This window comes from Desulfobaculum sp. SPO524 (assembly GCF_044987625.1).
In the GTDB taxonomy this organism is placed as follows: Bacteria; Desulfobacterota; Desulfovibrionia; order Desulfovibrionales; family Desulfovibrionaceae; genus Desulfobaculum.
In genome coordinates this window covers 1-57,671 of the sequence record NZ_JBJDSB010000008.1, presented here as the reverse complement: position 1 = coordinate 57,671, position 57,671 = coordinate 1, and the positions used below count along the sequence as shown (strand labels likewise).

Sequence of the window (57,671 nt, the reverse complement as noted above, 5' to 3'; positions counted from 1 at the left end):
CGGAATATGCGTCAGCGTCCCAAAGTACAGCGTCTCCCCAGCCGTGTAGAACTTGGCCTCACTGGACTGCGGCGGCTGAGTAAAAATATCCAGCGAGCCAATGTTGTACTGCACCCGCACGAGCTCCTGATCCGGATGCACGATGAGATTGCCGTAGGCGTCAGTGAGGATAATGGTCCGCTCCGAGGAGACAAACCCGTAGATAAACTGCTGGAGGGCGTCCAAACTGAGTTCGGCCACAATCTTGCCCCCCGCATCCGTTGGGATGCTGGTAAAGACCACCAGCTTACCTGAATGCGGCGATATGATGGGCGAGGTCAACACATGCCGCTGCGTGTTGGACTGCGTGAGGTGAATGGGGAAATCCACGCCGCGGATGCCGCGCGGGGCAACGGCGACAATGTTGCCGTCACTGTCCAAAAAAATCAGACGTTCGAAACGGTCGAAGTAGCGCCCCAAGCCTTCAAAGGCGTCCTCAAGACCTGTTTCCTTGTCGCGCTGGGTCAGCATGGCAATGGTTTGCAGCACATCTTCGGCCCCGTCCATGTAGAACCCGACGTTCTTGGACAGGGAGCGTGACAACTGCCGCGTTTCGCGTTCCACAATGCGTAACTGGCTCAACGCTACAAGCGTCACCGCTAACGCTGTCAGCAAAAGCCCAGGGATAAGAATCCACTGGATGAGCTTTTTGCGAAAAGCAGCCGTCAGCGAGGCCCCATTCATTGCGCGCCCCCATCCACGGTGACAAACTCGCCGCTTCGCACCACAACGATGGTCCCCGTCCGCTGTACGTCGCCATATTCGTCAATGGCAAACGGCCCCATGATGCCGGAGGAAAATGTCATTCCGGGGATAATCTCTTCCAGCCCGCGCGTGCTGCCGCCGTTACGCCGGATAGCCTCGGCAAGCACCTGCACGGCCTCGTAGCCAAAGGCTGCAGCGAAGTTCGGCTCCCATCCAAAGCGCTTTTGATACCGCTCCTTGAATGCCTCATAATCAGAATTCGGGTTGTCCTCTGAAAAATGCACGGCAAACAAAATCCCCTCCACGCTTTTGCCGCCGGTCTGGATCAGCTCCTGCGTAAAGCCCCACATACTGCTCATTATGCCCCACGGCGCTTTGTACAGGCGGGAATACTGCGCAAAGACGGCAAGGTCGCGCGCGGCGGTCACCGCCACCACCACATCGGGACGCATGTCCTCCAAAATGGCGACCACGTCTTGCCAATCTACCTGCCGCTTGGAGTCCACAGGCACCGCGCCGACAACTTCGCCGCCAAGACTCTCGAAATACTCGGCAAAGGTGTTCTTATACGGCTCGGTAAAGGGCGCGTTGGAGGTATCCCAGATAAAGGCAACCCGGCGCTTGCCCTGCACCTTCACGGCGTAGTTGGCAAGGTTTCTGGACAGGTCGGTCAGGGTTGGGACCACGCGGAAAAAGTTGTCCTTCAGCCCCTGAATCCGATCCGTTGAGGTGGTGGGGGAAATGTAGACGACATCGTCGCCGTACTCCGCCAGCGCGACTAAGGACTGGGCACTGGTCATATGCCCGATAATAACGTCCACCCCCGCGTCTAGCAGTTCCCTATCCGCGCGGATAGCCCCTTCATCGGTGCTGGCGTCGTCACGGGCTATGAGCTTCAGCTCGCGCCCGTCCACGCCTCCTGCGGCGTTAATTTCCTCAATGGCCAGTGTGACGCCGTTGCGTCCTTGCACGCCCAAATCGGAATACTTCCCCTTTTGCGGCCCGGAAAAACCCACCACTATGGGCGAGTCCGAGCACGCCACCACAAGACAGGAGAGGAGCGCCACAACCACGCCATAGCACATTCGACGCAGCGCAAATGATAGTCCGGCCATACTCGTCCTCCTCGACGTGTTTGGTCCCTTATACGACTGTACACGGAACACCCGCCCTCTGCCAATTTCCTCCGTGGCAGGAGAGGCACACATCGGTGCAAAACGCAAAAGGCCCCCGTACGCGCATACGGGGGCCTTTGTGATGGAGGGTGGCGTCATGCTTCCCCTTGGAAAGCGTGGTGCCTAAAACTCCTCGGCGGTGACCACGACTTCCTTGTTGTCGTCAAAGGCCACGGAGTACGTTTTGCCGTACTTGAGGAGGAAATCTTCGTTGGCGATAAACGGCAAGTCGCCTACGGTGACCGCTTTGTCCTCGTCCTCGTCGGGTTCATCCAGACCGAGGCCGAGTTTGATCTTAGAACTGCATCCGCCGCCGCACTTGTATTCGCGCAGGCGCACGCAGGTGCCTTCGTCTTCGTCCTCCAGCATGGAGCGCAGGCGCTCCAGCATCTCTTCGGGAATGTTTACGCTAAACATGTGTTCTCCTCTTGATTCAAGTGGTTTGGGGCGGCGCTTCTAGGCCCGCCCAGGGGGTGTATCACGTACAACACAGATGTCCGCCACAGACCCGGGGAGGAAAACGAAGAGGTGGGAGGCGCTCCAGAAAAAGCGCCCCTTGCCAAGACAACAAGGGGCGCACAGAGCAAACCGACAAGGCACGCGGAAAAGGCTACGCTTCCAGCGCAGTCAGCTCCACTTCCTTGTTTTCGTTAAACTTCAGGGAATATGCGGAGCCGTACTTGTCGAGGAAATCCTCTTCTGCGGTGAACGGCACGCCGCTCACCTCAATCTGCACGTCTTCGTCTTCGTCGGGTTCGTCCATGCCCAGACCGAGCACAACTTTGGCGTGTCAGCCGCCACCGACCTTGTATTCGCGCAGGCGAACACAGGTCCCGTCGTCCTCATCCTCCAGCATGGAGCGGAGGCGTTCGAGCATCTCTTCGGGGATGGAAACGGTAAACATGTGGTTTCTTCTCCGTCTGTGTCGAATGATGATGGGTTACACAATCACGGGGTTCAGCCCGTGCCGTACAAAACGTTCCTGAACCACGGCCAACTCCTCGGGCGTATACTGCGCCAGTTCGGGGAGCGGCATGTTCAGGGCGAGGTATTTGCTCTTGCCAAACAAGTGGCAGGGCATAATTTCAACCTCAGTGCGGCCGTATTCGGCCAAAAATTCCGCCATGGCGGCGATGTTCTCTTCCGAGTCGTTCATGCCCGGCATAAGGGGCATGCGGATGCGTACTTCCGTGCCGGACTCCAGCGCCGCGCGCAGGTTGCGCAGGATGAGGGCGTTATCCACGCCGGTCAGGCGTTTGTGCTCGGCGGTGTCCATGTGCTTGCAATCAAAGAGGAACAGGTCCGCAAGCTCGATGGTCTTGTCAAAACGTTCCTCCGGACAGTAGCCGCAGGTATCCACGGTGACGTGGAAGCCTTCGTCATGAACAGCCTGCACCATGTCGAGGAAGAACTGTCCGCCGGAGGTTGGCTCCCCGCCGCCGAAGGTGACGCCGCCGCCCGAATTCTCGTAGTACAGGGCGTCCTTGAGAATGACGTCCATGACCTGCTCCACGCTCATCTCCTCGCCGGACATAACGCGGGCCTTGGACGGACAGCTGGCCACACAAGCGCCGCAGTGGGTGCACAGGTTCATGTCGCGCCCGAAGACGCCGCCCTTTTCGACAACCGCGCCGTGCTGGCAGGTGTCCTTGCAAGCGCCGCAGTGGGTGCACAGGTTCTCAAACACCAGCATCTGCGGCGATGTGCGCTGCGACTCGGGATTGCTACACCATTTGCAGCGCAGGGGGCAGCCCTTCAAAAACACCGTGGTCCGAAGCCCCGGGCCGTCCTGCACTGACATTCGCTGAATATTGTAAATAATTCCCTGGCTCATCATCGCCTCCGCAGATGCGTTAGAAAGAGGTGCGCCCCCGGGTCTCTATCCCACCCCCAGGGGCGCATATGAGGAAGCAGTGGAAGCACGGGCGGGTTCCCCACCTCGGTGCGAGAGTCTTCCCCCCGCCCGCGCTTCCGGTTCCGGTACTAGGATGCGTACTCGGTACGTTTGATGATCTCGTTCTGCACGCCCTTGTCGAGGCGGGTGAAGTAGGCGCTAAAGCCTGCCACACGGACAACGAGGTCGGAGTAGTCCTGCGGGTTCTCCTGCGCGTCCTTGAGGGTGTCGGAGCTGACGCAGTTGAACTGGATGTGCGATCCACCATAGTCGCAGTAGGTCTTGATGAGCGACACGAGCGTCCTCATGCCGTGCGGACCTTCAATGATGGAGGGCGAGAACTTCACGTTGAAGTGGTTCGCGCCGTAGCGCACGGTGTCAATGGCTTCCGCACCGGACTTGATGAGGGCGGTGATGCCTTCGTGGTCGGTGCCGGGCATAGCGGAGACACTGCCGTCCGTCAGTGCCACGCCGGACTTGCGGCCCGTGGGCAGCGCGCCCATGAGGGAGCCAAAGTAGTTGTGGTAGGACAGGGAGTAGGCGTCCAGCGGGGTGCGGTGGCCGAAGCAGTCCGGACCCTGCGAATGGTGGATTTCGTCCACGTCGCGGTAGAACTGCTGCACAACGGCCTCCACCTCGGGCACGTCGTTGCCGTGCTTGGGTGCCTCGAAGCACATCTTCTGGATGTCCTCGTAGCCGACAAAGTTGGCTTCCAGAGCTTCCAGCAGCTGCTGCATGGTCAGCTGCTTGGTGTCAAAGACAAGGTGCTTGATGGCCAGCAGAGCGTTGGCAGCGTCGATGCCTGCGGTCATGATGGGGTTCACCTGAGAGTAGGTGCAGCCGCCTGCTTCCTCGCACACGCCGTTTTCAATGCAACCATCGTACATGGCGGAGCGGAAGATGCTGGGCACAACCTGCACGCGCGCCATCTGGCTGAGGTCAGAGTGCTTGCGGGAGATGTTGAACAGGTGATCCAGCTGCTTCTTGGTGGCTTCGTACACGTCGTCGAAAGTCTCGAAGGTCAGCGGATCGCCGGACTCGACGCCAACCTTCTTCTTGGTGACGGGGCACTTGCCGTTGTGGAGCATCAGTTCCACAACCTTGGCGAGGCAGGGCTGGTCTTCCTGTGCGATGAAGCTGCCTTTGCCGCAAACGCCGGTGGACACGCAGCCGAAGTTGCCGCAGTTTCGGGCGTCCTCAAGGGTGATGCCGTTTTCGTACTGGGAGAAGCGGGCAAGGTTACGCTGGACAACCACATCGTTGTTGAGGATCTGCGGCTGGCCGGAACCACCACGGATGCACTCCACAACCTTCTTCATGTAGGAGTCTTTGAGCTTGGGATGGAAGAGCAGGGTCAGCGTGGGCTGAATGTTCTTCATCTGAATCTGGGTATCAAGGAGCAGTTCTTCCAGCTCGGTGCTGGCGTCGTTGCCGTTGGCGTCCACGCCGCCGATGGTGATGCTCTGCCCGGTGTGACCGGACAGGGTCAGCGCGTAGGAGTTGCCCTGATATTCAGCCAGTTCGAGGTGCTTAATCCACTGGAACTTGAGGAGCGTGAGCACCTGTTCCTTAGTGAGGCGGCCTTCCTCGATGTCCTTCTTGTAGAAGGGGTACATGTACTGGCCATAGCGGCCCGGAGAGGTGGCGCAAGCCATCTGCTCAATCTCAATGGCGAGGTGCGTGAACCAGAAGGACTGGATGGCTTCGCGGAAGTTGCGCGCGGGGTACTCAGGGACGCGGCGGCAGATTTCGGCGATTTCCAGCAGCTCCGCCTTGGCCTTGGGATCGCTCTCGTCCTCGGCGGTCTTTTCGGCGAGGTCGGCGTAGCGATGGGCGTGCGTGATGCAGGCTTCAAGGGCCACGATCATGGCGCGGTAGAGATCGTGCTTTTCCTTGTTCGCCAAGGTGGTGGGGCAGTTCTCGAAGCGGGAGCGGATGTCGTCAATGAGCCAGCGCAGACCCTTGTTGAGCACCATGGGGTAATCGGCAATGCCGGAACCACTGGCGACGCTGACGTTCTCGTAGTACATGCCGGCCTTGGCAAACTGCTTGGGATTGATGCCGTACTTTTCCTTGAACATCTTATTGTTCAGGTCGATGCAGGTACGGCCCTTCCAGCGCTTGTAGGTCTTTTCAAGAAGTTCCTGCGTCTCGGCGGGGATTTTCATCTCGCCAAGGGAGGCCATCTTGGCCATCTGCATTTCTTCCTTGATCCAGGCAACATTCCACTCGGGGTAAGCGTACACGCCAGCGCGGACGCCGGTGAGGGTACCCACAATGGGGTTGCCATCCAGGAAGATGTTCTTCTTGGTCAGCACGCGCTCGAACAGCTTGGCGCGAATGTAGTAGGTGGATTCACCGCGGAACTCTTCGTACACCTCGTTGAGGAACTGGAGGCGTTCGGGGTCCATGACCTGAGGGGCGGTCATCAAAAAGTCTTTGAGTTCCTTCACGCGGCTATCAGCCGTATCCCAATTGATGCCGTAACCCGCGGCTGCGGTCTCGGCAGGCTTATCACACGTACACGTCGTCATTTCCGTCTCCTGTTGCTGTAAAGATTATCCCTGAGGTGATGATCCTTGCGGAGCTTTCTTGCTTGTTCGATTTGGAACTTGCACGGGGTGTGCCAGAGGGCACAAGCGGCGTCGATTTGTAATTAACTATCTGTTTTTACAGATTTTATTGACTTTGACGTGCTTTACTTTTTGGGTGAAAAAAGTTTGCAATTCGAAAAATTTCTTTCTTTTTAAAAACAATTCTTTCATTGTGCTGGGGCCAAAAGGGTGGCAAAAGCGCTCCCCACCCACAAAAGTAGCAATGAGGTTGTGAAAAATGAACGTTGACCCGCTCGCCTTTACCAATGTGTCCCGCAGGGACGTCCTTACCTCCGCCATGCGCACCATTTGGGAGAATCTGGGCTTTGGTGTCGCCGTGGTGAATGCGGACGGCATCTGTGAATACATGAACACCATCCAGCGCCGCGTGGACGGGTTCAGCCGCATCCACGTCGAGGGTCAGCACATCACCAGCCTCTACCTGCCCTACGAACTGACGCGCATCCCCACCATGGAATGCCTTGAAGACGGCAAGCCCCTGCTCAAGAAGTCCTATTACTACAAGACGACCAACAACTATCTGGCCAGTACGGTGTCGGACTTTATTCCGCTGTTTCGGCGGGGGAAGAAGGACGGCGTTATCGCCTTCACGCTGTGGACGGGCACCACATCCGTGGCGAACAGAGCGCGTGGGTGCGCCGGAACGGCGCGCAGTTCCGGGAAAAATACCGACTGCTATACCTTTGATTGTCTGGTGGGAGATGACCCGGCGCTGCGCGAGGTCCTGGACGAAGCCCGCACGGCCGCGGCCACACCCTCACCAGTGATGATTTGGGGCGAGAGCGGCACGGGTAAAGAAGTCTTCGCGCAGGCCATCCACTCGGAGAGCGAGCGACGGAGCAAGTCCCTTGTGCCCGTGAACTGCGCGGCCATCCCGGAAAACCTGCTGGAGGGCATTCTCTTTGGTACGGCCAAGGGCGCGTACACCGACGCCCCGGACAAGCCCGGCCTGTTCGAGGAAGCCGACGGCGGCACCCTGCTCCTTGACGAGCTCAACTCCATGCCCCTTGGCCTGCAAGCCAAGCTCCTGCGCGTACTCCAAGAAAAGCGCGTCCGCCGCCTTGGGTCGCATTCGGAAATCCCGGTGGATGTGCGCGTCATCAGCATCCTGAACGAGGACCCGTTCACCGCCATCCAAAACGGCCTTCTGCGGCGCGACCTGTTCTACCGCCTCGCTGTGGTGGGCATTGCCGTCCCGCCCCTGCGCGAACGCAAAAGCGACATCCAACTTTTGGCGCGAACGTTTATTGGGCGCTCCAGTCTGCCAGCTTCTGGCAAACCCGTTGTTCTTTCCGACGACGTGCTACATATGCTGCAGGACTACGACTGGCCGGGAAATATACGTGAACTGCTCCACGTCATCGAGGGCAGCCTTGCCCTGCTGGGCGAACGCCCGGCCATTGAACGCGACTGCCTGCCCCGCCACTTCCGCGACGCCTACCGCACCGGCGTTTCCATCAGTGGCCCCACTCCCGGCGGCGCCCAGCAGCCCCAGCCCGCCCCGGCGCCCGAGCCGGAACCGGCCTTCTTCGACTACAGCACCGTGAAAAAGAGCAGCGTCATCCCGCTGAAGGCCTGCGTGCAGGAATATGAAACCCAGTGCATCCGCAACGTCCTGCGCCTCACCGGCGGCAACGTGGCCAAGGCCGCACGCATTTTTCAAATCACAGGTGCCGGACTGCGCTACAAGATGCGCCAGCTGGGCATTGAGGACGAAGAGTAACGGCGCCGCGCGCAGAGCGCGAACGGAAAGAAAAACGCCGGTCAGGCAGGACATCATGTCCCGCCTGACCGGCGTTTTGTTGTTCAAAAAACTCCCGCCTAGAGCACGGCGCGGCCAAGGCAGACCACACCGGCGAGGACGATTACGCCCATGAGCACCCGCCGGAACAGCCCCACGTCAATACGGCTGACCACAGGGAAAGAACACAGGGTGCCGATGATGGTAGCCGGAACGCCGTAGAGCAGGTAGTCCGCGAGGATGGGCGTATACAGCCCGGACGCCGCCTGCAGGCCACAGGTCATGCTTCCGCGGATGATGAAAAAGACGCCAAGGGTGCCGAGGAACACGCGGGGCGTCCAGCCGGTGTACAGGCCGTAGGCCCCAACCGGCGGACCATCAAAGGAGATGGCCGTGCCCAAAAGCCCCGCGCCAAAGCCCGCCGCGCCGCCGCGCGCCCATGATTCGCCGCGCTCGCCCGTCACGCGGAACGAGTGCTGCCAGTAAACATAATAGAGCAGCAGCGCCCCAACCGCTCCCTGCAGCATGGACCCGGACACCACATTCAAGATGAAGAGCCCGAGGAGCGCGCCGGGCAGTGAGCCCACAAGCATGGGCCACAGCGCGGACACCCGGCAGTGCCGGAAATGCATACACGCAATGCAGCCGTCCATAACCACGTTCAGGATGCAACTCAGCGGCACAAGCTCGTGCATGGGGATCATCAGCGCGGCAGTGGGCACAGCCACCATGGCCCCGCCAATGCCGCTGACGCCCGAGACAAACCCGCCCACGAACCACGCGCAAAAGACGAGGAGGAAAACCGGTTCAGGCATCTGCGCACCGTGACGACTCCGCCGCCAACCGGGCTTCACACTCCTCCAAGCTGTTATGACCAAGCTGGCGCATCAAAATCTCGTAGCGTTCGCGCACAAGGTTGCGCCCTGCCGCCTGCGCGTCCTTTACGCAGGCCTCATAGGCCGCAAGGCTTTCACCGGAGTAGGTTTGCAGCTCGCACCCAAGGTACAGGCGGAATCCCGGCTGGCCATCGGCTTGCACCACATGCGGAAAGTCCTTGGTCACCTCTCGTCGCCACGCGCATTCAGCATTGAGGATAATATCTATACGCGGATCCGTGCTCAGCTTGGGAATGCGGCGCTCCATCAGCGCGTATTTTTCCGTCATCAGATTGCGCCCGGCCTCCTCCGCGCGGCGGACGTCCACCGCATAGGCCACCAGAAAATCATCAGACAGCACAGCGTGAGTCATCTCGCGCATGAGGCGAAAGGACTCCGGGCGCTCCTGACACAGGGAGCGGCCACCGCGGCTGTGCACGGCCTGAAACATACGCAGTTCACCAGCAATAATATCGTCAATCAAAGCCTTGCGGCGTTCTTCGGTCATAGTCTTTTCTCCTGAATGGCACCGTTTTCTTGCAGCGCGAAGTAAACGCGTCGAGGACGGAACAAGCCGCCGCGCAAAGATTCATCAGCTCTCCCGGAGGGGAGGCCAACGCCCCGCGCCACACATGCGCAGAACCCAGCACAGACGAGTCCCACCGCGGACTCACGCCTTTCGCGCTGCCAATAAAAAAAGGTGGACGAAGCGCCCGTTCTCGTGAAATGAGTCACGACATCGCGACAGCAAACTTGGTGCCGATTCACCTCGTGTGCTTGCGCAAAAAAACTGCATTCCGCGCAAGCCCCACGTCGCCTGCTCTTTTCATGCTTTTCCAAAGCCCAGCACGACTGCCCACAGATTCCATCCGCCACGAAAGCCCACCCGTCAGCGAGAAAAGAATTTACGCAAATGAAAAGAAAACTTTCTTTCCTGAAAAGAATTTTTCCGCGCGCTTGACGTTCATATACTATGAACAGAAAATTATACAAGAATACCGGGATATTATGGTGATAGTGAAGTCTTTCACGTACTGGCATTCAACTTGCTGGTTTTGTCACAAGCAATTCGCGAATCTGCTGACTCCCTGAAGGTGATGACCTCGTAGAGACCCGCTTGTTCAACTCTGCGTGAGAGGCTCGCCATGCACCGCCCTGCGGTATGTCGCCACGACGCATGGCACACAAACCCTCGACGTACACCCGCTGTGCGTCTACGGCAGGCCGTCGCCCCCCGGCGCGACCAGCCGGCGGCACCCCCAACGTGTACGCCCGGACCTGCCCCAAAACGACCAAGGCGCCCGCACCACGGACGCCTTCGAGAGGATAGTCGTGTCACAAGATGAACAGTTAGAATTGCAGAAATCGCTTTCCCCGGCTCAGGTCTGGGCTTTGGCCCTTGGCTCCATCGTTGGCTGGGGATGTTTTGTCCTCCCCGGCGATATGTTCCTGCCCGAAGCAGGCATCATGGGAACCCTTATCGGGTTTGTTGTCGGCGCACTGCTGCTGTGCTTTGTCGCCACCTGCTACAGCTACATGATCAAATATACCCCCGTTGCTGGCGGCGCGTTCGCGTATGCCTACGTCGGCTATGGCCCCACAGCCGCCTTCATCTGCGGCTGGGCGCTCGTCTTGGGGTATATCGCCATTGTCTGCATTGACATCGCGGCCCTTGCCCTTATTTTCCGCTTCCTTTTCCCAGGGGTCTTTGCCTTTGGCCCGCTCTACTCAATAGCGGGCTGGCAGGTGTATACCGGCGAAGTGCTCCTGATGACAGGCGCAACCCTGCTCTTCGGCTTCCTGAACTACCGGGGAATCAGCTTTGCGGGCAAGTTGCAGGTGGTTCTGGCCTTCCTGCTCACCGTGGGCATCATCTCCCTGTTCGCGGGAACGGCCTCCATGGAAAGCGCCCAGCTCAGCAACCTCATGCCGCTGTTCTCGGAAAACCGCTCCCCCTTGGCGTGCGTCCTGCTCATCTTCGCCATCTCGCCATTCCTCTTTGTGGGCTTTGACACCGTGCCGCAGGCGGCAGAGGAGTTCAGCTTCAACCCTGCCAAAGCGCGCAACATCATGATCATCGCCATCCTGTGCGGTGTCGTGCTCTACAGCTTTGTGACCCTGTCCGTTGGCATCGTGATTCCCTACCCCGAGATGCTCGCCAAGATGGACGCCATGCGCGCCGCTGGTGGCACCGCTTGGGCCACTGGCGAAGTCGCCAAAATGGCCTTTGGCAAGTTCGGCGCCGTTGTCCTCTCCTGCGCCGTGATGGGCGCGGTCTGCACCGGCATTAACGGCTTTTACATCGCCACCTCGCGCCTGCTGCTCAGCATGGCTCGCGGCGGCATCCTGCCTAAGTGGTTCGGCGACATTCACCCCAAGTACCGCTCCCCCTACAAGGCCATCCTGTTCACCATCGCCATCGTGCTGCTGACCCCCTTTGCGGGCCGCTCCGTAGTGGCATGGATCGTGGACATGAGCTCCCTGGGCACCGGCATGGGCTACCTATTCACCTGCCTTGCTGCGCGCCGCGTGCTGCTGGGTTCCCCGGCTGAAGCCAACCGAGGCGTGCGCCTGTTCACTTGCACCATGGGCACCATCACTGCTGTGATGTGCATCTCCCTGCTGCTCATCCCCGGCTCCCCCGCCTACATCGGCGTGGCTTCCCGCTGGTGCCTCGTAATCTGGATCGCCCTCGGCGTGTTCTTCTACTTCTCCAACAAGTCCGAATGGGCCAAGCTCCCCGAAGAACAGCTGCGTAGCAACATCCTCGGCAGCACGGACATCCCGGTCTTCTTCGGCAACTCCGCCCCCGAGACCCAATCCGAAAGCCCCGCAAAATAACCGCCAAACGCCCGGCCACAGCCACAAGGCCACCGAACGTACGACGCCCCCGCATGGACTGCCATGCGGGGGCGTTTTTTGGACGGGAACCAGGCAAAAGAGAACTCAAGGGAGATGCCAAGAGCTTACCGCAAGCTATCTGGGCGAGCATTCAGCCTTTGGGCCGTACCCCCCTCAAGAGGCTTAAGCATGGTCGCTCTTCAAAACATCCGGCCATTTGCTTGCAAGAGCAATCACCTGCAAGCACTTGATTGCAGGTGATTGCAAAATAAATGCAAGCAAATGCTAGTAACTACTTGCAGGTGCTTGCACCTGATTGCAAACGCTTGCACCTGATTGCATTTGCAAGCGTTTGCTAGCCGTTGATTTTTCAAAGCGCATAACACGGATCAGATACTCAAATATATACTCATGACACCCTTGCATACGCAAAGAAAAGCCAATGTAACGTCTGACCCAAAGTGTTACAATGGCGTGAGGCCTCACGCCACTGTAACGCGGGGAATACCACACTTTGAATAGGTATCTTACGCCCTACGCGGTGTATCAATCCAAATACGAAAAATCGCCTTCACGCGGCCCACTCTCTCGCCAAAACCACAACTCCATGGATAACACCAAACGCCGCCAGAACTCCCCCCTCCCGCAGGCCCATCCTACACACAGAGGGGACATCGCCCGCCCAGGGCCCCCCACTCCCCCTAAAAGAACCCAAACGCCATTGGGTAGGTCGAAGTGGTAGAGAATCTTTGCCACGCCAGACAATATCCACACGAACGAAAGCCCCCCTACAGGAAATCCTGCAGGGGGGCTTTCGTTCGCGTGGATACTTTTACTTCATCGAGGAGAAGGTACCTCATCGTCGTCCATTTCAGAACGTTGAACTTCAAGTGGCTCTTGCTCCAAATCCAACGCCGCGCAGCTCAACATAAACGAAAGCATCTCGTCTTTATGTCCACTGTCATAAAAGCGAACCATCACTTGGTTAAACTCAAGCCGGCGCTTTGCCGGAACGCTGATCGCTTCGTATCCATGTGCCATAAGAACGCCGTTCATCATAAGCCGCGCGGTTCTCTTGTTCCCGTCCCAGAAAAATTGTGCCCGGGCCATATCGAGGAAAAGACTGATTGCCGCGATGTGGACATCCTTTTCCTTCTGGAAGGCCTCAAGCGCGCGCACCCATTCTTCTTCGAGTTCCTCAGCCTTGGGAGGAGTCCACTCCGAGCCATCAATGCTCACTTGGCCAGTTCGAAAAGCCCCCCACTTGGGGGCCTCATCGCGAGCGACAATCCCATGTAGGAGGCAAGCCGTCTCCTTGTTCACTTCGAACTGTTTCCGCTCCACAAGATGGATAAGCTTCTTCCAACTCTTCGCCTGCCTCACAACAAGATCTTGATCGCTCAGCTTGTAACCACCAACAGTTATGCCTTCCAGAAGGGTCTGCACTTCAAGGAACGTATACGGCGACCCTTCCAAGGCAACAATGTCGTAAACAATTCCAGCAATATGCCGTTTCGCCATAAATATGGCTTTTTCAAAATTCGGCAAAGGTTTGCAGCCTATTTTGCTTCCCATTTCCAGCTCCTGCCCGACTTCGGGCATCCTCTCTGAAAAAGCTATGTCATCTTCTTTCACATCACACGCTAGCAAATAACGCTGCGACTCTCTGAACGAATTGTGCCGCTCAGGAAAATTCCGCGCCGCCCCACCGCACTTTCGATACAACGGCTCCCATTCTGTTGCGACGGTCATGGCAATGTCTTCCGCAATTTTGACAGCATCGCCCCAATCCATTCCGAATGACTCACACAATGTAAGAAAACCAAAGTCAATGAGGAAGCCCCTTGAGGACTCCGCGGCTCGCTTGAGCAAACAACGCCCCTAGCCAGCCTGCACAGCATCTGGGCGCTCAAGATAACGGTGAGCGGGGCTGAACACGCTGTAAAACCAGCTCCCATCTTCAATGAACTTCAGTCACCTTGAGGGGCCCCACTCCCCCCTCGAGACTCAAATACACACTTGTCGCACGTGTTCGCACCGACCTCTCCCAAATTCAGAAATCCAACTCGTCGTCACGAGGATTCCTCACACGCTTTGGCAAGCGGCTCAGTTCGAGCAACGCGCCGTATTCATCGGTTTTCGGCTCGACGAGGTCGCCAATTTGTTTGTGTAATCCCAAGACCCAGAGAACCTGCGCGAGTATGGCCAAGCTTACTCGACCTTCGCCTTTCTCAAGCCGAATCACTGTCGCCTTGGACGTCAGGGCGCTCTCTGCAAGCTGCTGGAGAGTAATCCGGCGACGCTTGCGAGCAACACGAATATTCTGCCCCAGACGCTTGAGCTGGTATGCCAATTCAGGTGGCAAGGCCTCTTTCGCCAAACATTTCGGCATCGCCCCTCCCCAAAAGTTACGAATATAAAACTTAAAGCCACTATAAGTATCATATATGCAACTATAGGCAAATCAAGGAGCATGATTCCCAGCATACCCGGACCAATCGAATTTTCAGGTCTCCTGAAGATGGGAGGACTCGCCCCCCATCACACCTCTATCCGAAACTTCTCCATTTTGGCGTAGAGGGTGTTGCGGCCTATGCCGAGGGCTTTGGCGGTTTTGCTGATGTTGCCATCGTGATAGTCGAGGGCTTCGCGGATGGTGTCGGCTTCGCGTTTGGTCAGTTGGAATTCGCCGCCTTGCGGGGCGGGGGAGGTGGTGCCGTTCTGGCAACGCTCTGTCAGGTAGTGCGGCAGGTCGTCCGGGGTGAGGGTGTCCCCGGCGAGGTTGTTGACGGCGTGTTCAAGGCAGTTGATGAGCTCACGGACGTTGCCGGGCCAGTGGTAGCTTTTGAGGAGATGCTCGGCCTCAATCGTAAGCCGCGCCTCCGGAAGGCCGAATTCCGTACACAGACGGCGCAAGTGATGGCGCACGAGGAGCAGGACATCGTCGTTTCGCTGGCGAAGTGCCGGGATGGTGAGCTGGACCACGTTCAGCCGGTAGTAGAGGTCTTCGCGGAACGCGCCCTGCTCCACAAGGCCCCAGAGGTCCTTGTTGGTGGCCGCCACGACCTTCACATCCACCTTGCGCGGGGTATTCCCGCCAACGGGAGTGACCGCGCGCTCCTCCAACACGCGGAGCAGGTTAACCTGCATGGAAAACGGCATCTCCGAAATTTCATCGAGGAACAACACACCCTTGTGCGCTTCCTCAAACTTCCCCACCCGGCCCTTCTTGGCCGCGCCGGTAAACGCGCCTTCGGTGTAGCCGAACAGCTCGCTCTGGATAAGCTCCTCCGAAAACGCGCCGCAGTTGATGGCCACAAACGGCCCCGTGCTGCGCGGCCCTGCATTGTGGATGCCGCGGGCGAACAGCTCCTTGCCCGTGCCTGACTCGCCATGCAGCAAAATTGTGGACGGGGTTTTGGCGGCATTGGCCGCGCGCTCCACAACCTTGCGCATGGCCGCACTGGCATGCAGGACCTTTTCAAATCCCGGAACAGGGGCGTCCTTTTTCTGATGGATGGCCGCCGCGCGGGCCCGCGGACGCTGGACCTCGCTCACGGTGACGATGGTGTCGTTTAAACTGCCGTTGGCATCAAATATTGGTATCGCGCGGACAAAGAGGTCCGGATTGACAAAACACCGCAGCACAACAGGTTCGTTCATGGACGCGGACTTCATCTTTCCAAGGTAGGCGTCGTAGTCGAACAGCGTATTGCCCCGCCGGCCGCGCAGACTTTGGCCGGGACGGGCCAGCAAGGTTTCGGCCACGGAGTTGGAGCTGATGACGCGCCCTGTATTGTCCAAGGTGACAATGCCCATCATGACGGAGTTAAACATGGACGAGAACAGCGACGTCATTTTCCCTTCAATTTCGGAGCAATAGAACTGACACAGGCGCTGTTCCATGGCGCGCGCAGCCTGCAGGACCAAACTCAAGGACATGGAGTGGTCGGCGGTCTTCTCGCCGGAAATGTCGATGCTTCCCCACACACTGCCGTGCGGGTCGTAGATGGGGGCGGCTGTGCAACTCCAACTATGGTGGCTGCGGCAGAAGTGTTCTTCGCCGAACACCTGCATAGGCTGGCCCGTAGCCAATGCCGTGCCGATGGCGTTGGTGCCCACGCTTTTCTCCGACCAATTGGCCCCGGGCCCAAAGTTCAGCTTGTAGGCGCGGCGCAAGATCTCCTTGTCACCACATGTTCTGGCCACTCTGCCTTCAGCGTTGGTGATGGTTATGAGCAGGTCCTTGCCTTGGATGGCCGAATAGGTCGTATCGAGAATATCCGGACTGACTTTGTCGAGGACAGAGGTAAACCGCTCCAACTGCTTCATGGGAACGAAGTCCCAGCAGCTTCGCGGCGCTGGGTCCACCCCAAGGGCGAGACATCGGCGCCATGAATCCACAAGCGACGCATCCATCCCCCCATCCGGCAGCTTTCCCTTCTCCATAAACTGTTTCCAGTTCGTGTAGTCCACCCCCGGCTCTCGGCGCTGTGGGCGCATGGGCGGCGTCACCACATGCGACGCCGACACATCAGGCGCGGTGGGACGTATACCGAAGCTGTCACCTTCCCGGAAAAGCGAATACATGGATGGCCTCCATTTCGTCAGAAAGCGTCACTCGTTATCGATAGGCACGTGTTCACATCCCTATAACCAGACGCCTTCGTCAAGTGTTCAATTCTGGAACACTCTCCCCGACTATAAGAACCATATTACTTATAAATTACGTATAGTTATCATCATTTTCAGCGCCAAACTTGCGGGGGATCCTCTGTTGTCCCGTTCCCGAACAAATGGCGCTCCCTCTCGCCGCATGTCTCATATAACGCTCTGAAATATCAGTTTTTCTTTCCATGGCACCTCCGTTGCAATCCGTCATGACACCGACACGAAAATATTCAGGAGGAACGTCATGGCCCAACAAGTGATCATGCCCAAATGGGGCTTGACCATGAAGGAAGGAAAAATCGTCCGGTGGCTCAAGGCCGAGGGCGATGCGGTCACCGAAGGTGAGCCCCTATTCGAGGTGGAAACCGACAAGATCACCAACTCGGTCGAAGCTCCTGCCAGTGGTATTCTGTTTCAAATCATCGTTCCCGAGGGCGACGTGGCCGCAGTGCAAGCCCCTGTGGGCACCATTGCCGCCGACGGCGAAACCCCGGAACGCGTAGACGGCGGCGCGCCAGCGCCCACGGCCACTGCCGAGGCTCCAGCCGCCGACGCTGGCGCAAGCGCGGCAACGCCTGCTGGTGAAAAGGCTCCCGCCAGAGAGGACGGCTTCATCCCCGCCATGCCCGCCGCCCGCAAGCTCGCCGAAGACCTGGGCGTCGACCTCGCCTCCGTTGACGGCACCGGCCGGGACGGCGCGGTCACCAAGCGCGACGTACAGGCCGTAGCCGACGCAGGCGGCGGCATCAACGCCAGCCCCAAGACCATCGCCTTTGCCCGCAAAAAGGGCATCGACCTCAGCCAGATCGCCGGCACCGGCGACGGCGGCAAGATTACCAAGGCCGACATCCTGCGCGCCATGAACCCCGCCGCGCCAGCCGAACCAGCCCCGCAGCAGCCCGCCACGCAGGACACCATTGTGCCCATGGAAGGCGTGCGCAAAATCGTTGCGGACAACATGCATTCCAGCCTGCAAACAAGCGCCCAGCTCACCGTGTTTGTGGAGGCTGACGTCACGGAAATGGTCCGCCTGCGCGACACCCTGCGCCAGCGCAACCGCCGCAATCCCGAGTATCGCCTCTCCTACAACGACATCATCTGCTACGCGGTCTGCCGCGCCCTCAAGCGCCACCCGGTCATGAACTCCACCCTGCAGGACGACGGCATCCACATGCACGAGCACGTCAACCTTGGCGTTGCCGTCTCCCTGCCCAGCGGCCTCATCGTCCCCAATGTCAAAGAGGCCGACACCTTCACCCTTGAAGAACTCAAAACCCACGTCCGCGACGCCGCCGCACGCGCGCGTCAGGGCGGCCTGAACATGGACGAAATCTCCGGCGGCACCTTCACCATCAGCAACGTCAGCATGCTGGGCGTGGACGGCTTTACCCCCATCCTCAACCCGCCGGAGACAGGCATTCTTGGCGTTGGACGCGTGGTGGAAAAGCCCGGCGTCAAGGACGGGGAAATCGCCATCCGCAGCATGATGACGCTGTCGCTCACCTTCAACCACATGGTCACCGACGGCGCACCGGCCATGACCTTCCTGCGCGAGCTCGCAGACATGCTGGAAACCCCGGGCCTCATGACGGTTTAGGGAGACGCCATGTCACGAAAGCGATTCGCCATCGAACTCGGCTACGCCGCAGACATGCACGGCGAGGACATGACCAAAGCCGCCGTGCGCGCCGTGCGCGACGCCATGTCCCGCACCTGCCTGTGCGGCCTTGTAGAGATATGGGGGCGGGAGAACTTCCAAGGCGTGTACGTGCATGCCCAAGTGGCCGTCCCCGCGCCGGAGTGCGTGGACACCGAAGCTGTCCGCGCCGTCATCCCCATTGGCAAGGCCTCGGTTTCCGTCACCGCCGGAGGCATGAGCGCCGCAGGCATCGAGGTCCCCTGCTTCGGGCCGGGGACGAGCAATATTATCGTGGCGTGCGCCGCCCTCACCGTCAGCGTGGACATGGACAAAGCACATGCTCCAGCCTGCGAAGCATGCGCCGCGCCCTCACGGGCCGACTAACTCATCAGAGAAAAGGAGCGAAAAAATGGCTCTCAGCAAGAAGACATTGGTTCACATGTTCGAAACCATGAACAGGATTCGGTTTTTCGAACAGAAACTGCAGGAGTTCTTCGCCGCTGGCGAAATTCCCGGGTTCGTGCATTTGTATCTGGGCGAAGAGGCCGTGGCCACCGGCGCCTGCGCCACATTGACCAACAAGGACATGATCACCAGCACCCACCGCGGCCATGGCCACCTGCTGGCCAAAGGCGGCGACCTCAAGCTGATGATGGCCGAAATTTTCGGCAAGCAGACCGGCTACTGCAAAGGCAAGGGCGGCTCCATGCACATCGCCGACCTGGACCTTGGCATTCTTGGCGCCAACGGCATTGTTGGGGGCGGTGGCCCGCTGGCCGTAGGCGCAGCGCTGGCCGCCAAATACCGCAATACCGACGACGTGGCCCTGTGCTTTTTCGGGGACGGCGCGTCCAATCAGGGAACCACGCAGGAATCCCTGAATATGGCCAGCGCATGGAAACTGCCCCTCGTCTTCATCAACGAAAATAACGGCTACGGCATCTCGTGCCCGCAGTGCCGCTCCATGGCCGTTGTGGACATTGCCGACCGCGCCGCCGCCTACGACATGCCCGGCATTGTGGTGGACGGAAACGACGTGCTGGCCGTGCACGAGGCCGTCACCGAGGCCGTTGCCCGCGCCAGAAAGGGCGAAGGCCCCTCCCTTGTAGAATGCAAGACCTACCGCTGGCGCGGCCACTTTGAGGGCGACGCCTGCACCTACCGCTGCGACGAAGAGCTGGAAGAATGGATGGCCAAAGATCCCATCCCCCGCTTTGAGCAGAAGCTGGTGGAGAGCAAGACCCTCACGGCGAAAGAGGCAGCGGACATCAAGGAGCGCATTGCCGGTGAAGTCGAAGAGGCTGTGAAGTTTGCGCAGGACAGCCCCCTGCCCCCCGCCTCCGCGCTGATGGACGACGTGTACGCATAAGACGCAAGGTCAGCATTTCCGAAAAATTCGACCCAACGGAGCATTACAATGGCCGAAAAGACATATTTGCAGGCACTGAACGACGCACTGCGTCACGAAATGGAGCACGACGAGAACGTGTTCATCATGGGCGAGGATGTTGGACAGTTTGGCGGGTGCTTTGGCGTGACGCAGGGGCTGTACGACGCCTTCGGCAAAGAGCGCGTCATGGACACCCCCATCACTGAAAGCGCCATTGTCGGCGCGGCCGCTGGCGCCGCCGCGTGCGGCCTGCGTCCGGTGGCGGAACTGATGTTTGTGGACTTTATTGGCGTCTCCATGGACCAGCTCTTCAATCAGGCCGCCAAGATGCGCTTTATGTTCGGCGGCAAAACCACCGTACCCATGACGCTGCGGATGCCGCAGGGCGCAGGCATCGGCGCCGCCGCCCAGCACTCGCAGTGCCTTGAATCGTGGTTCATGAACATTCCGGGCCTCAAGGTCGTCATCCCCTCCACCCCCTACGACGCCAAGGGCCTGCTCACCAGCGCCATCCGCGACGACAATCCCGTCGTGTTTCTGGAGCACAAGCTCCTCTACGGCGTCTCCGGCGAGGTACCGGACGAGAGCTACACCATTGAAATCGGCAAGGGTGATGTGAAGCGCGAAGGCACGGACGTGACCATCGTGGCCACCTCCCACACCGTCCACGCATCCCTTGAAGCCGCACGCCAGCTGGAGAAGGACGGCATCAGCGCCGAAGTCATCGACCCGCGCTGCCTGCTGCCGCTGGACACGGACCTCATCGTGGAGTCCGTCAAGAAGACCAACGCCCTTGTCATCGCCCACGAGGCCGTGCAGTTCGCCGGCCCCGGCGCGGAAATCGCGGCCATGGTGGCCGAGGAGGCCGTGGAATATCTGGACGCGCCCATCAAACGCGTTGGCGCGCCCTTCTGCCCCGTGCCCTTCTCTCCGCCGCTGGAACAGCACTACATTCCCGGAGCGGACAACATCGTCTCGGCGGTGAAAGCAATCCGATAACTCGCGTAGCGGGAGGCGGCCCCGGCCGCTTCCCGCCTGCCATTTGGGCACGAAGGAGCCGCCTTGAGCACCGTAGGCATTCTGGCAAATCCGGCATCAGGCAAGGATATACGACGCCTCGTGGCCCACGGGAGCGTCTTCGACAATCTGGAAAAAATCCGTATGGTCCGGCGGCTCATCATTGGCATTGAGCAGGCGGGCGCGTCACGCATTGTGTATATGCCCGACGCCTACGGCACCGTCCCCCGCGCGCTGGAGGCCATTTCCCCATCCATCCCCGTTCAGGCCCTTGATATTCCTGTGCGAAACACCCAGCAGGACACCACCGCAGCGGCAAAAGCCATGCAGGACTGCGGCGCGGGCTGCTTGGTCGTCCTCGGCGGCGACGGCACCAACCGCGCGGCCTGTAAGGGCACGGTGGACGTCCCGCTCCTGCCCCTCTCCACAGGCACCAACAATGTGTTCCCCTCCATGGGTGAAGCCACCATTGCCGGACTGGCCGCGGGCATCGTCGCCACAGGGGCCTTTCCCCTCGCCGAGTGCTGTACCACGACGTGCATGTTCCATATCTATTTGGATGAGACGCGCGCGGATATCGCGCTGGTGGACGCCGCGGTCTACGACGACATTTTTGTGGGGTCCCGGGCGGTGTGGAATATGGACAAGGTGCCGCAAATATTCCTCACCCGCTGCGATCCCTCCTCCATCGGCCTTTCCGCCATTGGCGGTCAGCTGACGACCATCCGGCCGGAGGAACCCATCGGCCTCGCGCTGGAACTTGGCCGCGCGCAGGAAGCAACAGTCACCGCGCCCATCGCGCCGGGACTGTTCGCCACGGTTCCCGTACGCACCTCGCGCCGTATGCAGCCCGGAGAACGCTTCGCCATCGCCACCACGCCCGGCCTCATCGCCGTAGACGGCGAACGCGAAGTGGACATTCCACGCGGCAGCCGCGCATCCATCGCCCTCAGCACCGATGGCCCCAAAGTCGTGGACGTCCCACGCGTTATGGCCCTCGCCAGCGCACACGGACTTTTCACCCGATACCACACGCCCAAGCCCACACGCAGGAGAACAGTATGAGCACTCCACTCAAGGCCGCATTTTTGTTCATCGCCCCGGGCGGTTCGCCCTCCAAACACAAAGCCTGCGTCACAACCGACGAAATTGAGCTAATGACCTACGCCGTGAGCAACTACAAACACGCCGAATCGCTGGCGCGGTATCTGGTGGAACACGACGGCATTGGCGCCATTGAGCTGTGCGGCGGCTTTGGGCACGAAGGCGCGGCCCGCATCGCCAAAGCCGTCGATGTACCCGTCGGCGTGGTGCGCTTTGACGTCCACCCCGGACTTGGCGGGAAAAGCGGCGACAGCATCTGGGGCGGCGAAAACGACTAGCGCCCTTAACCACAAAAGCCCCGGCCAACCCAGCACACCGCGTGGGTCAGCCAGAGGCCTTCCGTCCTTCCTCAAACGCCGTTCACCTGCGCCGCCCTGCCCTTTCGGGACATGGGGGCGCAGGTGGGCGGCGCGTCTATTTCCCGTCCAAAACGTGCCGCGAGGGCACAAAACACGTGAATGTGCCCGTAAACACGCACTCGTCACCGCAGTGCACGTCCACATGGACCATCCGCTTTTTGCCGTCCGGCGCTTCCTCGCGCGCGATGGCGATAAGCTCGTCGCCAATGCGTGAGGGCTTCAGAAATTTCGTCTCCGCCGCGCCCAGCACAACATTGGGGTGGTTCACTGCCAGCATGGCGGCATAATCCGCCAGCCCGAAGAGAAAGCCCCCGTGAATGAGTCCGCTTGTGTCTGCGGCCATGTTCTCGCCGCAGATGAGGCGTACGCGGCTGTAGCCGTCCCTTATCTCCAGCGGCTCACCGCACAGGGCCTGATCAATTCCGTGATGGGTCTGTATATCCATGGATTCCTCCTGAGGGTCTTGTCTCCGCCATCTGTACAGAGACACGGGCCCACAACGCAAGACTTCCGGACCCGCTGTCCCACGGGTCCGGAAGTGTGCTGTGCCTCACGCATTCGAGAAGAGCTCACAGAAGGTGTCCGGCCGGCCAAGCGTGTGGTCCGGGGCGGGCGCGCCTGTTGTGGGCAGTTGGCGCGCCCGCCCGTGAATGCGACAACGCATTCTGCTGGAGGAGGGCTTATGGGGCGCTAGTCGAACAGGTCTTCCAGTTCCTCAAAGACGTACTTCATGTACATGACCTTGGGCGAACCGCCCATGGAAATGGCAAGCATGGCCGCCTGCATAATTTCTTCCTTGGTGGCGCCGTTGCTGGCCGCGCCCTGAATATGCAGGGAGATGCACATCTCGCACTGCGACATCATGGAGCACGCCACGTGAATGAGTTCCTGGGTCTTGTGGTCTATGGAGCTGAACTGGCTGATTTCCTTGGTGAACTCAAGGTACTTCGGAAACACATTGCCAGCATCCTTCTGCATTTTCGCCAGCGTCATCGCTGCCTTTTCTGCCGCGTCCATACTATCCTCCTAGGGTTTGATGTCATGCCTTTACTCACAATGAGCAAGGAGCGTGCCCGCGGAGGAATGTTGCAATTTATACCATATATTCAGTTGGTTATGCATTGAATACGGATATTCCCGCCCCTGCTCGGCGGTGTCCTGAAGGCGAACAATGCTCCAGAATGGAACACCCGGCAACTTGCGGTAGCGTCCAGAAATTTCGCGGCCAGCAGGGGGAACGGCTCTGTGCACCCCGTCAACGAAAAACGCCCGCCCCTACGCCGAGTGTGGCGCGGAGGCGGGCGGTGATGCATTCGGGAGTGTGCGGGCCGCAATGCATAGGAAACAGCGCGGGTTAAAACAGACAGCCGACAAGGGTGTCCCGGTCCACCCCAAGCATGTACTGCTCCAGCGGAACGCCGTCCAAAACCTTCGCCAGCTCACCGCGGTCGTGGCGGCATCCCGTGAGCTCGGCCTCAAGGTGACCGACGTCACGGGTTCCGAAATATTCTCCAAACAGCCGAATGCGGCGGATGACGCCGGACTGGACATCCACATGCGCCTCCACCACCCCGCCGGGGGTTCTGGTCGTCCGGCTGAAGCCGTATTTTGGCGAGGAGCCAAAGTTCCAGTCCCAGGTTCGGTACCGCGAGTCCGCAAGGGCCTCAATGGCCCGCACTTCCGCATCGGCAAAGGTCGCGGCATCCTGCGCGCCGCCGGAGACATCGGCCATAATGCGGGCCATACACGTTTCCACGTCCATGGATTCTGGCAGGTGGTCGGCGATATTGGTGACGCGCTTTCGCACGCTCTTGACGGCCTTGTCCTTATACTTTTCGGGATCCACGCGCAGCGCCCCCGAAATATCCGTCATATCCGCGGAGAACAGCAAAGTGCCGTGGTGGAGCACGCGCCCTCCGGCAATGTGCTGCGCATTCCCCGAAACCTTGCGGCCATCAATGACCAGATCATTTCGTCCGTCAAAGGAACATGTGACGCCCATGCGCCCCAGCGCGTCGACAATGGGCGTGGTAAACCGCAGGAAATCCAGCGCCCCGCCCCCGGCGTCGTTGGAGATGAAGGTAAAGTTGATATTCCCGAGGTCATGGAACACGGCCCCGCCGCCAGAGAGACGCCGCACCACGGGAATGTCTCGCTCACGGACAAAATCTTCATCAATCTGCGCCAGCGTATTCTGGTTGCGCCCCACAATCACCGCAGGGGCGTTGCGCCACAACATGAACACTTCATCCTGCGTGTTCATGAGCAGCCACTCTTCAGCCGCCAGATTATACGCCGGATCTGTGGACCTATTCATAATATATCGCATAAAGCCTCCTGCTCGGAATCTCTGCAAAACATGGGCCTTCCTGGTGCGCCAACACGCCTTCCCCGCGGCCGTATCGCGCCGTCTTTTGCTCCGCCGCGCGGGGGGCCTCTCCCGTGTCCTCAGTTGCCCCTTTTTTTGGCCAATTGGTGGCATATGGCACATGTGCACCACGGCTACGCCTCAGCCTGTAGGCTTGCCCTGCCTCCCCGCAAAGGGAGGCTCCACCCGAAAGAGCGCAAAAGCACCACCTTAGCCCTACAGTAGAGGACTTCCGGGAAAAATTCTGGCCGCTTTGCTCGCCGCGCAATTCTTCCCCAAATTCAATGCATACGGATATCACGTACCGGAAAGCCAAATGTAACACCCCGAAATCACTGACTCTTCAAACCGGGGAGAGTTGCCCCACCCTTCTTCACCATGATGAGGAAAAGATAGCGCCATGCAAAAAACCGCTTGACAAGACAAAGCATAGCCCTTGACTTTCACCCTTTTTAGGGGAACATATCCGTATCAATCCTAAAAGAGAGGAATTCCTGCATGGCCACCGTAATCTCGTTCTGCAACCAAAAGGGCGGCGTCGCCAAAACGACGAGCGTCATTAACATCGCGCATTGCTTGGCAAAATACCACGGCAAGCGTGTTCTGGTTATCGACACCGACCCTCAGCACAATGCCACGCTGATCCTTGGCACCATGTCGCCCTTTGACTACCCGCTGACATTTGCCAACATCATCCGGGACGAAAAAACCGAGATGGGGCTGTGCATTTTCCCCACCAAATATCCGCGCCAGTCTGAAAAGAGTGATTACCCTCGCCTCTCCCTCGTGCCAAGTAATATGGACATGTTCGGACTGGACAGCGGCGGCGTGGAAGCCAAAAACGCCTTCATCGCCCTCAAAACCAAGCTTACGCCCGAGGTGCACGAGCAGTACGACTACATCCTTATCGACTGCCCGCCAAATATCAACGTTGCCCTCAACAACGCCCTTGCCGCCAGCGACTTTTACCTTATCCCGGTCAAGTCCGAGGACTGGTTCGCCCTTAAAGGCATGCAGCAGCTGCTGAGCCATATCGACTTCATTAAGGAGTCCTTCAATCCCGATCTGGATATCATCGGCTCGCTCATCACCATGATCGACAAGCGTACCAAGCTATCCGAGTCCATGAGCACCGCCATATCCACCTTTTTCCGCGACGCCATCTTCGACGCCGCCATCCGCAACAACACGGCCATCAATCGCGCCACCTCGCGGCAGAAGACCATTTTTGACGACGACCCCAAGTCCAACGGTGCGGCGGACTACCAGGCCGTCACCAAAGAAATACTCCAACGCGCGCAGGAGTAACCCATGGCCGCAGGCTCCTCCTACTCCGATATGATCAAGCAGGCGAAGGAAGTCGCCGCGCAGGAAAAGGCGAAGAGCGCCCAGCGCTCCGCCAAGCGCAAGAAGACTTCGCCCAAAGAAGACCCCATGGCCGCCCAGCTCTTGGCGGACCTTGAGGACAATCCGTACCAGAAGTTTACCCACGATATTTCGGAGGACGCCACAGACGCTACCCCAACCCCGGCCGCTGAAGCGGCGCCAACGACACCGGACACACATCCGGACACCATACCGGACAGTCCGGATTCAACACCGGATACAAACCGGACAGGTGACCGGACAGTATCCGGAGAAAAAACCGGACAGTATCCGGTGTGTCCTCAGGACAGTCCGGTATCGCATACGGACAGCAATCCGGACACAACACCGGACACCCCCAAAGAGACCTACCGGGCACACACACCGGACACAATAAAGGACACCCAACAGGACACTAATCCGGACGCCACACCGGACACATATCCCGAACAGGATTCCTCCTCGCTTCTGGCCATGTTCGAACCGCATCAGCGCCTGCGTATTTCCGGCAAACGCGCTGAAATTCTGCGCCTGCTTATCGCCATATCCAAAGAGAAAGGCGACAGCATTATCACCGTAACGCTCAGCGCCATCGCCAAGCATTTCGCCACCAACTATGACTATATCCGGCACTCCATCACTGCGCTGGAAAAGAAGGGTGTGCTGACAAAACTCCAGAGCACCAAGCGCTCCGGCATCCAGATCAGGCTGGACAAGCCCCTCTGCGCCGAGTTTATGAAAACCATGTCTGCGGACCCTGTACCGGGCACGCTATCGGGCAACATACCGGACACACCAAAACATGACGATACCGGATACCAAACCGGACACATAACCGGACAAGGTGTCCGCTCTTCCAATTCCCCTCTATTAGTAAGTAAGAAAGAAACTTACTTGCAGAGGAAAAAGCCAGAAGAAAGCCTAGAGGAAAAAGAGAGCGCGACCACATGGGGGATGAGCTCTGACACGATCGCGGCCGCATGGCCTCACCTCGCTAAGGCAGGGTGGACCCGAAACCAGATGCGTCAGCTTAGGCAAGTCTTTGAAGGCCGAGGCATCGACTTTGCCCCCTTACGGCAAGCGCTCAATCACGCGGAATGGGAATTGTCCACCAAAGGACAACTCTCGGACAAAAGCGGGACGACCGTAGCCAATCCCGTGGCGTGGCTTTTTGGAGCCCTCAAAAAGACAGGGTACTATGCACGCCCTGAAGGCTACGAAAGCCCACAGGAGCAATACGCCCGTGAGCAGGCCGAAGAAGCCCAGCGCATTGCCAAGTATCGCAAAGCCGCCGAGCAGGTCGAAAAGCAGGATGCCATGGCTACGGCTATGGAGTGGTATCGGCAGTTGCCCGAAGAGGACCAGAAAAACATCCTCAAGCGCCAGCCCGGAGGCGGATCCATACCGCAAGAGCCTTGGATTTTACGCGAGTACAAGCGCATCATGAAAGATTAAGCCAGAGTACGTGGTAGGGCCTTGAGCCGCAACAAGGAGCACGCATGGCACGGTTTCTCAAAAAACGGCGACATAAGGCGGGACAATCTCCCGGCGCTATTGTTTTCGTGGGTGAACGCAAGATTGAGACGCCGCGCCTTCGGGTGATGGATTTTGACACGGAAGGTCTCCGCGAGGCCGCTCCTGAACGCTCTGACGAGTTGGCGCACTATTGCGGTCTGAGCTCAACCAGCTGGGTCAATGTGGATGGCGTTCATGACGCGCAGCTCCTTCGCGAGATGGGAGAGGCTTTTGCCATTCCGTCTCTCGTCCTTGAGGACATTGCCAATACGGGGCAGCGCCCGGTCTTTGAGGCCTTTCCGGATGTGCTTTTTGTGTCGCTTAAGATGCTCTCCCTGGCTGAGGACGGCGTCACCGTGCGGGCGGAGCAGCTCAGCGCCGTGTTGACCCCAACGTGTGTGCTGACGTTTCAAGAGCGGCCCGGAACCATTTTCGAACCTGTGCGGGACCGCATCCGTAGGCCTTCTGGCCGCTTGCGGCGTCTTGGGCCTGCATACCTGTTGTACGCTCTCCTCGACTGTGTGTTTGAACATGCGCTGAGGGTGGTGGAGACCCTTGGCGAACGCATTGAAGACCTTGAAGACGACGTCCTCAGCGATCCCGGTCCGGAGCTTCTGGAGACGCTGACAGCCGCCCGGCGTGAGATGGCCTATGTCCGCAAGGCTGTGCGCCCGGCGCGCGAGGTCGTGCTCAGAATGCTGCGCAGCGACAGCGACCTTATCCCGGAATCCGTCACCCCCTATCTGCGCGATCTGCGCGACATGGCGGAGCAGACCGTGGACGTGGTGGAGGTCTACCGTGAGATGCTGGGCGACCATTTGGCCGCTTACAACATGGCTATGAGCAACCGGCTGAATGACATCATGAAATTCCTGACCATCTTCTCCACCATCTTCATTCCCCTGTCCTTTCTTGCCGGAGTCTACGGCATGAACTTCGACGTGATGCCCGAACTGCACACCCGGTATGGCTATTTTATTCTGCTGGGCATTATGGGCACGGTTGCCGCCGGGATGCTTGTGTATTTCCGCTATAGGAAGTGGCTGTAGACCCCCGCTCCCCCCCCCCCTTTTTTTGACGAGAGGGTGTCCCGTGGTGGCGGTGCGTTCACTGTGAGGGCATGCGAGAGCTGCTGCGCTCATTGTTTATGGTCGATATTTCTTTTCCCACCTGCCACCGAATTCTCATCATTTTTGACGGAGAACGCGTACGTTTTCAGGCCAAATCAGGTGCCACTCGTTGAGTGGTTCCCACTTTGCGATTACGTGGTGTTTTTGTCTGTTTTTCGGCAACTGGTGATCACGATCAATATGCTGGTATACTTGGCTAAAATGGAAAATTCATTTTCCTAAAAAAACAGCTTTACATTGGGGGAAATCTGTCTATTTTCCATGCCGCCCCAATCCGCCTTGGGGACATCCATTCACATGTTACGGAGTGTTGCCGGATACTGTGTCCGGTACGGTACAGCGATGATTCAGACAGATTCGAAGAAGGCGACCACGGGCTTTATCGCATTGCTCGGGGCGTACTTCATTTGGGGGACTCTTGCTCCCTATTGGAAAAGCTTGTCCCATATTGACATCTACACGGTGCTTTCCCACCGTTTGATATGGCTTGTTGTGTTCACTTTTATCGTGCTGCTTCTGCAGGGACGTCTCGGCGAGGTCCGGGCAATCCTGAAGGATCGCAAAACCACAGTGCGCCTCGCCCTGTCTTCGGTGATGTTCGCCCTGAATGCGCAGACGTTCTATATTGCGGTGAATTCCAACCGCGTGCTGGAAGGGAGCCTTGGGGATTTTCTGACGCCGCTTATGACAATAGGCCTCGGCTGTCTCATCTTGCGTGAGCGTCTCTCCGTGCTCCAGTGCCTTGCTGTGGTGTTGCCCTGTTTGGCGATGGTTTCCAGCTTTTTCACGCTTGGAACCGTGCCGGTTATGGCGCTTATCATTGGGGCGTCCTTCGCGTTTTATGGGCTTATCCGCCGCGAAGTAACGGCCAAGCCGCTGCCGAGCATGTTGGTGGAGAGTTTTACCCTGCTTCCACTCGCCATCACGTATCTGGCGTATCGTAAAGCCACAGGCTTTGAGGTGTGGGGCGGGGCCGATGCACCGACGGTACTGCTCATCATGGGCACCGGCGTTGTTACTGGTTTGCCGACGCTACTTTTCGCCCTTGGCGCGCCGCATGTGCGTATGGCGACCCTCGGCATCATTCAGTACCTGTCGCCGACGCTGATCTTTCTGATGGGCGTCCTTCTGTACGATGAGACGCTGAGCCTTTCCACGGCGCAAACTTTTGCCCTGACGTGGACGGGCATCATCCTCTATACCTTTGACAGCATGAGGGAACGCCGGAGGAATCGCCGCCGGCTGCATCCGCCAAAGTCGGCGCATGCCCACAGCTCAACGTAATGATTCAAACCAGCCCGCCAGGTTCGACCCGGCGGGCTGGTTTCGTTTGGATTTATGGCTTTGTGTTGAGGTCGATCTCGTTCAGGACGCGGCCGGGGTGCCGGGGCGTCAGGTAGGGGCTTTCGTCGTAGATTTGTGTAGTGGTGATGTCGCTGTGTCCGGCGTGGCGGGAGACGTCCTCAAGGGAGGCGCCATGCTGCCGGAGCATGGTGAGGTTGGTGTGACGGAAGCTGTGCGGACCGATACGGCGGCCTTGGAGGTTGTCACCGAGCGCGCTGTGCACGATATGCTTGACGATGCGCCAGACGTGTTTGGATGTAATGGGCGAGATAAGCTCACCAGCGCGGCGTCTCCGGCTTCCAAAGACAGGAAACGCCGCAAGCCCCGGTGCGGAGCTGTAGGGGGCTACACGGAAGATGTGAAAGCGGTAATCCATGAGCGCTTCCATAAGCGGATCGGGAACGTAGACCTCGCGTTCCTTGGCGCCCTTGCCCCGGATAACGAGCAGCGAATAGGCGCGCTCTGCGCTGCCCCGCCGCTTTATGTCCCCCCATGTCAGCCGGACGGCCTCAGCCGCGCGAATGCCTGTGTACCAGAGTGTTTTAAGAAGGAGCACGTCGCGGGACGGGACGTTATTGTCCTTTGTCCACGTCATAATCTGTCGCATTTCTTCCAGCTCAAGAACCTTCGTATGATGCCCGGGGCGCTTGTGCTCTTTTGGCGCTGGGATATTGGCGGCGGGGTTGCGCTTCAGCCACCCCTCATTGAGCCAGTAGGCCTGCATGGATTTGAGGGTGGCCAGGCGGTTGGTCACGGTGCCCGCGCTGATGCCTTTGCTGCGTTGCCGCCTGAGGTAGGCGGTGATGGCGTCGCTGGAGAGGGCGTCAAATCGCGCGCGACAATCGTTGAGAACGTCGCAGATATTGAAGCTGTAGGTCCTGATGGTTTCGAGAGAACCCGTGCGGGGGAAGACCTTGGTGGTGAGCCAGATAAGGATGGCGGCTGTGTTGACGTCGACACGGACGGAGCTTGCGAGGTAGTCCCGCACAGGGAGACCCTGACGGTTCAGGTCCTCAAACAGCGCGACGATGTCCCGCGCCTTCAGGGGGACGAATTCGTCGGTCCAGAGGCGAACGCCTTGCGATTGTGGGGGGAGATGGTGCGTCATAAACGGTGCTCAGTGGTGTGGATTGTGGTGTACAATTTTGGCGGCAGAGGGAGGGGTAAGACGGTTTACGGCTTCTCTTCGTGCCTCAGAGCTTCTACGGGTGGGCGGAGTGCGTCGCATGATGATTTGAGGTTCTGACTCCCCTTTGAGCTTCAGGTTTTGGGGTTGAGGGCTCGAAGTGACTTTGTTTGAGAGTTTTTCTTCTCCTACTGGCTCAATGGGGGGGGGCGTGATGAGATGCCGTCGTGCTTCCGCCGTCGTGATGCTTTGCCTACAACCTTTAAGCGCACTAAACGCGTTTTATGCGAATAAATCCACATTTATTCGCATTGAGTGGTGTGCTGTGAGAAGGTGCTTGTGTTCGTGGGGGTGTCTTGATGTGTAGATGCCTAGCTAAGGGAGAGGGGGGGGCGATAAATGCGTTTGCCATGAGACGGGGTGGGATGGCACTTAGGTTTGGAACTTAGAATCCGGATACTATACCGGATATTTTTTGTCTGTGAAAGAGTGCCGTTGTGGTGTTGTGACCGGTTTATGTGTCCGGTATTGAAGTGGGGCTCTACTTTTTTCTAGCGCGTGATCTCGAAGTATTTGTTTGTTTTCGGAGTGTTCTTGGGATTTCTCGAAAAGAGGGAATTGATGTGGAATTAAAATTCCGGACACATAAACCGGAGTTATATACGGTCTAACTGTCCGGTGTTTGTGTCCGGTCTGGTCGAGGAGGATCGTTCTAGGAAATGTGCCCCTCTTGGGGAGGGGGGAGTTCTTGACCCTCAAAGATGAACAGAAGCCTTATCTCCTCAATAAGCGGCTGATGGGGTGAGAGGGGGAGCTCGTTGTGGCGGAGGAGGGCTCTGTGTCTGAGAAATCTCGCCGCGGCCATCTTCGCGGAGTCTTGTGGCGTTCCGCAGGTCCGTAGGCAAAGGGCGCTCTAGCCTTCTAGTGAAGAGGCTGATATGTTTCCCGATAGAGGAGCACGCACAATATCATGGCCAAAACATCCACCATTATTCCGACGGTAGCGGAGTGCCTCGCGGCACATCCGGACATCCTGCTCGGCATCGTCTATGGTTCCGCTAGCGCGGGGACCATGCGGGCGGACAGTGATGTGGATGTGGCCGTTCTCGCCGAAGCGCCGCTTTCGCTTGAAGCGCGGCTGGATATCATTTTGGAGCTGAGCCTTGCCCTTGGCCGCGAGGTAGACGTCATTGACCTCCACACCGCCCATGGCCTCATTCTCCGGCAGATTCTGACAAAGGGAGCAGTCGCCCTCAAACGTTCCACAGTGGCCTACGCGCGCCTCATGAAGCGGATGCTTTTCGACCACGCCGATATGGAACCCATGCGCCGGACAATCGTCCACAACAGCTTGCAGCGGGGATTTTGATGGATACAGACGTCATAGGGCAGAAGCTCGTTTCGCTGCAGCGCTGCATTCAGCGCGTACGGGAGAAAACCCCGGCCAGCGCGGAAACGCTCGAATCCGATTTCGATTTGCAGGATATCATTGTCCTGAACCTGCAACGCGCAGTGCAAATCAGCATCGACATCGCCACCCATATCCTCGCTGAGTCCGACGCCGTCCCGACCACCATGGCCGAAGCCTTCGTCATGCTCCACCAGCAACAGGTCCTCTCTAAAGAGGTGGCTCAAAACATGGCCCGAAGCGTCGGCCTGCGCAATGTCGCCGTACACGAATACACCACCCTTGATTGGAACGTGGTCTACGCTGTGGCGAGCACGCATCTTGAGGATTTTACGGCGTTCGGCAAGGAAGTTCGGGGATGGATGACGCAGGATGAAATTCGATAGACTGAAGGGGACTTGCGAGAAGTGAAGCCTCTCCCTCTGAAGTGACAAAAGAGTAAGGAAGAATATTCGTGGAGAAACACGCGACGTGTCTGGTAACCGGCTGCGCCGGTTTTGTCGGAAGCCATCTAGTGGAAGCATTGTTGCAACGCGGACACTACGTCATAGGGGTGGATAACTTCTTCTCTGGGTACCGCCAGAATATGGCGAATTTCGAAGAGCACCAGAGGTTCGTCTTCTATGAGGAGGACATTCGAGCTTCGCAGCTTTTAAAGCGTTTACGCGACGATCATCCTGAACTCTCAGTGCTATACCACCTCGCGGCAATTGTGAGTGTCCCGTATTCAGTGGAACATCCCGAAGAAACTCTCGAGGTCAACCTTAAGGCCTCCCGCAATCTGTACGAAGAAGCCCAAGCGCTCAATTTTGAGACATTCGTTTTCGCAGGGTCAGCAGCCGAGTATGGAGAGGCGGCTTCGGTGCCGATTCCCGAGAATGCGGCCACGCCTTATGTCGAACACGCGAGCCCGTATGGAGAGGCGAAGTATTTGATTTCGAAATGTATTGAAGAATCTTCCTTTGGTACATCCCTTCGGTTCTTTAATATCTATGGCCCGCGTCAGGACCCTTCTAGTCCATATAGCGGCGTCATCTCGAAGTTTTTAGACTGTAGTCTTGCTGGGGAGCCTATGACGGTGTTGGGCGACGGCAATCAGACCAGAGACTTTATCTATATTGAGGATGTCATCCGAGTGTATCTTGCAGTCGCAGGGCTTGGAGATGGAGACCTTTCTCCTGTTCCAGGCGTTTATAATGTTGCGACAGGCATGGGCATATCGATTTTAGAGCTTGCTGAGACGGTTGGGGCGTTGACCTCCAATACGAAGGGAGTGCTTTTTGGCCCGCCCCGCGCTGGGGATATTATGCATTCGGTTGCTGATATTACGCGGTTGGAAAAGGCAATAGGGCGTTTTGTCCGCTATTCTTTGGATGAAGGTCTTCGCCAGACCCTCCCTGCCTATGCGCGTGTGACGCCTGCTCCCGCGCCGGTATAACGAGGCATGAGCATGCGCAATCTTACCATCTAAAGAAGGCCGCCCGGCATTGCCGGGCGGCCTCTTTTTTGGACGATATTGCGCCTGCTAGAAATGTTTGATGATACTCGTCACCGCGCTGATCCCAGAAAGCAGGAAAATCAGCGGGCGGGTGAAGCGGCTGTCGATGTGGCGGGTTATAAGGGTGGACAGCAGGAAGCCGATGACCACCGCCGGCGCGAGGATGCAGGCGAGGAGGACTTCGTCGCGGCCGATTTTGCCGATGGAGACAAGGGCAATCTCGGCCATGATGATGGAAAGCAGGCCAACGCAGGCAAGGGTGCCGCGCAGGCGGGGGCCGGGTTCGTTTTGCAGGGCCAGGGCGAGGGGCGGTAGGCCAACGCCACTGATTGTGCCCATGAATCCGCCGATGATGCCGGCAGAAAAGAGCACGCGCCGGTTGGGCGGTACGGACAGTCCTGCAGCGCTGATGCCCACGGCGACGAGGATAAGCCCGCCCAGCAAGAGCGCCGTCTCCCGCGCGGGCAGCGAGGTCAGCAGGGCAGCGGCAAGGCCGGTGCCGAGAAGGTACCCCACCAAGGTTCGTTTGACGTTAGTGACGTTCACCGCGCTACGTTCCTTAAAGACCATCAGCGCGCACACGAGGCTGACGAGCAGCACCACGGGGCCGGGTAAAAACATGGGATCCACCATCACCAGCAAGGGGCCAATAAGCAGAGCGAGGCCAAATCCTGCCACACCCTGACTCAGTGCCCCAAACATCACTATGCAAAACGCCAGCAGGAGCTCCTGCGGCGCGAGTTCCAATCCAAACATATCTCTTCCGTCTTCTTTTTGAGGAGTTCATACAGCCCGCGCGGTGAGGCGCGGCGGACTCGAAGCCCTACGGGAGAAGTCAGGACGTTGCAACCTGTGGCGTACGGGATTTTCAAGCAGCAACGGGGCAGACACCTCCTTGCCGCGCAGTAACCCGTTGAGAGACTGAAAAGTTTATCAAGGGCGGCTCCCTCCTGGTGTTTGGGAACGCATTGACGAGGTGGGGCGATGGCGTGAACACCCGGGCTACACGCCTCCCCTTGTCTGGCGCTGCGGGAAGGGCGCGTGCGGCGTATGGGCGAAGGCTTGATCCTTTGCACCACGTTTCCACGGCAGGCGGCCCAGAGCAGTGGATGTGCCCGATCAAATGCGTGCTCATTTTCCTGTTGACAAGAGGCCGTGAGCAGCAGTAGTCAACTCAAAAGTTCAACGCATCAAACTTTATTCAGACACTCACACTCAAGGGCTTTCCAGACTCAGCGGAAGGCCAAAGCAATTTGGACCGAACCCGGAGGGGGTATGGATTCGCATACACACGATTTATCCCGCCACACTTCTGTTGAGAATGAAAGTCATACTCACGAAGGCAAGGCAGAATTGTTTCGCATTGCGCTGTCTACTGAACAGCGCCAGAAGTTTTTCGCCAACGAAGGCGTCGACCCGCTGACGCAGGCCTTTGACGCCAAGCTTGCCATCCATGCCGGATTTGGTGGGAGGCCTGTCCCGGAGGCAAGCCGAGCCGAGGTGCTCGCGGGGCTGTGGGCGCATCCGCGCAAAGGCAAGACCGCGGCTTACATTCACGTGCCGTTTTGTGAGACGCACTGCTTGTACTGCGGGTTTTACAACCGCGCGTACCGCTCGGGCGAGAGCGCGCGCTATACCGATGCGCTTTTGCGCGAGCTCGCCATCTGGCGCGAGGCCGCGCCCACGGACACGGCGCCCATCCATGCGGTGTACTTTGGCGGCGGCACCCCGACTGCGCTTGAAGCCCCGGACCTGCGGCGGCTGGTGCGCGGCGTGCGCGAGGCGCTCCCCCTTGCAAACGACTGCGAAATCACCGTGGAAGGGCGCATTCATAATTTCAGCCCCGAGAAAATGGACGCCTGCCTTGATGCCGGGGCGAATCGCTTTTCCCTTGGCGTGCAGACGTTCAATACCGAGCTGCGCCGCTCCATGCGCCGCATTGCGGACCGGGACACCATTATTGAGAGCCTCTCCCGCTTACGGGATCAGGATCAAGCCGCGGTTATTATAGACCTCATTTACGGTTTCCCCGGACAGTCTTTGAATGATTGGCGGAAGGATATTGAGCAGTTCCTTGCCCTCGATTTGCACGGAGTCGACCTTTACCAACTCAACGTATTCAGGGGCAGCCCACTCCATGACGCTATAGAAAAGGGCGATATGCCTCCTGCCGCAAACATCCCCCAGCAGGCCGCAATGTTTGTCGAGGGCGGGCGCATCATGCAGGAGGCCCACTACCGCAGGCTTTCGGCTAGCCACTGGGGGCGAGATACCAGAGAGCGCAACATCTACAATCATATGATGAAAGGCCCCTCGCATTGCTTGCCCTTTGGGCCAGGTGCGGGCGGGAATCTCTTTGGGCACTTCCATTTTGTGAAGAGCGATTATGAAGGCTGGCACGAGGCCATAGCCCGCGGGCAAAAGCCAATTGATATGCTGGTTGGCCCTTCCCCCAACGCGAAGCTGGACAAGACCCTCGCCGCCGCCTTTGAACTCTGCCGCGTGAATCTTGCCCGAATCGGCAAAGACTTCGGTTTACCCCTTGCCTCAATTGTTTCGCCTCTCACCGAGCAGTGGGAGCGGGCGGGACTGGTCAGCTGTCGTAATGGATGGCTGGAGCTGACCACCGCCGGAGAATTTTGGCAGGTGACCATGGCCCAGCTCATGATTGATTATCTTCATCTCTCTAGTGAAGAGGAGAAAGCTTCGTGACTCCCAATTTATCCCCATACCGTACCGCCTCCGCCGCGCCGTTTCGTGCGCTGCTGGTAACGGCGGGGCTGGTGTTGCTGTCCTGCGTGCCCGCCATGGCCGCGCAGGACGAGACCCCCACCGTCCAGCTGGAGGGTATGACCGTGACGGCCACCAAGGCTGAACGCGATCTCAAGGACGTCCCCGCGTCGGTCTCCGTGCTGACGCAGGAGGATATCCGCCGTTCACCGGCCAACACCGTGGGCGACCTGCTGCAGGATATCCCCGGCGTTGAAGTCTTTGACCAGTCTTTGGCTGGAGCCAAACGCATTATGATGCGCGGTGAAAGCGGTTCCCGCGTCCTTATCCTCATTGATGGCCAGAAGATATCAGAACAGAAAAGCATGGATGGCGCGGCGCTGCTCATCGGCGCAGACCGTATTGAACGCATCGAGGTCATCAAGGGCCCAGCGTCGGTGCTCTATGGCTCTGAGGCCATCGGCGGCGTGGTGAACATCATTACCAAAAAGGGCGGGGACCGGACCCTGCAGGGGGAATCGACCCTGACGTATGACTCGTCCACCGAGGGCGTTTCGTCGTACCTATCGTTGTTTGGCTCCTCCAAGGGCTTCAACTATCGCCTGTCCGGCACATGGACCGACCATGGCGACCGCCATACCGCCGATGACACCCTTGAGGATTCCGCCTTTATGAACCGGGACCTGAGTGCATTTCTCAGCTACGACTGGGACAAGGTGACCGTTGGCGGTGGCTATGAAAGCTATTGGAGCAACATTAATTCCGTGACGCCTGAAGGCACCGAGGATGACGTTCTTACGTTTTTTGATCTCGACGTACCTGTCTGGGAGCGTGACAAGGTGAACGCCTTTGTGGAAGCGCGGGACGTGACGGATTTTCTTGCTCGAGTGCGTCTGGACGGTTTTCACCAGTACAGCCGAAAGCTTATGCATAACAATATGGACCTGCATATTGCCATGGGTCCGGGTATGGCCATGGACCGCTCCATGCGCCAGACCACGGAAAACAAGCAGAATACCACGGGCTTCACTCTGCAGACGGACTGGACCCCGCATGAGGACCATTATCTTATTGCAGGCGTTGAAACCTTGTATGACTCCCTCGACGCCACCACGGACAATACCACCACGGTGGATTCGCCCATGCCGCCCCCTAGCGGGACACACACGGTGACCACCACCAACTATGAATACGACGCGACCATGCAGACCACCGCGGTCTTCCTGCAGGATGAGTGGGCGCTGCCGGCGGACTTCGCCCTCACCCTTGGCGCGCGGCAAACGTGGGTGACCTCCGAATTGGAAGACACCAACAACCCTGACCTTGACGAAAAAGACACCACGGATTCCCAGCCAGTGTTCAGTGCAGGGCTGACCTATGGCGGGTTTCAAGACCTCGCGCTGCGCGCCCAGTTCTCGCAGGGATACAAAGCGCCGAACCTGCAGCAGCTGTACATAGGCACGGTGCATGGTGGCTCTCAGCCCACTTACCCGAATCCGGACCTCTCCCCCGAGACATCCAATAACTATGAAGTCGGCGCGCGCTATTCCGACGGCGCATTGATGGTGGATGTTGCGGCCTTCCTGTCCGAAGCCGAGGACTATATCACGACCACCTCTGTTACCGGCGGTCAGCAATTTGATAACGTGGATGAAGCCGAAACCTATGGCGTGGAGTTCGAAACGTCCTATAGCATTGCAGCATGGCACCTGACGCCGTACGCGCAGGGGACATGGATGAAGCGCGAGTTCACCTCCGGCGGCTCGTCCACCTTCAAGACCGGGCACCCCGAGTTCAGCGGACGCCTTGGCGTGCGGTATGACCGGGACTTTACGGAACGTGGTCTACGTCTGTACGGCGATCTGTACGCACGCGGGGCCGTTGAGGCCAAGGAGGAACTTTCCTCCGGCGACGTGAATACCTACGCCCCGTGGGAAACCCTCAATCTGTCCATGGGCTGCGCCTTTGGCGAAGAGCGTCAGCATTTCGTGAATGTCAGCCTGAACAACATCTTTGACCGCAAATACTCCATGGCCTCGTCCTCCATCGACGAAGCCGGGATGAATGCCGTGGTGAAGATTGGCACGTCCTTTTAGTTGAAATTGAGAATCAAAACCAATACACCCATCCGTAGGCCGGGTTGTACGACCCGGTCTACGGAGGTGACACGCATATGAACACACATCCACCCGATACAACCAAACACTACTGGGAAGTCCGCGAGCTTGTGGTCATCGGCATTTTTGCGGCCATTACCAAGGTATCAAGCCTACTCGTGGCCCTTGCTGGTGGGGGGATGAACCCGCTCTCCCTCATGCTGAAGAATGTGGTGTTTACGGCCCTCATCATCGTTTTGCTTTTCAAGGTCCGCAAGTTCGGCGCACTGACGCTTTTTATGGTGGTGGGGGCGGTGTTCTCCATGTTGCTCATGGGGGGCGGTTTTTTCCTGCTGCCGGTGATGCTGCTGGCCGGTCTTATGGCAGAAGGGTGCATTGTTCTTTTGGGCGGCTACGGACGCAATAGGAATATCGTCCTTGGCGTTGCGATTTATGACATTGTGTCCAAACTTCTCGCCGTTGGCGTGTCCTACCTCTATGTCCGGGAGCAACCGCAGATGCTGATTGTGACGGGCATTATGGTGGGCATTGGCTATGTTGGCGCCATTGCCGGATTGTTTGTTGGAACCGCCTTTGTGAAGGAGCTGCGCCATGCAGGTATCGTCCGCGCCTAGCGCTGGCCCGCACCACTCCGTCGTCCACAGTTTGGACACCCGCACCAAGATGGGGCTGAGCCTTGTCGCTTCCGTTGCTGTGCTCGTGCTGAGCGATCCCGTCTCCCTTGGGCTTCTTGTTGCGGCGAGTACGCTCTATGCCCTCGCGCTTCGCCGGTATACCGCTGTAGCCATCTGCTATGGCCTTTTCATCGTGCTCAGCGTTATGGCGTACGGCTTTATTATGGGAATGCACTGGTTGTGGCCCAAGATTCCGGCGGCGGAACCGGCCAAGATGGTGATCCCTTTTATGCGCTCGCTCGTTATGGCCAATGTGGTCATGGGGCTGGCGCTCTCGTCCCGGGTTCAGAGCATTCTGACTGCACTGAAAAGCCTGCGCCTGCCGTATTGCATTTCCATCCCCACAGCGGTGATGATTCGTTTTATTCCGTCCTTCCTGACGGACATGAAGCAGATTGCCGAAACTATGCGAACGCGCGGGCACCGGCTGACGCCGCTTTTACTCATCACCCGTCCGCGCATGACTCTGCGCCTCATCCTCACGCCCATGCTGTTTCGCGCGCTGCGTACTTCGGACGAGCTCGCCATTGCGGCAGAGCTGAAAGGCCTTGGCACCCGGCGGCGCATCACGCCGTACAAAACATCCCACTTTTCCCGGCGCGACGGCATTGCCGCTGTTCTCGCCGCGCTGCTTCTTGGTGCGGGCGTGGTCCTGCATGTTGCCGTGGGCAGCCCCTCTGGAGCCATGTTCTGATGATACGACTGAGCAATGTTACCTACACGTATCCGTTTCAGGCCGCGCCTGCCCTGCGCGGTGTGTCCCTGCACGTTCGCCCTGGCGAGGCCGTGCTGTGCACAGGGGCCAGTGGCTGTGGCAAGTCCACGCTTATACGCGTTGTGAATGGTCTGTGCCCGCATTCTTTTCAGGGGACGCTTTCAGGCTCCGTCACTGTTGCCGGAGAGGACAACCTCTCGCGTCAGCTCCACCGCATCTCGCAGGACGTGGGCACCTTGTTTCAGGATCCGGAGCAGCAGTTCTTTGCCCTGAACGTTGAGGACGAAATAGCCTTTGCCCACGAGTGGCAGGGCGTCGCGCCTGAGGACGTGCGCCGCCGCATTGATGCGGCAACGCAGGAATTTGACATCACGCACCTTCGTGATGCGTCGGTGCATGATCTTTCCGAGGGGCAAAAGCAAAAGGTCGCCCTTGCCTCCATCATGTCCCTTGGACCGCGGATTTTGATTTTGGACGAGCCCACGGCAAACCTTGACCCGGAGTCGACCCGCGCTCTTGCAGAGAAGATTGCGCGCCTCAAGGCAGCGGGCATGGCGATCCTTATCGTTGACCACCGTTTGTATTGGTTGGAAGGCGTGGCTGACCGCGTAGCCATCATGCAGGACGGAACCATCGCTGCGGAGTGCCCGTTTGAGGCGCTCAGTGATGATCTTGTCTCCCGCTATGGCCTGCGCCGCGCGAAGGTGGCGGATACGCGGGAAGCGCTTGCGGACGCGAGTACAGGCGAACCGTTCGTCTGCGCGGAGGGACTGCACTTCGCCTACCGCAATGGCCCTGAGCTGTACGGCGGTTGCTCCCTCGCCATGCCGCGCGGGGTGACGGGCATCCTCGGGGACAACGGCGTTGGCAAGACCACCCTTGCCCGCTTGATGACAGGCCTTAGCGCCGCGAAAGCAGGGCGGATCACCATTGGCGGGACGCCGTGTGCCGCGCGCGACGTGTTGGCCCGCGCGAGTATTGTTCTCCAGAACACCGATCATCAGCTCCATATGAACACCGTATGGGCGGAACTGGATATCTCCGCGCAGGATATCCCCAAAGCCGAACGCCGCCGCCTCATCGAGGACCTTTTGCGGCGCTTTAACATTACCCATTTGAAGGACCGGCATCCCCAGTCCTTGTCCGGCGGGGAGAAACAGCGCCTTGTCATCGCCTGTGGCATGGCCAGCCGTCCGGATATCCTTATCCTTGACGAACCCACAAGTGGCCTTGACGGTGAGAATATGCGGCTCATTGCCGACGCCGTTACGGCCGCGTCGCGCGGTGGTGTGTGCGTTATGCTCATCAGCCATGACCTCGAACTGCTGGGTGACGTATGCGATTACGCCCTCCGTTTGCCCCTTGCCGCGCCAAAATCAACACCGACCACCACTCAGGAGACCTGCTATGTTTAACGCCTCCGTCTCGGACGACACGCGGCGGCAGATTCACGACGCCGTTGCCGAAAACCCAAGCATCATGCTCCACGAGCTGGCTCAGACTTACGGCCTCAGCGAGGCCGAGGCCTGCACGGCCCTGCCGCTGGAGATGCGCACCTTTGCCCCGGCAGAGCGCTTTGAAGACGTGTGGAAGGCCATGACGACATGGGAACGCACCACGTTCATCCTCTCTGGCCCCTCGGCTATTGCCGAGGTGAAAGGAAAGCTCCCCAAGGGCTTTTTCGGGCATGGGTTCTTTAATCTTATGGAAAAGGACAACCCTCTGGGCGGGCATCTGCGGGTAGATGAGCTTGCGGCCATCTGCTTTTTGACCAAGCCATTCTTTGGGCTGGAGAGCTTGTCCGTGCAATTTTTCGACACAGAGGGCCGTCCGATGTTCGCGGTGTACGCCGGGCGCGAAAAGCGGGAGATTCTTCCCAGCGTCAAGGACGCCTATATGTCCCTGCGTGAGGAGGTGTGCCAATGAAATCCCTCGTCGTGTATTCATCGCTGACCGGGAACACCGAGCGCGTGGCCCGCGCCGTCTACGAAGCGCTTCCCGAGCCGAAGACCATTGCCCCCGTGGCTGATGCTCCTGACCCTGCTGGGTTCGACTTTGTGGCTATCGGCTACTGGGTGGACAAAGGTATGCCGGATTCCCGCGCGCAAAAGTTTATGGCGACGGTGCAGGGCGCCCATGTGGGGCTCTTTGGTACCCTTGGCGCGGAGCCGGATTCCGATCACGCCAAGGAGTGCATCCGCAAGGGGGAGGAACTGATGGCCGGGAATACCGTCCATGGTTCATTCCTCTGCCAAGGGCGCATTGACCCAAAAATCATCGAAGCCATGCAGAAAATGGCGGCGGACGTGCACCCCATGACGCCGGAGCGCATAGCCCGCATCAAGGAAGCCGAGAAGCACCCAGACGAACAAGACCTTGCCAATGCGCGCGAGGCCTTTGCCGGCATTATCCAAAGCGCCAAGGAGGCCATGGCCCATGCGTGAGATGACCGCCGAAGAGATGCGCCTTATCCTCGACCGCTGCAACTGGGCGACGATTTGTACCTGCTCCGAAAGCGGCGCGCCCTATGCTGTGGAGGCGACGCCGTACCGTGACGGGGATGACTATTGCTTTATGATCAATCCGCGCGGCGGAACATGGACGAATGTGCAGGCAAACCCCAACGTGCTGCTCAAGTTTACCCTGACCAGCCGGAATCTGTCTTGGTGGGCTGGCGTATCCTGCCATGGAACGGGGGCCTTTGAGCATGACCCGCAGGCTATACGGGACGGCTTTGCCGCCCTTGGCGAGATTATGGGGCAGGACTACAGCGCGGCGGGGGAGCGTTTAGCCGCAACGCCGGAGCGTTCCCCGCTCTTTCGCGTGCGCCTTTCGGATATTACAGGCCGGTGCAGCGCCGCGGAAGGTGAAACCCTGACGGGGAGCACGCTGGACGCGGCGGCAAACGGGTAAAACCCTTTTCCTATGAATACAAACAGGCTCGCGAAGCAGAGTTCTTCGCGAGCCTGTTTGCGCCTGAAGCCGGGCGGGGATGACGCTGGTCAAAAAGGGTGCTGGTTTTGTACTCTTGGGGCGGCGGTTTAGGTGTCGCCCTCGCGCTTCCCCGGGTGCGGGTCCTGCGCCATGATGCGGGCGTATTCGTCCTGCCAGTGCTCCCACGGCAGACCGCTGCGCTCAATGTACAGGACAAATTGCCCCAGCCGTTTGATGACGGCGGCGTCCACGGCGTGTTCCACCTTGCAGGCGACGGCGTCGGCGTGGCCCGGCTCAAGCTGCAGGACGCGGTGGAAAAATTCATTCAGGATGAAATGCCGGTGCGCGATGTCCCGCGCGATGACCGCGCCGCTTTCCGTCAGCCGGACAAGGCTGTACGGCTCGTATTCAATAAGCCCCCGCGCGGCAAGGCCCTTCAGGGCGCTGGTGACCGAGGAGCGCGACACGCCAAGATCGTCGGCGATATCCCGCGAGCGGGCCGCGCCGAGGGTTTCCTCCAGCTTGAAGATGGATTCCAAATAATCCTCCTGCGTGGAGGTTAGTACTGGCGCATTCTCGGACAAGGCAGGCTCCTTTGGCTTTGCGGCGGACGGATTCACGGCCCGGAAAGCGGGCGCTCAACAGAAGAACTTGGAAGCAGGCCACATGAACGACACCACGCAGCACTCCCCCTCTGATGTGTCCATATCGACACTTTTCCCGTTTTTCAAACCCTATACGCCCCGGCTTGTCGCTGGAGCGGCCTCAAGTGTTGTCGCTCGGGTGTGCGATCTTGCGCCGCTGGCCATCGTCGGGCCGGTGATGGATAGTGCCGTGCAGGGCACGGGAACCCCCGCCAGCTTTGCCATGTACGCGCTGTTGATCCTTTCGGCTTTTGGCGGAATGGCGGTCTTTCAAAGCTGGAGTGACTATCTCCTTGGGAGCATGGCACAGAAAATTCGCCATGACCTGAGAATGCACCTTTTCGAGCACGTCCAGAGCTTGGATATGGGACGGCTTGAAACGCGCCGCAGAGGGGACATCCTGTCCATCATCTCCGTGGATGTGGATTCTCTGGAGAGCTTTTTCGCGCAGACCACGGTGAATATGGTGCGCATCGTGGTGGCCTTTACCGGGACCTTTGGCTATTTGGCGTGGCTGAATTGGCGGCTGGCGCTACTTCTTGCCGCGCCGCTTCCGTTGGCGCTTCTTGCCGTCAGGATATTCTCCACGCGCGTGCGCCCTAAGTATATGCAATCGCGTCTGGCCATCGGGGCGTTCAATAGCATTTTGGAAAACAGCCTGCACGGTCTGCCCATTCTGCAGGCCTACAACGCCGAGCGTCACGAAGCCGAGCGTCTGCGCAGCGAGTCCGCCCGCTACCGCGATACCGCCATCTCCGCGGCGCGGACTCGGGCGTGGTTTATCCCTGTGGTGTACCTTGTGGCGGGCTTGTCCTACGCCAGCCTCATCGGCGCAGGCGGCTGGATGACGACCCTTGAGGGCGGCCCGAGCATTGGCGATTATACAACCTTTGTCCTCATGGCCATGCGCCTTATTGTGCCGGTCTTCGGCCTTGGCTTCATCGTGAATCAAATCCAGCGGGCGCGCGCGGCGGCAACGCGCATAGCGGACCTGCTGGAGACGCGCCCAGCTATCAAAGATAGCGCGGACAGCGTGCCCCTCGTTGGCGTTCCGGAATGTGTGGAACTGCTGGACGTGAGCTTTGCCTATCCGGAACGCGGCGAGGCACTGAGTAGGGTGAGCCTCACGGTGAAGAAAGGCGAAATGCTGGGTATTGCCGGTGCCACGGGCGCGGGAAAAAGTACGCTTATCAAACTGCTCCTTAGGTTCCACGACCCGAAGAGCGGAGAAATACGCATCAACGGCATGCCCCTCACATCCCTGACGCTGGCGTCTGTGCGCCAGCATGTTGGCTACGTCTCGCAGGATCCCTTCATCTTCCACGGCACCATCGCCGAGAACCTCCGCCTCGGCTCGCCGGATGCCGATATGGCGGCTATCGAGAATGCCGCGCGTCTTGCCGGAGCGGACGAGTTTATCGAAACACTGCCAAACGGCCTCGATGAAATAATCGGCGACAGCGGCCAGCGCCTGTCCGGCGGACAACGCCAACGCCTCTCCCTCGCCAGAGCCCTCCTCAGAAACCCCGCCATCCTCATCCTCGACGAAGCCACCTCCGCCGTGGACGTCATCACCGAACGCCTCATCCAAGACCGCATCGAACACCTCCGCCCAGACCGCATCACCATCACCATAGCCCACCGCCTCTCCACCATCCGCACCGCCGACCACATCGTGGTCATGAGCGGCGGATGCGTTGCGGAACAAGGACGCTTCGAAGAACTGGTGGGCAGAGGTGGGGCGTTCGGGGATTTGTGGGCCGCGCAAGGGTGATGGGGAGAGCTCATAGCAGGCGGGGGCTAGGGATTTTTACCTTTGAATTCGAGAAAAGGAGTGGTAACGAGGGCACTCATAGAGAGATTCATATGTATTGATTACATAATACGACCCTGCAACCTCCTCAGAAAAGCACGATGAAAAAAGCACTCATTACTGGAATCACCGGTCAGGACGGGGCCTACCTCGCTGAATTTTTGCTGCGCAAGGGATACGAAGTCCATGGCATCAAGCGCCGCGCCTCGCTGTTTAATACGGACCGGGTCGATCACCTCTACCAAGATCCCCACAACGGAGAGCGCAATTTCTTTCTCCACTATGGGGACCTCGCCGATTCCAGCAATCTCATCCGCATCATGCAGGAAGTGCAGCCCGACGAGGTGTATAACCTTGCGGCGCAGAGCCACGTCCAGGTCTCGTTTGAGTCGCCGGAGTATACCGCCGATGTCGACGCGCTGGGCACGCTCCGTTTGCTTGAGGCCATCCGTATTACAGGCCTCGCAGAGACAGCTCGCTTCTATCAGGCCTCCACGTCTGAGCTCTTCGGCCTCGTGCAGGAAGTCCCGCAAACGGAGAAAACTCCGTTTTACCCCCGCTCCCCGTACGCTTGCGCTAAGCTCTACTCCTATTGGATTACGGTGAACTACCGCGAAGCCTACGGCATGTATGCATGCAACGGCATCCTGTTCAATCACGAATCCCCCATACGCGGCGAAACCTTTGTCACGCGAAAAATCACCCGCGCCCTGTCCAGAATCATGCTGGGCCTGCAGGACTGCCTCTACCTCGGCAACCTCGACGCAAAGCGCGACTGGGGCCACGCACGGGACTATGTCGAAATGCAGTGGCTCATGCTCCAGCAAGATCAGCCCGACGACTTCGTCATCGCCACAGGCCGCCAATTCTCTGTGCGAGACTTCGTAAACGCCGCAGCAGCCGAGGTTGGCTTGACGCTTGATTGGCAGGGAAGCGGTGTCGAAGAGATTGGCATTGTTGCCGAAGTCGATACCGCCCAGCTTAGCCACGCCGCTGGCGGCCGCAACGGCCTCGATTGCCCCGTGAAGCCCGGCGACACCCTCATCCGCGTCGACCCCCGCTACTTCCGCCCCACAGAGGTGGAAACCCTACTTGGAGACCCCGCCAAGGCCCAGAAGCAACTTGGGTGGACACCGAAGACCAGATTTGAGGACATGGTTGCCGAAATGGCGCGGGAGGATTTGGCGCTGAGTATGCGCGATGCGGTGTGCAAGGTGGCGGGGTTTAAGGTGTTTGGGCATGGAGAGTAGCGTTTTGAGCTTCATCGTCGTTTGATGTGGAATTGACCGACCTCAAACTGAAGAAATTTTTGCTTTAGGCTCGGCCTTACCTAGCCCTGGAAAGTTATGAGCCAAGGTCTTGATACCAAGCATACGCCAACTAAATACCGACCTGGAGGTCGGTGCCGATCGGGGAGCGCTGTATCCGTGTCCCAAATGCGGAGCCGCGTGCAAGGCTCATGACTTCAGGGAATTCACGTGGCGGCCTCTCAATTTCTTCCAGCATCACTGTTATCACCAAAGCCGTTGATGACGTCAGAAAGCTAGAGGCGAGGCAGTCAATGTTCCGGACCACACCCGCTAAGCCGTGCTCAAGGGCGCCGAGACAACGCACGCAGAATCAGGAGAGCGTTTTCCTGGAGTTCGTCGAGCAGAATTTCGCTACCGCCAAGTGGCGCATCCCCCATTTTCTCAAGCATGCTAACGAGTACGCTGTGAACTGCCCGCTAGTGGAACCTGTGCGCGGAGCATTGGCCTGCTTTGAGAGGCACTTGCCACGAATCCTTCATCGTTGAAATTTCTTGCACACCAATGCGCGCCCCGAAGGGTTCAATGGCCTGATCCAAGCAGAGAGGGGCAGAGTCTGGGATACCGGAACGTGGAAAATTTTATCACAATGGTCTACCTGATTGCGGCCCCGATTCAGGAAGTCGTGGCCTTATGAATTTCACGTCAAACGACGAAGGACCCCAAAAGTATGTCTGATTCTCAACGCTTTGTTCTTAATACCCGCACTCCCGATTCGGCGGGCGCACTTGTATGCATTCAATCGTTAGGCCGGTTGCTAAATGAATCCGGCCGCTCTGTTACTTTTGGCGACTGGGATAATTATAATCAATATGATGTCGTCATTTTTATGGCTCACGATGCTGAAATTGATAAGGTTCGCTCGCAGAATCCGGATATCAAGATCGGGATTGCGGACCCTAAACCATCAGACACCAAGTCTCCACAACAAGCAGATTTCTTACTTGTAAGCTCTATTGAACAGCGGGAAGTCTTCCTTAAATACAATCCAAATATTTTTGTCTACTATATGTTTCCTGATTTTTCTGCAGAAAGAGTTGTTCATACAAATAAAGGATTTGTCACCCTAGCATATCATGGCAATAAGGTTCATCTTGATTGTTTCCAGTACCATTTGACGCCTGTTCTGAACGAATTGGGGAAAAGGCACACAATACGGCTTAAAGCCATTTACAACGTCGAAAGATTGGGTTTGTGGAGTCATGGACGGCCTGATCCGGATCTCTGCCCAGTAGATGACCTACAGTGGTATCCTGACTGTTATGTTAATTATTTATCTGATATTGATATCGGTATAGTGCCGCAAATGTCTCCGTTTCCTGTATCTATGCATGCAGCAAAGCTCTTTCCGCTGCATTACAAAAGGTGGTTGCTTTCCCCTCTCGACCACATGAGCTACTACAAGTCATCTGCCAATCCGGGGCGTATTTTTGTTTTCGGAATGTTCGGTATACCTGTTGTGTCCGAAGCGATCCCGTCTACAAGCTCGCTGTTTCACGATAATATCAACGGGCTTCAGGTTCTTACGAAAGAAGGATGGTATGATGCGTTAAACCGCCTGATTTCATCAGCACATATGCGAGCTGAGCTGGGAGAACGCTTATATGAACAGGTTGTGTCAAGGTATTCAAAAGAGCAGACTTTCCAGCGGTTTCTCAGCTTTCTGCAACAGCCGTTGCAACAAGCAATCCCTGATTTACAGCTTTCTATTAGGCGTAACAGTGACGCTCTGTTTCATGATTTTGTAAACAAAGTAAAAAGAAAGTTCTTTAATTAGTATGCAGGAGTTGAGCTGATGAACTGGGGCGACGTATCTGCTCGGAAATTTAACACATGATTTTGAATTCATATCTGGCGCTTTTGACGGATGTGCTGGGAAAGATTAAAAAAAAGCTTCATTCCCATATCGTTAGGGAAAGCTTGCTGACAGGTGTTGTTCAGGTCGCGAGGGCTTTCGTTGCACTATTGCTAACTGCATTTCTTTCACGACATCTTTCCCAAGAGGTATTTGGCCAATATCAGTTGATTTTGTCATATCTCGGTGTGGCGACGATCTTTAACCTGCCAGGTATGTCTACCGCTCTCCAGCGGGCAATATTGAATGATGCTGATGCGTTTATCAATAAATCGCTTTCAATTTCTTTGGCCACAAGTGTCGCCGGTGCTTTGGGACTTTTTGTAGTTGGGCAGGTGATTAATTCGTATAATGCCGAGCTCGGGTTTGCATTAACCGTAACAGCTATATTGCTGCCTATTGGCGGTCTGGATAAATTTGACACCATTTTGCTGGGACGGCAAAGGTTTATTGCCTCTCGGGTCATCGCTCTTGGAAATGGTTTGCTTCAGATGGCATTAATAGGTTGTACTGCATGGCTTACTAAAGATTTGCAGTGCATTCTTGTGGCCTTCTTTGTCTCCCGCATTCTATCAGTCTTGATAGGATGGTTATTTGCCAGAAAACTTCGGCATAGCCGTTCTGCAGACCCTGCTTTCATGAAAGAGCTGATTACTCAGGGGTGGAAACTTTCGCTGCTTGGAGTGCTTGGTCAGTGTCTAAACTATGTCGATCAGATCATTATTGGTTCGCTAGATCCTTCAGCTTTGGCCTTGTTCCATATCGGCGGTTTATTGCCAAGGCGGATACGTGAACAGTTGAAAGGGATTTTGGTTGTCCCAATCTGTTGCTGGGCTACAGAGTCCGCCGCTTCAAATATTCGTAAAATCAAAGACAATGCTATAAATTTATTTCTGATTGGTATTGCCTTGGTTGTCGGGCTTTATTTTGTATTGCCATATTGTATCCCCATGCTGTTTTCAGAGAAGTATACGGAAGCAATATGGATTGGACAATGGCTCTCGCTCATCCTTGTTCTCAATCCTTTTACGGTTGTGGTCTGGAGTTATGACCAGTATCAGAGTAATGGAATGCACTATGCTAAGCAGATAACATTTGTCAGAGTGTTTACTCTGGGACTGCAATTTGTTGTTATCCCAATTTATCATCTTGAAGGGGCTGTTGCCTGTATGCTGGCCAGAGAGACCGTTTCGTTCGCATTGGCTGTATGGCTATTGCGGCATTATCTAAACTCTACAACGTCAAAGATTAACTAAAATGTTCGCAACTCTTGGACGAAAAGTTATAGGCCGCCTTCGCCGGCGCAGGTTTATTCAGCATTTGACAGGCGGTTTTGAAGATTTGAATCGCAAAGCGCTGATATACTATAAGACAGATCCCTACTGGGATCCTTGGGCTATAAGCGAGTACTCACATACGAACAACTGGGAGATAGTTCAGCTCCAGCGAATTCTGAATAGACTGGGCTTTTCTGTTGATGTGATTGATAGAAATTGCGAGGGGTTTGTTCCAAGAAACGACTATTCGCTTTTTATGGGGCTTGGGGCAGGTAATTCGGGTAAGCACTTTTCACGAATCGCGGAGGCTCTCCCCGATGCGGTGAAGATCATGCTTGCAATGGGGCCAGCTCCAGACTTGTCCAACGAACTGGTGGTGAATCAATATGCGCGCTTTGCCCAAAGAACAGGGATTGATGCTCCACCGATGAGGACCGTTGAGCATGTGATTGGTGACGAGTTCGCCAGAATCATGGATCATACAGATTATGTATTTGCTTTTGGCGAGGCCCACTGTTTTTCCGCCAAAACATATATTCCTTTCGGCAAGCCTGTACTTCCGTTATATCCTGCCATAAGCCCGCAGGTGGGTTTTGAAATTGATTGGATGAAAAGCAGAAAACTCAATAATTTCTTGTGCTTTGCTGGAAATGGTTTCATCTGCAAAGGTGTCGATTTGTTGGTAGAGGCTTTTTCGCAAATGCCCGATATGAATTTGACTATTTGCGGGCCAAAAACAGAGCAATCCTTCTTCACAGCGTATAAAGAAGTAATTGCGGACTCACCGAATATCTCTTTTGCAGGTTTTGTCACGGTTGGTACTCCACTGTTTCGTGAGTTATGCGCACAGAATGCCTATGTTATTTTTCATCCAAGTAAAGAAGCGTGCGCAACATCAGTCGCAACGTGTATGCGGGGTGGCCTGGTGCCCGTGCTTAACTATGAAGCGGGTATTGATATAAAGGATTATGGCTATTTGATTGAAGGGGGAGATGATCCGTTATCCGCAATCTGTGACGCCGTAACATGGGCGTCAAATTTGGACAGAGATCAGTACGTTGCCCGTTCTCTACGCACATTTGCGGATTCTCAAAAATACAGTCAAGAAAGTTTTACAACTTCTATGACCAAGAACCTTGTTCAAGTAGTTGAAGATAATTTTCATAGGTTTTCACGAGGATAACACAATGCTACGCCGTATAGCTCTTTTGTTGAAAAAGAAGTTGGTCAATGTTGCGGGTTCTAAGCCTGATCTGCTTTCAATTCCGGACGATGTCAGCTTTGCCGCTATAGATGGCACTCCTGTCACTGCTGGCGGTTATGTTTTTTCCGAATTCGGGATAAATTCACGGAAAAATTCGATTTTAGGTATTTCGCAATGCCGATCTTCGGTCATTAAAATTCAAATTAAAGAGGAGCCGAATAAGGCAAATACTCTTGAGCAGGAAGCGCAGTTCCTTGCCGAACTAAACGCCGCAGACTGCATTTCAGCCCCGCGGCTTTTGAGCACTGGTTCTCTTGCGCCAAGCGAAGTGCCCTTTGCCTCGTTCGGACTAGAGCGCAAACAGGAAAGCGAACGGTATTCGTACATTATTATGCAGTATATACCGTCTGCTTCAACTGTTTCAATTGCAGATGTTCTCCTCGCAATTGTTGAACAGCAAAAGCTGGGCTACTTCCACGGTGATATTAAGCCTAATAACGTGCGCTTCGATCCTGAACAGAAAATATGTATATTGATAGACTACGATCAGAGCCAAAGGCTGACTCAAGAGCAGCGTGATATGACGCCTCATGAATTTCTTCTTTGGGCCATGGGGCAAACATTCCGCGATTCAAGTTCCAAGGTTAAAATTGATGCTTTGCACGATGAACGGAAAAGGAACGCGTATTTTAATGGGAATGCGTTCAGGATTGATTCCACCACTCTTTATAAAGAACAAATGACGACAAACAGCGAAAGCGGCGTGTACCATTCGTTTGCGACGCCGGATGTTTTTGCTGACGGTTCTCGTATTCTTGGCACAAGAGAACAATGGCTTAAAAAAATAGCAGTGACCCCAGATGAAAAAGTACTAGATGTAGGCTGCAATGGCGGTGTTGTATCTTTCTATATGCATGATCGTGGAGCCTCTGTGACCGGAATTGACGTCGATCAGTGTATTGTTACGGCAGCGCAAATCTTAGCTAATATTTTTAATAAAAACGTTTCATTTTCAGCGCTTAATCTTGATGATGCCGAAACGCTTCCGGAATACGATACGGTTTTGTTATTTTCGGTTATTCATCATACAGAAAAGCTTGAGCGAAACTGTTCCCTCCTTGCAACACGGTGCAATCGAATACTCATAGAATGTCGTCTTGTGGAAAAGGGCAAGGGTCCTCGGGGTAAACACTGGAAAGATACTTCAGAGTGGAACTTCGAATCTATCGAAGACCTACAGAAAGGTCTCGAAAATCTATTTGCTCCCCACAAGGTGGTTCGCACCTTTGGCCCCGGAGATAAAGGGAGGTTCCTTTTTGAGCTTATAAAGGACTAGTTGTGGTTTGGGGAGCGTTTGAATGGTCGAGGGGAGAGGTTTCCCGCCCGGATAAAACGCATCTCGCACCGTCTCCCCAACAACACCAGCAGCATAAGAAGGCCTCCTAAAATAAGGGGAGGACTACCGGATCAAAATAGTGGAAAGATGACTTTTATGAAATACGCAGTAGAGTCTGAAATTCAGAGTGATATATACGGAACATACGAGGCCTTTGCCGGTGAGCAGGGACAAGTTAGTCCTCCAACTGTTTCTATTATAATGTCTGTGTATAACGGAGAAAAATTTTTAGCCAATTCTATTAAGTCTATTCTGGCGCAGTCTTTTCCTGATTTTGAGTTGTGGGTTGCCAATGATGGCTCTCAAGACGACTCTTTGTCTGTGCTTAAGCATTTCGCGAGGATAGATGCCCGGGTTCGGTATGTTAATCAGGATAATATAGGGCTTACAAAGAGTTTGAATCGTATGTTGCGGTTGATATCAGGTAAGTACATTGCTCGACTGGATGCAGATGATTTGTGGTTTCCGGAAAAGCTGGCCTTGCAAGTTAGCAGAATGGAACAGAATGCAGCGCTTGGTGTTCTAGGTACCGGAGCCATCTATATTGATGCTGCGGGTATGAATACAGGGGTTGTGAAAACCATAACCGGTGAAAGAATAGTCAGGCGTACTCTTGCATGCTATAATCCTATTCTCCATTCCTCTGTCATAATGCGTGCGAAGGTTGTTTTAGTGAATGGTGGATATGACGATCGGTATGACTGCGCACAGGATTATGATCTATGGTTACGTATGGCGCACTCATGGGCATTGGATAACCTTTCGCAACCTTTATGTGCCCGGCGGATTACCTCTGGTATGATTTCTTGTACTCGCTTGCGCCGTCAGCGTTTTTTGGCATTGAGGTCAAAGTTTGCCCATCGTTCTTGGAAATTCGGGGGCAAATGTTTTTGGCTGTACTGTTTGAAGGATCTGCTGGTGGTCTTGTTGCCTGAATATTTTGTGGCCCGGTTGAAGCAACTGAAGCAGGTCCGTACAGCGGGCAGTACATCCACGAGTTAGGTGTGAAGGTTCTTCTTATTTCATCACGGGCAGACTGGGGCGGCGGGCCTGAGCATGTGTATCAGCTTGTTCAAAATTTACCCAGTCAAATTGTTCCGTATGTAGCCTGTCCTTTGGATGACACTCCATATGCTGCACTTTTTGCCCTAAAGCTGGGAGCACACCGTGTCGTGCATATTCCGCACAGGAAGTTCACACTGGGCGCATTGCTCCATCTTTTGAGTTTTTGCAGAGCGGAACGCATAGAATTACTGCATTCTCATGGTGCTGGCGGGGGAGGGTATTCTCGTTTGCTTTCGCGCCTGCTTCGAATTCCTGTTGTTCATACCTATCATGGGATTCACGTCAAAAGCATGCGCCCAGTGAAGAAATGGCTCAGAGTTGCTCTTGAGTTTATTTTGGGTAAAGCGACAACAGTAGGAATTGCTGTTTCCCCTTCAGAAGCTGCATTAATCAAGAAGTATAATTTGATAGATGCCGATCGTATTAGTCTTATTGAGAACGGAGTGGTTATTCCGGATGAAAGTGTGGTTTTATCTAGTTCTGCTCCTCATCGCATTATTCATATTACCCGCTTTGATCCCATTAAGAACACGCTATTTATCTCTGACGTGTTAAAAAGTTTGCAGGAATTGGGCCGAAATGAAGAGTTTGTTTTTGAACTCCTCGGTGATGGAGAAGAGAGGAAAAGGCTGCATGCTGCTTTGAGATTGGGAGGTTTTGATGACCAGGTGGTTTTTCATGGTTTTCAAAAATTCCCAGATAGTTTCTTTACAGGTGCTCTTTGCTACTTTTCTTGCTCCCTTCGTGAAGGAATGCCTTTGAGTGTTCTTGAGGCTCAAGCTGCAGGACTTCCCGTTGTCGTTTCGGATGTGGAAGGAAACAATGATCTTGTTAATCATGAAACTACTGGGTTGTTGTTTAGTATAGACAACGCGGATTCTGCCGCCAGACAGTTGTGTCGCTTAGCAGACAATTCGTTATTGGCGAGTTCATGTGCAGAACGTGCAAGGGCAAACGTGGAAACTAACCACTCTGTACAGAAAATGGCAAAGTGTGTCGCTTTGATATATAAGAAAGCGATGTTGTAAAGCGAGGGTAGTGTGGGAAAGCTAATATCTCTGTTAGATAAAATTCCAGTTAGTATTGATGTGTTATTAGATGTCATGCTATGGTTGCACAATACTAGCTATGCAATGGCAAGCAGGCTTGCCGTTCGTTCTGAGGGGATGCATCCAAAGCTGAGGATTCAGCAATACTACTTATGGTTTTGCTCTCATCTTAATGGCAGTGTGGACGTGCTGGATATTGGTTGTGGAAAAGGGTTTCTTGCTAAGCAAATGGCGTCTGTCGCCCGTAGCGTGACAGCTGTGGATATTGTTGAAAGCAACGTACAAGAAGCGATGAAGCTTCATAGTCGTGACAACATTACTTATATCCATGCCGATGCAACCGACAAATCGATTTTTAACAGACGATATGATGTGGTTGTATTGTCAAATGTGTTGGAGCACATTGAATCCCGTGTTTCTTTTTTGTTGAGTGTAAAAGAGCTGATGTGCCCTGACGGTTATATTTTGTTGCGTGTGCCGATGTTTGATCGCGATTGGATTACCCCTTTTAAAAAAGAGCGTGGTCTGGAGTGGCGGTTGGACCCTACCCATTACACTGAGTATACAATGGCAGACTTGCAAAAGGAGATGCGAACAGCTGGACTTGAAATGAGTGCTGTTAGCGTCACCTTTGGAGAATGCTATGGCGTGGTACGTGCAAAATGAAGAAGTTAACGCTTGCATTGTTTTTCACTAGAGGCGTATCACTACACCAATGGGTTGCCCAGGGGCTGTTTACAAGGGAAAAGGCACTTTATGAGCGTTTACTAGCAGAAGGCGAAGCAACAAAAATCATTTTCATTACTTACGGACCAGATGATTCACGGTTGGCAAAAGAGTTGAAATCGGCAGGGGCGCTTTCCGTTGGCATTGATGTCATATCTCTTCCGTGTTGGTTAGACTGTAAGCTTGGGAAATTTTTATGGTCCTTCGTTAGTCCTTTTTTTATGCGAAAACAGTTCTCTAGTGTTGACGTTGTAAAAACGAACCAAATGGACGGTGCTTGGGCCGCTGTATTGAGCAGCTGGCTGTATCGTAAGCCGCTATACGCGAGAACAGGTTATTCGTGGTCTTTGTTCGAAACAGGAACCGGCTTTGTAGGCCGGGCACGGCGTAGGATTGCCGCCCTCTGTGAAAGATTTGTTTATAGAAATTGTACAGTGGCTGCAGTAAGTAGTGAGCACGACAGGGTTTTTTTTCTGCATAAATATCCCTTTCTTGCATCACGTCTTTATTCGTTGCCAAATTATATTGACTGCAGTTTGTTTAATAATGAATCTAACGTAGAGCGTCGAGATAGAGTGATCTTTGTTGGCCGTCTGAATCCGCAAAAAAATTTGCTAGAAGCTATCAAGGCGATTTGTAAGTCAGGAGTAGGCTTAGATATTGTGGGTTCTGGAGAACTTGAAGGCGAATTGCGAGCATTTGTAAATAAACGTAGCGCTGATGTGACGTTCATTGGTAACACAAGTAATTGTGATATGCCCTTTCTCCTCCGACAGTATCGCTATTTTTTACTTCCATCGCTTTACGAGGGTATGCCAAAGGCCTTGCTGGAAGCAATGGCCTGTGGTTGTATTTGTATAGGTACCAATGTCCAGGGTATAAATGAAGTTTTGATAGACGGAGAGAATGGAATTCTTGCGGATGGGGTTAACGCTGATGCAATTAGCGATGCTTTAAGTCGCGCACAGTTAGCTGCAGATTCAATGGGAGCTGCTGCATCAGAATATATAAGGCATAAATATTCGCTTAATTCTGTTGTTCGTCGGGACTGTAGTATTTTACGCTCTATTGCGACGTTGCATGAATAATACAATCTGCGAGAGTCCAGGATTTCCGCACCGTTAGTCGCCTTCACTGGCCGGCAAAACGGTAATCCTGCTACAGAGTTGGGGACACGGAGTTAAGCCACTATCCTGACGAAATCAGGAGACGTGGCTCAAAACTCGCATGGTAGTCTTTCCGTTTTTAGGAGGCTTGGAAAAGGGAGGTTACCTTGCAACGAGGTTGAGTGGTTCTTCCGCAAGTCGAAAATCAGTCCTCCTTAGTTTTGCCGCTAACTGTTTCGAACAAAAGGGACCACTTCTGTATAATGTGTCCTACTCTTTCCCCTTTGGCATGTTGCTTGTTTGCTTTTAGGATAGCGTCAACACCCCTTAGACATATGAGAACGCTTGAGATAATCTCCGTAGATTCTTTTTGCTTATGCGCGACCAACACTTCGCTTAATGCTCTTTTAATCAGCTAAAATGCATGAAGGTCTTGGATATTATGCAATTCTTTGATCATGAAAAAAAACAGATAATTTACGTAAAGAAAGCTGCCTCAAAGGAATATTGGGATGAACTCTGGGGGGGTAAGTTTGATTTAGAAAAAATCGTTCCAAGCCCTTTAACGTCTTGGGTGGTACAGCAGACAAAAAAACACATTACTGCTGGAAGAGTTCTTGAGGCAGGTTGCGGGCGTAGCCAAAATGTTTATTCCCTTCACCGTGCTGGATATGATGTCGTGGGCGTCGATTTTGCTCCAAAAGTTGTTAGCTATGTTAAAAAACACAGCCCAAATCTTGATGTACGCCATGCAGATGTCCGGAAACTCCCTTTTGCAGATGAAGCATTTGATGTCTATTGGTCGATAGGGGTTATCGAACATTTTATAGAGGGGTACGATAAAATCATAACTGAAATGGATAGAGTACTTACCCAAGGAGGGTACGCTTTCATTACTTTTCCAGCAATGAACAGATTGAGGCGTCTTAAGGCTCGGCTTGGAAAATATCCCGAAGTATCAAAGGCCACTAAGGAACAGCTAGATAATTTCTATCAATTTGCTTTAGAACCAAACGATGTGATCACAATTCTTAAAAATCACTCCTACTCTATCGTTGAAAAATTTTACTTTGATGGTACAAAAGGGATTAAGGATGAAATTCCTCTTTTGGGCAGCATGTTGCAAGTAATTTATGATGGCAAAAAAGGATGGCGCTATATCAAAAAAGCAATTGATTACACGTGCTCTCGACATGCAGGACATTGTATATGCTTGATTGCTAAAAAGCATAAGTAAAAT

General features: G+C 56.1%; 51 protein-coding genes and 1 pseudogene (1 of these 52 running past the window's edge). 35 read left to right on the top strand and 17 right to left on the bottom strand.

Annotated features, from left to right (window positions below):
- The 6 genes from ACI3L3_RS16770 to ACI3L3_RS16745 all read right to left on the bottom strand — a co-directional run.
- Positions 1-723, bottom strand: partial view of an ATP-binding protein gene (locus ACI3L3_RS16770; RefSeq protein WP_404846310.1) — the 5' portion only. 1,467 nt of this gene lie to the left of the window's left edge; 723 of the gene's 2,190 nt are visible here — the first part of the coding sequence; it begins with the start codon at positions 721-723; its stop codon lies off the left edge, out of view.
- On the bottom strand, positions 720-1,859 hold the full coding sequence (locus ACI3L3_RS16765) for an ABC transporter substrate-binding protein (RefSeq protein WP_404846309.1): 1,140 nt from the start codon (positions 1,857-1,859) through the stop codon (positions 720-722). Before ACI3L3_RS16765 ends, ACI3L3_RS16770 begins: the two co-directional genes overlap by 4 nt.
- 183 nt (positions 1,860-2,042) lie before the next feature.
- Positions 2,043-2,336 (bottom strand): ErpA-related iron-sulfur cluster insertion protein, encoded by a 294-nt coding sequence (locus ACI3L3_RS16760; protein WP_404846308.1) that lies wholly within the window; start codon positions 2,334-2,336, stop codon positions 2,043-2,045.
- 193 nt (positions 2,337-2,529) lie between these two features.
- Positions 2,530-2,823, bottom strand: coding sequence for an ErpA-related iron-sulfur cluster insertion protein (locus tag ACI3L3_RS16755; protein WP_404846307.1), 294 nt, complete (start codon positions 2,821-2,823; stop codon positions 2,530-2,532).
- Positions 2,824-2,859: 36 nt separating this feature from the next.
- A complete protein-coding gene (locus ACI3L3_RS16750) occupies positions 2,860-3,753 on the bottom strand; it encodes a glycyl-radical enzyme activating protein (protein WP_404846312.1) in 894 nt (297 codons plus the stop codon).
- Between the two features lie 149 nt (positions 3,754-3,902).
- On the bottom strand, positions 3,903-6,347 hold the full coding sequence (locus ACI3L3_RS16745) for a glycyl radical protein (protein ID WP_404846306.1): 2,445 nt from the start codon (positions 6,345-6,347) through the stop codon (positions 3,903-3,905).
- Positions 6,348-6,645: 298 nt separating this feature from the next.
- Between ACI3L3_RS16745 and ACI3L3_RS16740 the strand changes: the two genes are divergently transcribed.
- The gene (locus ACI3L3_RS16740) at positions 6,646-8,151 is read left to right on the top strand and encodes a sigma-54 interaction domain-containing protein (RefSeq protein ID WP_404846305.1); all 1,506 of its coding nucleotides are present in this window, start codon (positions 6,646-6,648) and stop codon (positions 8,149-8,151) included.
- A 98-nt stretch (positions 8,152-8,249) separates the two neighbouring features.
- On the opposite strand, the gene ACI3L3_RS16735 is transcribed toward ACI3L3_RS16740, so the two are convergent.
- Both ACI3L3_RS16735 and ACI3L3_RS16730 read right to left on the bottom strand, forming a co-directional pair.
- Entirely contained in the window at positions 8,250-8,984 is a 735-nt protein-coding gene (locus ACI3L3_RS16735; protein WP_404846304.1) for a sulfite exporter TauE/SafE family protein, read from the bottom strand.
- On the bottom strand, positions 8,977-9,552 hold the full coding sequence (locus ACI3L3_RS16730) for a DUF4125 family protein (protein ID WP_404846303.1): 576 nt from the start codon (positions 9,550-9,552) through the stop codon (positions 8,977-8,979). The genes ACI3L3_RS16735 and ACI3L3_RS16730 overlap by 8 nt, the downstream gene beginning before the upstream one ends.
- Positions 9,553-10,400: 848 nt before the next feature.
- Between ACI3L3_RS16730 and ACI3L3_RS16725 the strand changes: the two genes are divergently transcribed.
- Positions 10,401-11,885 (top strand): APC family permease, encoded by a 1,485-nt coding sequence (locus ACI3L3_RS16725; protein WP_404846302.1) that lies wholly within the window; start codon positions 10,401-10,403, stop codon positions 11,883-11,885.
- Between the two features lie 837 nt (positions 11,886-12,722).
- Here ACI3L3_RS16725 and ACI3L3_RS16720 read toward each other — a convergent pair.
- From ACI3L3_RS16720 to ACI3L3_RS16710, 3 genes are all read right to left on the bottom strand, one after another.
- Positions 12,723-13,757: a Fic family protein gene (locus tag ACI3L3_RS16720; RefSeq protein ID WP_404846301.1), complete on the bottom strand. Its 1,035-nt coding sequence runs from the start codon at positions 13,755-13,757 to the stop codon at positions 12,723-12,725.
- A 181-nt stretch (positions 13,758-13,938) separates the two neighbouring features.
- Positions 13,939-14,277, bottom strand: a complete 339-nt coding sequence (locus ACI3L3_RS16715; protein WP_404846300.1) for a helix-turn-helix domain-containing protein — start codon at positions 14,275-14,277, stop codon at positions 13,939-13,941.
- Between the two features lie 149 nt (positions 14,278-14,426).
- Entirely contained in the window at positions 14,427-16,475 is a 2,049-nt protein-coding gene (locus ACI3L3_RS16710; protein WP_404846299.1) for a sigma-54-dependent Fis family transcriptional regulator, read from the bottom strand.
- 325 nt (positions 16,476-16,800) lie between these two features.
- On the opposite strand from ACI3L3_RS16710, the gene ACI3L3_RS16705 reads away from it, so the two are divergent.
- From ACI3L3_RS16705 to ACI3L3_RS16680, 6 genes are all read left to right on the top strand, one after another.
- Complete coding sequence (locus ACI3L3_RS16705) at positions 16,801-18,153, top strand: dihydrolipoamide acetyltransferase family protein (protein WP_404846298.1); 1,353 nt, start codon at positions 16,801-16,803, stop codon at positions 18,151-18,153.
- A 9-nt stretch (positions 18,154-18,162) separates the two neighbouring features.
- Positions 18,163-18,579 (top strand): Lin0512 family protein, encoded by a 417-nt coding sequence (locus ACI3L3_RS16700; RefSeq protein WP_404846297.1) that lies wholly within the window; start codon positions 18,163-18,165, stop codon positions 18,577-18,579.
- Positions 18,580-18,604: 25 nt separating this feature from the next.
- Positions 18,605-19,564, top strand: a complete 960-nt coding sequence (locus ACI3L3_RS16695; protein ID WP_404846296.1) for a thiamine pyrophosphate-dependent dehydrogenase E1 component subunit alpha — start codon at positions 18,605-18,607, stop codon at positions 19,562-19,564.
- Positions 19,565-19,612: 48 nt separating this feature from the next.
- Positions 19,613-20,584, top strand: a complete 972-nt coding sequence (locus ACI3L3_RS16690; RefSeq protein ID WP_404846295.1) for an alpha-ketoacid dehydrogenase subunit beta — start codon at positions 19,613-19,615, stop codon at positions 20,582-20,584.
- A 63-nt stretch (positions 20,585-20,647) separates the two neighbouring features.
- The gene (locus ACI3L3_RS16685; RefSeq protein ID WP_404846294.1) at positions 20,648-21,667 is read left to right on the top strand and encodes an ATP-NAD kinase family protein; all 1,020 of its coding nucleotides are present in this window, start codon (positions 20,648-20,650) and stop codon (positions 21,665-21,667) included.
- The gene (locus ACI3L3_RS16680) at positions 21,664-21,984 is read left to right on the top strand and encodes a DUF6506 family protein (protein ID WP_404846293.1); all 321 of its coding nucleotides are present in this window, start codon (positions 21,664-21,666) and stop codon (positions 21,982-21,984) included. Before ACI3L3_RS16685 ends, ACI3L3_RS16680 begins: the two co-directional genes overlap by 4 nt.
- Before the next feature lie 136 nt (positions 21,985-22,120).
- Here ACI3L3_RS16680 and ACI3L3_RS16675 read toward each other — a convergent pair whose 3' ends face one another.
- The 3 genes from ACI3L3_RS16675 to ACI3L3_RS16665 all read right to left on the bottom strand — a co-directional run bounded on the left by ACI3L3_RS16675 (position 22,121) and on the right by ACI3L3_RS16665 (position 24,394).
- A complete protein-coding gene (locus ACI3L3_RS16675; protein ID WP_404846292.1) occupies positions 22,121-22,510 on the bottom strand; it encodes a PaaI family thioesterase in 390 nt (129 codons plus the stop codon).
- Positions 22,511-22,755: 245 nt separating this feature from the next.
- A complete protein-coding gene (locus ACI3L3_RS16670; RefSeq protein WP_404846291.1) occupies positions 22,756-23,082 on the bottom strand; it encodes a carboxymuconolactone decarboxylase family protein in 327 nt (108 codons plus the stop codon).
- A 337-nt stretch (positions 23,083-23,419) separates the two neighbouring features.
- A complete protein-coding gene (locus ACI3L3_RS16665; protein WP_404846290.1) occupies positions 23,420-24,394 on the bottom strand; it encodes a lipoate--protein ligase in 975 nt (324 codons plus the stop codon).
- A 537-nt stretch (positions 24,395-24,931) separates the two neighbouring features.
- On the opposite strand from ACI3L3_RS16665, the gene ACI3L3_RS16660 reads away from it, so the two are divergent.
- The 4 genes from ACI3L3_RS16660 to rarD all read left to right on the top strand — a co-directional run bounded on the left by ACI3L3_RS16660 (position 24,932) and on the right by rarD (position 29,727).
- On the top strand, positions 24,932-25,741 hold the full coding sequence (locus tag ACI3L3_RS16660; RefSeq protein WP_404846289.1) for a ParA family protein: 810 nt from the start codon (positions 24,932-24,934) through the stop codon (positions 25,739-25,741).
- Positions 25,742-25,744: 3 nt separating this feature from the next.
- Entirely contained in the window at positions 25,745-27,253 is a 1,509-nt protein-coding gene (locus ACI3L3_RS16655) for a hypothetical protein (protein ID WP_404846288.1), read from the top strand.
- Positions 27,254-27,297: 44 nt separating this feature from the next.
- Positions 27,298-28,362 carry a magnesium/cobalt transporter CorA gene (gene corA, locus ACI3L3_RS16650; RefSeq protein WP_404846287.1) on the top strand — a complete coding sequence of 355 codons (1,065 nt, stop codon included), beginning with the start codon at positions 27,298-27,300 and terminating at the stop codon, positions 28,360-28,362.
- A gap of 342 nt (positions 28,363-28,704) precedes the next feature.
- Positions 28,705-29,727 carry an EamA family transporter RarD gene (rarD, locus tag ACI3L3_RS16645; RefSeq protein WP_404846311.1) on the top strand — a complete coding sequence of 341 codons (1,023 nt, stop codon included), beginning with the start codon at positions 28,705-28,707 and terminating at the stop codon, positions 29,725-29,727.
- 52 nt (positions 29,728-29,779) lie between these two features.
- On the opposite strand, the gene ACI3L3_RS16640 is transcribed toward rarD, so the two are convergent.
- A complete protein-coding gene (locus ACI3L3_RS16640) occupies positions 29,780-30,895 on the bottom strand; it encodes a tyrosine-type recombinase/integrase (RefSeq protein WP_404846286.1) in 1,116 nt (371 codons plus the stop codon).
- 988 nt (positions 30,896-31,883) lie between these two features.
- Here ACI3L3_RS16640 and mntA point away from each other — a divergent pair.
- The 3 genes from mntA to ACI3L3_RS16625 all read left to right on the top strand — a co-directional run bounded on the left by mntA (position 31,884) and on the right by ACI3L3_RS16625 (position 33,759).
- Positions 31,884-32,282 carry a type VII toxin-antitoxin system MntA family adenylyltransferase antitoxin gene (gene mntA / locus ACI3L3_RS16635; RefSeq protein WP_404846285.1) on the top strand — a complete coding sequence of 133 codons (399 nt, stop codon included), beginning with the start codon at positions 31,884-31,886 and terminating at the stop codon, positions 32,280-32,282.
- Positions 32,282-32,707 (top strand): type VII toxin-antitoxin system HepT family RNase toxin, encoded by a 426-nt coding sequence (hepT, locus tag ACI3L3_RS16630; protein ID WP_404846284.1) that lies wholly within the window; start codon positions 32,282-32,284, stop codon positions 32,705-32,707. The genes mntA and hepT overlap by 1 nt, the downstream gene beginning before the upstream one ends.
- 68 nt (positions 32,708-32,775) lie before the next feature.
- Positions 32,776-33,759: an NAD-dependent epimerase/dehydratase family protein gene (locus ACI3L3_RS16625; protein ID WP_404846283.1), complete on the top strand. Its 984-nt coding sequence runs from the start codon at positions 32,776-32,778 to the stop codon at positions 33,757-33,759.
- 87 nt (positions 33,760-33,846) lie between these two features.
- Here ACI3L3_RS16625 and ACI3L3_RS16620 read toward each other — a convergent pair whose 3' ends face one another.
- Positions 33,847-34,575 (bottom strand): sulfite exporter TauE/SafE family protein, encoded by a 729-nt coding sequence (locus ACI3L3_RS16620; RefSeq protein WP_404846282.1) that lies wholly within the window; start codon positions 34,573-34,575, stop codon positions 33,847-33,849.
- A 519-nt stretch (positions 34,576-35,094) separates the two neighbouring features.
- Here ACI3L3_RS16620 and hutW point away from each other — a divergent pair.
- The 8 genes from hutW to ACI3L3_RS16580 all read left to right on the top strand — a co-directional run bounded on the left by hutW (position 35,095) and on the right by ACI3L3_RS16580 (position 42,968).
- Positions 35,095-36,531 (top strand): heme anaerobic degradation radical SAM methyltransferase ChuW/HutW, encoded by a 1,437-nt coding sequence (hutW, locus tag ACI3L3_RS16615; protein WP_404846281.1) that lies wholly within the window; start codon positions 35,095-35,097, stop codon positions 36,529-36,531.
- Positions 36,528-38,645 (top strand): TonB-dependent receptor plug domain-containing protein, encoded by a 2,118-nt coding sequence (locus ACI3L3_RS16610; RefSeq protein WP_404846280.1) that lies wholly within the window; start codon positions 36,528-36,530, stop codon positions 38,643-38,645. Before hutW ends, ACI3L3_RS16610 begins: the two co-directional genes overlap by 4 nt.
- 77 nt (positions 38,646-38,722) lie before the next feature.
- Positions 38,723-39,280, top strand: a complete 558-nt coding sequence (locus ACI3L3_RS16605; protein WP_404846279.1) for an MptD family putative ECF transporter S component — start codon at positions 38,723-38,725, stop codon at positions 39,278-39,280.
- Positions 39,258-40,034, top strand: coding sequence for an energy-coupling factor transporter transmembrane component T family protein (locus ACI3L3_RS16600; protein WP_404846278.1), 777 nt, complete (start codon positions 39,258-39,260; stop codon positions 40,032-40,034). The genes ACI3L3_RS16605 and ACI3L3_RS16600 overlap by 23 nt, the downstream gene beginning before the upstream one ends.
- The gene (locus ACI3L3_RS16595; protein WP_404846277.1) at positions 40,034-41,470 is read left to right on the top strand and encodes an ABC transporter ATP-binding protein; all 1,437 of its coding nucleotides are present in this window, start codon (positions 40,034-40,036) and stop codon (positions 41,468-41,470) included. The genes ACI3L3_RS16600 and ACI3L3_RS16595 overlap by 1 nt, the downstream gene beginning before the upstream one ends.
- Complete coding sequence (hutX, locus tag ACI3L3_RS16590) at positions 41,463-41,981, top strand: heme utilization cystosolic carrier protein HutX (protein WP_404846276.1); 519 nt, start codon at positions 41,463-41,465, stop codon at positions 41,979-41,981. Before ACI3L3_RS16595 ends, hutX begins: the two co-directional genes overlap by 8 nt.
- Entirely contained in the window at positions 41,978-42,499 is a 522-nt protein-coding gene (locus ACI3L3_RS16585) for a flavodoxin family protein (protein ID WP_404846275.1), read from the top strand. The genes hutX and ACI3L3_RS16585 overlap by 4 nt, the downstream gene beginning before the upstream one ends.
- Positions 42,492-42,968, top strand: a complete 477-nt coding sequence (locus tag ACI3L3_RS16580; protein ID WP_404846274.1) for a pyridoxamine 5'-phosphate oxidase family protein — start codon at positions 42,492-42,494, stop codon at positions 42,966-42,968. Before ACI3L3_RS16585 ends, ACI3L3_RS16580 begins: the two co-directional genes overlap by 8 nt.
- 128 nt (positions 42,969-43,096) lie before the next feature.
- Here ACI3L3_RS16580 and ACI3L3_RS16575 read toward each other — a convergent pair whose 3' ends face one another.
- Positions 43,097-43,573, bottom strand: coding sequence for a metal-dependent transcriptional regulator (locus ACI3L3_RS16575; RefSeq protein WP_404846273.1), 477 nt, complete (start codon positions 43,571-43,573; stop codon positions 43,097-43,099).
- Positions 43,574-43,655: 82 nt separating this feature from the next.
- Here ACI3L3_RS16575 and ACI3L3_RS16570 point away from each other — a divergent pair, with 82 nt between their 5' ends.
- The 12 genes and pseudogenes from ACI3L3_RS16570 (at position 43,656) to ACI3L3_RS16515 (ending at position 57,668) form a co-directional block, all read left to right on the top strand.
- Complete coding sequence (locus tag ACI3L3_RS16570; protein WP_404846272.1) at positions 43,656-45,407, top strand: ABC transporter ATP-binding protein; 1,752 nt, start codon at positions 43,656-43,658, stop codon at positions 45,405-45,407.
- A gap of 140 nt (positions 45,408-45,547) precedes the next feature.
- Complete coding sequence (gene gmd, locus ACI3L3_RS16565; protein WP_404846271.1) at positions 45,548-46,696, top strand: GDP-mannose 4,6-dehydratase; 1,149 nt, start codon at positions 45,548-45,550, stop codon at positions 46,694-46,696.
- Between the two features lie 96 nt (positions 46,697-46,792).
- A pseudogene (locus ACI3L3_RS16560) lies at positions 46,793-47,390 on the top strand (transposase).
- Positions 47,391-47,423: 33 nt separating this feature from the next.
- Positions 47,424-48,530: a glycosyltransferase gene (locus tag ACI3L3_RS16555; RefSeq protein WP_404846270.1), complete on the top strand. Its 1,107-nt coding sequence runs from the start codon at positions 47,424-47,426 to the stop codon at positions 48,528-48,530.
- 56 nt (positions 48,531-48,586) lie between these two features.
- Positions 48,587-49,864: an oligosaccharide flippase family protein gene (locus tag ACI3L3_RS16550; RefSeq protein ID WP_404846269.1), complete on the top strand. Its 1,278-nt coding sequence runs from the start codon at positions 48,587-48,589 to the stop codon at positions 49,862-49,864.
- A gap of 1 nt (position 49,865) precedes the next feature.
- Positions 49,866-51,068, top strand: coding sequence for a hypothetical protein (locus ACI3L3_RS16545; protein WP_404846268.1), 1,203 nt, complete (start codon positions 49,866-49,868; stop codon positions 51,066-51,068).
- 4 nt (positions 51,069-51,072) lie between these two features.
- Positions 51,073-52,425: a methyltransferase gene (locus ACI3L3_RS16540; RefSeq protein WP_404846267.1), complete on the top strand. Its 1,353-nt coding sequence runs from the start codon at positions 51,073-51,075 to the stop codon at positions 52,423-52,425.
- A 156-nt stretch (positions 52,426-52,581) separates the two neighbouring features.
- The gene (locus ACI3L3_RS16535) at positions 52,582-53,487 is read left to right on the top strand and encodes a glycosyltransferase family 2 protein (RefSeq protein WP_404846266.1); all 906 of its coding nucleotides are present in this window, start codon (positions 52,582-52,584) and stop codon (positions 53,485-53,487) included.
- 2 nt (positions 53,488-53,489) lie between these two features.
- Positions 53,490-54,578, top strand: coding sequence for a glycosyltransferase family 4 protein (locus tag ACI3L3_RS16530; protein ID WP_404846265.1), 1,089 nt, complete (start codon positions 53,490-53,492; stop codon positions 54,576-54,578).
- A gap of 12 nt (positions 54,579-54,590) precedes the next feature.
- Positions 54,591-55,265 (top strand): class I SAM-dependent methyltransferase, encoded by a 675-nt coding sequence (locus tag ACI3L3_RS16525; RefSeq protein ID WP_404846264.1) that lies wholly within the window; start codon positions 54,591-54,593, stop codon positions 55,263-55,265.
- Entirely contained in the window at positions 55,262-56,413 is a 1,152-nt protein-coding gene (locus ACI3L3_RS16520) for a glycosyltransferase family 4 protein (RefSeq protein WP_404846263.1), read from the top strand. Before ACI3L3_RS16525 ends, ACI3L3_RS16520 begins: the two co-directional genes overlap by 4 nt.
- A 460-nt stretch (positions 56,414-56,873) precedes the next feature.
- Positions 56,874-57,668 (top strand): class I SAM-dependent methyltransferase, encoded by a 795-nt coding sequence (locus ACI3L3_RS16515; RefSeq protein ID WP_404846262.1) that lies wholly within the window; start codon positions 56,874-56,876, stop codon positions 57,666-57,668.
- The last annotated feature ends 3 nt before the right edge of the window (positions 57,669-57,671 follow it).

Excerpts from the sequence above, each read along its gene's own strand:
- ACI3L3_RS16765 (WP_404846309.1), bottom strand. The coding sequence starts at position 1,859 with ATGGCCGGACTATCATTTGCGCTGCGTCGAATGTGCTATGGCGTGGTT.
- ACI3L3_RS16760 (WP_404846308.1), bottom strand. The coding sequence starts at position 2,336 with ATGTTTAGCGTAAACATTCCCGAAGAGATGCTGGAGCGCCTGCGCTCC.
- ACI3L3_RS16750 (WP_404846312.1), bottom strand. The coding sequence starts at position 3,753 with ATGAGCCAGGGAATTATTTACAATATTCAGCGAATGTCAGTGCAGGAC.
- ACI3L3_RS16745 (WP_404846306.1), bottom strand. The coding sequence starts at position 6,347 with ATGACGACGTGTACGTGTGATAAGCCTGCCGAGACCGCAGCCGCGGGT.
- ACI3L3_RS16740 (WP_404846305.1), top strand. The coding sequence starts at position 6,646 with ATGAACGTTGACCCGCTCGCCTTTACCAATGTGTCCCGCAGGGACGTC.
- ACI3L3_RS16735 (WP_404846304.1), bottom strand. The coding sequence starts at position 8,984 with ATGCCTGAACCGGTTTTCCTCCTCGTCTTTTGCGCGTGGTTCGTGGGC.
- ACI3L3_RS16730 (WP_404846303.1), bottom strand. The coding sequence starts at position 9,552 with ATGACCGAAGAACGCCGCAAGGCTTTGATTGACGATATTATTGCTGGT.
- ACI3L3_RS16715 (WP_404846300.1), bottom strand. The coding sequence starts at position 14,277 with ATGCCGAAATGTTTGGCGAAAGAGGCCTTGCCACCTGAATTGGCATAC.
- ACI3L3_RS16710 (WP_404846299.1), bottom strand. The coding sequence starts at position 16,475 with ATGTATTCGCTTTTCCGGGAAGGTGACAGCTTCGGTATACGTCCCACC.
- ACI3L3_RS16705 (WP_404846298.1), top strand. The coding sequence starts at position 16,801 with ATGGCCCAACAAGTGATCATGCCCAAATGGGGCTTGACCATGAAGGAA.
- ACI3L3_RS16700 (WP_404846297.1), top strand. The coding sequence starts at position 18,163 with ATGTCACGAAAGCGATTCGCCATCGAACTCGGCTACGCCGCAGACATG.
- ACI3L3_RS16695 (WP_404846296.1), top strand. The coding sequence starts at position 18,605 with ATGGCTCTCAGCAAGAAGACATTGGTTCACATGTTCGAAACCATGAAC.
- ACI3L3_RS16690 (WP_404846295.1), top strand. The coding sequence starts at position 19,613 with ATGGCCGAAAAGACATATTTGCAGGCACTGAACGACGCACTGCGTCAC.
- ACI3L3_RS16680 (WP_404846293.1), top strand. The coding sequence starts at position 21,664 with ATGAGCACTCCACTCAAGGCCGCATTTTTGTTCATCGCCCCGGGCGGT.
- ACI3L3_RS16675 (WP_404846292.1), bottom strand. The coding sequence starts at position 22,510 with ATGGATATACAGACCCATCACGGAATTGATCAGGCCCTGTGCGGTGAG.
- ACI3L3_RS16670 (WP_404846291.1), bottom strand. The coding sequence starts at position 23,082 with ATGGACGCGGCAGAAAAGGCAGCGATGACGCTGGCGAAAATGCAGAAG.
- ACI3L3_RS16665 (WP_404846290.1), bottom strand. The coding sequence starts at position 24,394 with ATGCGATATATTATGAATAGGTCCACAGATCCGGCGTATAATCTGGCG.
- ACI3L3_RS16660 (WP_404846289.1), top strand. The coding sequence starts at position 24,932 with ATGGCCACCGTAATCTCGTTCTGCAACCAAAAGGGCGGCGTCGCCAAA.
- ACI3L3_RS16655 (WP_404846288.1), top strand. The coding sequence starts at position 25,745 with ATGGCCGCAGGCTCCTCCTACTCCGATATGATCAAGCAGGCGAAGGAA.
- corA (WP_404846287.1), top strand. The coding sequence starts at position 27,298 with ATGGCACGGTTTCTCAAAAAACGGCGACATAAGGCGGGACAATCTCCC.
- rarD (WP_404846311.1), top strand. The coding sequence starts at position 28,705 with ATGCCGCCCCAATCCGCCTTGGGGACATCCATTCACATGTTACGGAGT.
- ACI3L3_RS16640 (WP_404846286.1), bottom strand. The coding sequence starts at position 30,895 with ATGACGCACCATCTCCCCCCACAATCGCAAGGCGTTCGCCTCTGGACC.
- mntA (WP_404846285.1), top strand. The coding sequence starts at position 31,884 with ATGGCCAAAACATCCACCATTATTCCGACGGTAGCGGAGTGCCTCGCG.
- hepT (WP_404846284.1), top strand. The coding sequence starts at position 32,282 with ATGGATACAGACGTCATAGGGCAGAAGCTCGTTTCGCTGCAGCGCTGC.
- ACI3L3_RS16620 (WP_404846282.1), bottom strand. The coding sequence starts at position 34,575 with ATGTTTGGATTGGAACTCGCGCCGCAGGAGCTCCTGCTGGCGTTTTGC.
- hutW (WP_404846281.1), top strand. The coding sequence starts at position 35,095 with ATGGATTCGCATACACACGATTTATCCCGCCACACTTCTGTTGAGAAT.
- ACI3L3_RS16605 (WP_404846279.1), top strand. The coding sequence starts at position 38,723 with ATGAACACACATCCACCCGATACAACCAAACACTACTGGGAAGTCCGC.
- ACI3L3_RS16600 (WP_404846278.1), top strand. The coding sequence starts at position 39,258 with ATGCAGGTATCGTCCGCGCCTAGCGCTGGCCCGCACCACTCCGTCGTC.
- ACI3L3_RS16595 (WP_404846277.1), top strand. The coding sequence starts at position 40,034 with ATGATACGACTGAGCAATGTTACCTACACGTATCCGTTTCAGGCCGCG.
- hutX (WP_404846276.1), top strand. The coding sequence starts at position 41,463 with ATGTTTAACGCCTCCGTCTCGGACGACACGCGGCGGCAGATTCACGAC.
- ACI3L3_RS16585 (WP_404846275.1), top strand. The coding sequence starts at position 41,978 with ATGAAATCCCTCGTCGTGTATTCATCGCTGACCGGGAACACCGAGCGC.
- ACI3L3_RS16580 (WP_404846274.1), top strand. The coding sequence starts at position 42,492 with ATGCGTGAGATGACCGCCGAAGAGATGCGCCTTATCCTCGACCGCTGC.
- ACI3L3_RS16570 (WP_404846272.1), top strand. The coding sequence starts at position 43,656 with ATGAACGACACCACGCAGCACTCCCCCTCTGATGTGTCCATATCGACA.
- gmd (WP_404846271.1), top strand. The coding sequence starts at position 45,548 with ATGAAAAAAGCACTCATTACTGGAATCACCGGTCAGGACGGGGCCTAC.
- ACI3L3_RS16555 (WP_404846270.1), top strand. The coding sequence starts at position 47,424 with ATGTCTGATTCTCAACGCTTTGTTCTTAATACCCGCACTCCCGATTCG.
- ACI3L3_RS16550 (WP_404846269.1), top strand. The coding sequence starts at position 48,587 with ATGATTTTGAATTCATATCTGGCGCTTTTGACGGATGTGCTGGGAAAG.
- ACI3L3_RS16545 (WP_404846268.1), top strand. The coding sequence starts at position 49,866 with ATGTTCGCAACTCTTGGACGAAAAGTTATAGGCCGCCTTCGCCGGCGC.
- ACI3L3_RS16540 (WP_404846267.1), top strand. The coding sequence starts at position 51,073 with ATGCTACGCCGTATAGCTCTTTTGTTGAAAAAGAAGTTGGTCAATGTT.
- ACI3L3_RS16535 (WP_404846266.1), top strand. The coding sequence starts at position 52,582 with ATGAAATACGCAGTAGAGTCTGAAATTCAGAGTGATATATACGGAACA.
- ACI3L3_RS16520 (WP_404846263.1), top strand. The coding sequence starts at position 55,262 with ATGAAGAAGTTAACGCTTGCATTGTTTTTCACTAGAGGCGTATCACTA.
- ACI3L3_RS16515 (WP_404846262.1), top strand. The coding sequence starts at position 56,874 with ATGCAATTCTTTGATCATGAAAAAAAACAGATAATTTACGTAAAGAAA.